This window comes from Nostoc sp. UHCC 0251 (genome assembly GCF_034932245.1).
Lineage (GTDB): Bacteria > Cyanobacteriota > Cyanobacteriia > Cyanobacteriales > Nostocaceae > Nostoc.
Map to the genome: position 1 here is coordinate 1 of NZ_JAYGHD010000010.1, position 50,520 is coordinate 50,520.

Sequence of the window (50,520 nt, forward strand, 5' to 3'; positions counted from 1 at the left end):
GTTTAGGCAGGAGGCAGATCGCTTTTAGCGTCTCCCCTTGGGAGAAGGCAGGAGGGAAGAGGGTTTTAGTTCACTTAACCTTTATTCACATAGTTTGGTTTTTTCCAGATGTTCTACTTACACTTTAATATTTTTCCTCTTTCTATTTTAGTTAAAACTTAAGCAAAAGTCATCCTAGAATTGTCAATAGTGTCCTGGGAATAACTGTATTTTTATTAACGTTAAAATTTATTAGGTACTTAAATAAATCATCAATAATTGCGTTTGCAGCTAAAATACTACCGCCAATCCAGTAGTCTGGAACTATATAAATTTTATTTTGTTCTACAGCTTTTAAATTTTTCCATAGGGGACTTAATTTAAGTTCCTCTAATTTTTTTTTGGCTGTTTGATTACTTTTGGTATCATTTTCAGCTGTCCAGATGAATATAACGTCAGCATCTGCTTTTTCGATTAATTCATTACCGATGGATATTTGAATCTGATTCCCAAATAAATGTTTTGCTTCTGTTGCAGTAAAATTTTGGGATTCTGGACGAGATAATCCGGCATCTTGTAAAACTATTCCGCAGAAAGAATCACGTAAATAAATGTTGATATTATTAGGATATACTCGTACTACAGAAACTTTGAGATTTGACAACTTAGCGCCCATTTTCTGCTTAAATTCTGCGAGACGACGGTAATAATCTTTCATTACTTTCTGACCAACTTCTTTCTTATCTAATGCCACACTAATATTTGTAAATACCTCTTTCCATTGGCCACTATGTTTAAAATTCAACAAAACTGTTGGAGCAATTTTTGAAGTAATAGGATAAATATCTTGTTGATAGTCAAAACCCGCAATCAAATCTGGTTTGAGTGCGAGAATACTTTCTAAGTTAGGTTCGCCAATTGTCCCGATGTTTTTTACTCCTGTCAGCTTGTCTTGCCAATACGATGAAAAATTCGAGATAACAGCACCAACAGGCTTAATCCCTAGTGCGATCGCATTTGCCAAGGAAGTATCATCTAGAGTCACAAGTCGCTGAAAGTTTTCTGGAATACAGGTGATTCCCGCAGCGTGTTCGACATCACGACAAGCTACGTTTTTACTGTGATCATTAAGAGGTATAGAACCACCACGATGACAAGCTACAACAACCATTAAAGTACAAAACATTACAATGCCAAATTGCAACCAGCGAATAAAGCTTTTTCTTTTGATATAACTGTCATTCATGATGGTATCTCATACCCCACACCTTATTTTTGTCAAAATTCAATCGTAAATGAACCAATCAATGTTAAAGGTTCACCATAGTAGACACTTAAACGGCTACCATCAGACCCAGTGAAATAGGTATTGTCAAATAGGTTGCGAACATTTACAGCAGCTCTCCAGTTATTGCGCTTGTAAAATACCGAAGCATCGGTACGCACAAAACTAGGAAGAACATAACTGTTGTCTAAATCTCCAAAGCGATCGCCGACAAAAAATAATCCTAATCCAAATCCCAAGCCTTGGAGACTTCCTTGTTGCATTTCATAAGTTGTCCACAAACTTGCTGCGTGTTCTGGGACATTATCTCGACGGCGACCTACTAAATCGGAATTAGTATCTTCGCTGACAAAGGCATCAATGTAAGAATAGGACGCAATCACTTTCCAACCAGGGGTAATTTCCCCAGCAATGTCAAATTCAATACCTCGACTTGTCTGTTCCCCAGTTTGAATTTGGTCGTTGGGATCGGATGAATTAGGATCATCAGTAGTAACATTTTGCTTGCGGAGGTCATACAATGCTAAAGTTGCGCTCAAATTGCGGGTAATATCAGCTTTCACACCTACCTCGAATTGCCTACCTGTTTCTGGTTCAAATGGTTCATCATTACCATTACGATTTGTACCAAAGCTAGGTTTAAAAGAGGTTGCATAAGACGCGTAAAGCGAGATATTTTGAGATGGTTGATAAACTATTCCTAAGCGGGGGCTAAAGTTACTATCCGATTGAGAAAATTCTTGCTTTTCTTCACCTAAACTCCGTGTACTGCGAGTTTGATCAAAAATATCAAATCGACCGCCTGCCAGTAACTTGAGTTGGGGAATAATTTCGATTTGGTCTTGGATATAAAACCCATATTTATCGAGACTATCATCGCGGAAGAAATTTAATATTTCTTGCTTGGGATACTCTAAGCGAGCGTAGACTGGGTTAAATATATCAAGAGATGGGTAAGCTTCAAAGTCGCCAAAAGTCCCATTTTCGGTGTTTTTAGTATAGTCAAACCCCAACACAAGTTGATGTTTAATCGAACCAGTTAAAAACTTTCCTACCACATCCGTTTGAACTAAATAGGCGTTATCTTGGCGCTCAGAAAAATAACTCAATCTACTTAATTCACCCGTTTCTTCATTAAGAGAATCTCGTAAAGGATAGTAGCGTTCTGAATTTACAAATTGAGCGCGGAAAGCATTTCTAATTGACCATTGGTCGTTGAACTTATGATCAAGTAAATAGCCAAAATTAGTTACGTCTATTTCCACATTCTGGAACGGTTCACCTAAAAAACGCTCCCGTGGTAAATCTGCTGGACGATTATCTATTGCTACAGTTCCATCATCAGATGTTCGGCTTTCCTGCAACCAAGAACCATCTATTGTTAAATTGGTGTTATCACCAAGCGCAAACTTTAATCTAGGAGCAAGAAACACACGTTCTGAATTTACAAAATCACGAAAACTTCCAGCATTCTCATAAGAACTATTGAAACGATAAAGTATGCTTCTATTATCATTTAACGGCCCCGACAAATCAATTGCACCTCGATAGGTGCTAAAACTGCCAACAGTTCCCTCAAAAGAATAAAACGGTTGCTCTAGAGGTTGTTTAGTCACCAAATTAACCAAACCACCTGGAGGTGCATCTCCAAACAATACTGATGCTGGGCCTTTAAGAACTTCGATGCGTTCAATATCAGCTGTTTCAATCAAGCCACCATAATCCTGATAAGACCGAAGTCCATCCCTAAATAAATTTGCTTCAAAACCACGTAAAGAAAGATATTCACTAAAACCTTGGTAGTAACCAGCGCTAGTAGAACCACTCACATTTCGCAGTGCATCTTGGACGCGAATTGTTCCTTGGTCTTTGAGGACTTCACGGGGAATTACCTGAATTGATTGCGGAATATCACGGATAGGTGTATCTGTCTTAGTTGCGGTTGATGCTTCTTCTGCACGATAACCACCCTGTTCACCCGTTACAACCAATTCAATTGGTTCTTCATTTTCAGGTGTCTCGGTTGTGGGTTGCTCTAAAGGAGTTTCAGTGGTTGGTGGTGTTGGTTGGATTTGGGGAGTCTCACTGGTTGGTTGTTCTGTTGGTGGCGTCTGGCTAGTAGATGTAGTTGGTGTCACCCCAAAAATTAAACCTTGATTATCATCAAACAGCTCTACTTTTGGCGCACCTGCTTCACCCGTCACAGTTACCCGAATTGTATTCGCATCCAAGTTGCTTACAGTAACTGCTGTAATTCCTGCAAACGGGTTTTCTTGACTAAATACGTCACCAGTCGATAGACGCAATTGAGCGTTGGGAATATCTGCAATAAAATTATTCCCCTCACCTTTGTCCTGAGGTTGTAACTGTTCCCCTTGAGTCGTTTCTAAAATTATCTCCAGTTGTTTACCAACTAAGTTGATTTTTACCCCAGTAACTTGTACAGCTTCCGGTGCTTGAGCTAGCTTTTGAGTATTTTTGGTTCTGTGTTTTGATGTCTTTTTTGTGAGGCTATAGGGGTGATTTGCAGTTTGTTTAGAAATCGCCTCTTGATCCGTAGAAGTTGTTTCTTGCTGTTTTTTAGGAAGTTGTCCTTCTTCACCCCAAGCGGAAGTTGCTAACAATAAAGCAAATGAGCCTGTCAGTAACAGGCTTTTAAGTAACAGCACTGGTTTCATCTATTTCCTCACACACGGTTAATAAGCTGTTAGCACCCTGATATAATTGATTTTCTAGATGCTTACTAAAATTTATTAGCACTAGTCTTATCAAGATTAGACTATTACATTATCAAAAATTAGTTAAAAGATACATATTTTTTGCATACTTATGTCAATAAATCTCGACAAGTCATCCTAGCTATATGAATTTCCATTTTTTGTATCTTAATACACTAATATCCTGCTAAGTAATAAAACAAGATGCTTGCCTTAATGATTTTAGGGCAAATTTAGAGTTTTAATGGATTTTATCGTGCCATGTCTATGGCTAGAAAAGCAATTTACTGGTTAAAAGCAAATATAAGGCATCTATCTTAAGGATGGTATTTTGCCAAAAACAGAGAGAATCTAGCATAAAAATTTAATAGAATTCTGTGAAAATAAAAATTAAAAGAGAATCATTTGCGTTAATGTGATATAGATAATATTGAGAATAAATTGCAAGACTGTGTGTAAGATTCTTATTTATGAACTCTAAAGATCGCTAAACCCGGATTTCTCACAAGACTGTGCGTGAATCTGACTTTGGTCAAAAAGTCTACAAGCCTCTAGTACAGTTTTCAGCTAAACCGCTTATGACAGTTACATTCCAGAATTAGGTGTGCATCTAAATGCCTGAACATAAGAATACTCAAAGCAGTAATGCCTTTGAAGGCATTTGCGACTTTTCTACTCTTGTTGAACTTTTACGTTATAGAAGTAGCCGAGAGGCTAAACAACTGAGTTACACATTCTTGTCTGATGGGGAAACAGAAAGCGATCGCGTGACTTATCAAGAACTAGATAGATGTAGCCGTGCGATCGCATCTCAACTGCAAAGCTTAGGTTTAAGTGGAGAGCGTGCCTTACTACTTTATCCACCAGGTTTAGAATATCTTGCCGCCTTTTTCGGGTGTCTGTATGCCGGTGTAGTAGCGGTTCCAGCCTATCCACCACGCAACCAACGCAACACCCCCAGAATTTTAGCGATTCTAGAAGATTCACAAGCCGCAATAATCCTGACGACAAGTAGCATTTTGTCTCAGGTGCAAACTTTGTTTGCTGATAAATTTGATATAGATAATATTCATTGGCTAGCCACTGATAACCTCGCTCCTGGTATAGAAGAGGATTGGCAAGAGCCTCTGATCAATACAGACACACTGGCGTTTCTGCAATATACTTCTGGTTCTACCGGCACACCCAAAGGTGTAATGCTCAGTCATGGCAACCTGCTACATAATGCTGTCGTGACTCGTCAATATATGGAACATTCTTCCAGTAGTACGTTCGTCACTTGGCTGCCTGTTTATCATGATATGGGTCTGATTGGTGGTGTACTACAACCTTTATATGGCGGATTTCCTTGTATTATGATGCCACCAGCTGCTTTCCTCCAGCGTCCCTATCGTTGGTTAGAAGCAATTTCTCGTTACGGAGGAACCACTAGTGGCGCTCCCGACTTTGCTTATAAACTTTGTATTGAAAAAATTACCCCCGAACAACGTTCAACCCTAGATTTAAGTAGTTGGAATGTAGCTTTTAATGGTGCTGAACCAATTCGTCACGAAACTCTAGAGAAGTTTGCAGCTACCTTCGCTGAATGTGGGTTTCGTCCAGAAGCCTTTTACCCATGCTATGGCATGGCAGAAGCTACATTGATGGTATCTGGTAGTGTCAAAAATGCTTTAGTAACAACGAAAACCTTACAAAAAACTGCTTTAGAAAGCAATCATATAATTGATGCAGCTACCAATGAAGAAAATTCAATAGCATTAGTTAGTTGTGGTCAAGTTGTACCACAACAACAGATTGTAATTGCTAATCCAGAAACCTTAACCCGTTGCGATCCCGATGAAGTTGGGGAAATCTGGGTATCAGGCCCGAGTATTGGTCATGGTTACTGGAATCGTCCAGAAGAAACAAAGCAAACTTTCTACGCTTACCTCCAAGACACGGGAGTTAACAGAGCGTCAGGGCCATTTTTACGGACTGGAGATTTAGGCTTTTTGCATAATGGTGAACTCTTTATTACTGGACGAGCTAAAGATTTAATTATCATCAGGGGACGTAATCTCTACCCACAAGATATTGAGCTAACCGCAGAGCGCAGTCATAAAACATTACGCGCAACAAGTGTTGCAGCCTTTACAGTAGAGGTAGAAAAAGAAGAACGTCTGGTAATTGTACAAGAATTAGAGTTTCGTGCCAAACCTAATATAGATGAAGCGACGGCTGCTATTCGTCAAGCAATTACAGAAGAACATGAAGTACAAGTTTATGCAGTTGTTTTAATTAAAGCTGGCACGATTCCCAAAACTTCCAGTGGTAAGATTCAACGTCGGGCTACCAAAGCAGGATTTTTAGCAGGTACATTAGAGGTTGTTGGTAGTAGTATTTTGGAAATTGCTCAGACAACGACAGAAGAAGATTGTCTGACACGCACAGAATTACTAGTAGTAGAATCAGAAAAACAACAGCAGTCATTAAACTCTTATTTACATAAATTAGTAGCACGGGTACTGAGGGTAACGCCTTCCCAGATAGACCTAAACCAACCTTTGAGTAGGTTGGGTCTAGACTCCCTCAAAGTTTTCGAGTTAAAAAATCGGATAGAGGTTGATTTTGGAGTAACTATATCTGTAGCAGACTTCTTTGGTGGTGCTGGTATTGCTGAGTTAGCAACCCAAATATTAGACCAAGTTAACAGTAATTTGACTAGTGCATATTTGCCCATCTCTAAAGCCGAGACAGCCACTAACCAACATCCGCTTACTTTTACTCAACAGCAGTTGTGGTTTATTAACCAACTCCAACCTGGGACAGCTACATATAATATTCCTGTAGCTATTCATTTGACAGGAAAGTTGAATGTTTCTGTATTGGTTCGTAGCTTTAACGAAATTATTCAAAGACACGACATCTTACGAACCAGCTTTGAGGTAGTGGATGGTGAACCCATCCAAAAAGTTGCAGATGCGATCGCGTTTAACGCACGCTCCGCGATCGCATTCAGTTTACCAGAAATTGATTTGGGTCACTTGGCTGATGAACAACAGCAAACTGAAGTACAGAAGTTATCTTTGCAAGAGGCTCAGTTATCTTTTGATTTAGGACAAGCACCCTTGTTGCGGGCGAAACTCCTGCACTTGCATACAGAATCGATTTTACTTATAAATTTGCATCATTTGGTTGGTGATGGTTGGTCAATCAAGGTACTAGTTCAAGAATTATCTACGATTTATCAAGCTTTCTGTACTGGTAAACCCTCGCCACTACCTCAGCTTCCTGTACAGTATACAGATTTTGTGTATTGGCAGCGAAACTGGTTGCAAGGTGAAGTTATAGAAAAGTATTTAGCTTATTGGAAGCAGCAGTTAGGCGGAAATCTCCCTGTATTGCAACTACCAACTGACCGCCCTAGACCTCCAATACAGACTTTTCGGGGAGCGCAGCAGAAGTTTATATTGTCTACAACATTAACTGAGTCAATCAAACAGTTAAGCCAACAGGAGGGTACAACCTTATTTATGACCTTGTTGGCGGCTTTTCAAACTTTGCTTTACCGCTACGCAGGTCAAGAAGATATTCTTGTTGGTTCGCCAATAGCCAACCGCAATCATGCTGAACTGGAGCATTTAATTGGGTGTTTTGTCAATACTTTAGTATTGCGTACCAATCTAGAAGGAAATCCCACATTTACAGAATTGTTGGGACGAGTCCGAAAGGTGGCAGTTGAGGCATATACTCATCAAGATTTACCCTTTGAGAAGCTAGTAGAAGCGTTACAGCCAAATCGGGATTTAAGCTATAATCCATTGTTCCAGGTGATGTTTGTGCTTCAGAACCCTACGGCAAACAGCATTTGGAAAACTGAGGAACTTGAGACAACAACAGCCAAGTTTGATATCCTACTATCAATGGTTGATAGTGAAGAAGGATTGGCAGGGACACTAGAATACAACACCGATTTATTTAATGCAGATACTATAGCTAGGATGGTAGGGCATTTCCAAACCCTGCTAGAGGGTGTGGTTAGTAATCCCAATCAAAGTATTTCTAAGTTATCAATATTGACACCTGTTGAACGTCAAACACTACTGTTTGACTGGAACAACACCGAGGTTGAGTATCCTCAAGAAGCTTGCATCCATGAATTATTTGAGGCACAGGTAGAAAAAACACCGGATGCGATCGCTCTGATTTTTGCTAATCTAGAACTTACCTATCGTGAGCTAAACAATCGAGCCAATCAACTAGCGCACTATCTACAAAATGTAGGAGTTAAACCAGATACCTTAGTTGGGATCTGCATGGAACGCTCCCTAGAAATGGTGATTGGGATATTAGCAATTATGAAAGCAGGCGGCGCGTATCTGCCGCTAGATCCTACCTATCCTAAAGAGCGTTTGGCATTCATGCTAGAAGATGCTCAATTATCATTGTTGCTAGTGCGATCGCATCTAATTCATGAACTACCAGCACACACAGCCAAAGTAGTAACTATAGATGCTAATGGTGCAGCATTTGCTGACTACAGCCAAGCCAACCCAGTTAGTAGCGTTCAGCTAGAAAATATCGCTTATGTAATTTATACTTCTGGTTCCACAGGAAAACCCAAAGGAGCGATTAACACTCATAAGGGTTTATGCAACCGCTTACTGTGGATGCAAGATACTTACCAATTAAAAGAATGCGATCGCGTTTTACAAAAAACACCCTTCAGTTTTGATGTCTCTGTTTGGGAATTCTTCTGGCCTCTATTTACTGGTGCAACTTTAGTCGTAGCTAAACCAGGTGGTCATCAAGATGCAAGCTATTTAGTCCAACTCATCGCCCAACAGCAAATTACAACATTGCACTTTGTCCCTTCAATGCTGCAAGTGTTTTTAGAGGAACCAGGACTAGAGAACTGTTATAGTATCAAACGTGTAATTTGTAGCGGTGAAGCACTACCCTTGGAATTGCAACAACGCTTCTTTGAGCGGTTGAACTCAGAATTACACAATCTTTACGGCCCAACAGAAGCTGCCATCGATGTTACGGCTTGGTGCTGCCAAGCTAACAACAATGAAACAATTGTTCCTATAGGTCGCCCCATTGCCAACATACAGATATATATATTAGATAAACAATTCCAACCTGTTCCAATTGGGATTTCGGGTGAATTGTATATTGGTGGCGTGGGTTTGGCGCGTGGGTATTGGAATAGACCTGAATTAACTAACGAAAAGTTCATTTCTAGTCCGTTTGAATCAAATAAACGCCTTTACAAAACAGGAGATTTAGCACGTTATCGTGCTGATGGGACAATTGAGTTCTTGGGAAGAATTGACCATCAAGTTAAACTGCGTGGCTTTCGGATTGAGCTAGGAGAAATTGAGACTGTTCTGGCACAACATTCTCATGTGCGAGAAACAGTAGTTATTGCTAATAAAAACTCCCTTACTGCTTATGTAGTTCCTAATCAAAAAGCAACTTTTTCCATCAATGAAGTAAAGAACTTAGTCAAGAAAAAACTACCTGAATATATGCTTCCTTCTGCTTTTGTAGTTTTAGAAGCATTACCTCTTACTCCCAATGGCAAAGTAGATCGTCGTGCTTTACCTGCACCAGATAAATTACGTCCTGAGTTGGCAGCTACTTATCAACCTCCCCAATCTGAAGTAGAAAAATCTATAGCTAGGGTTTGGAAACAGGTACTACAGCTAGAAAAAGTAGGTATTTATGATAATTTCTTTGACATTGGTGGACATTCTTTGCTGGTTGTGCAGGTAAACAACAAATTACGAGAGATTTTACATCAAGATTTATCAGTTGTAGAAATTTTTCAGAATCCAACTATTAATTCACTCGCGGAACATTTGAGCCAAAAATCATCAGCACTAACAACTTTAGGGAAAATGCGCGAAAGAGTGGATAAACAAAGAGAAGCTATGAACCAACGCAATCAATTCCTCATGAAGCAAAGGAATAATTTTAGGTAATTCAAAAAAGGTAAGTTATGGAAAGTATTGCCATTATCGGCTTGTCTGGACGGTTTACAGGCGCGAAAAATATTGCAGAGTTTTGGCAAAATTTATGTGATGGAGTTGAGGCAATTTCTCAATTTAGTAATGAAGAGTTAATTGCAGCTGGAGTAGATCCATCATTACTCAAGAATCCTAACTATAAAAAAGCTGGCGCTGTATTAGACGATATAGATTTATTTGATGCTGCTTTCTTTGGCTTTAACCCTAAAGAAGCAGAAATGACTGATCCCCAACATAGATTATTTTTAGAATGTGCTTGGGAAGCATTAGAAAATGCTGGTTATGACGCTCAAAGATGCGAAAGTAAGATTGGAGTTTATGCAGGTGCTAGTTTAAATAACTATTTGCCATTTAAGTTAAATATTGACCAAATTGGTTCAGCGCATAGTTTCCAAAAACTAATTGGAAATGATAAAGATTTTCTGTCTACTCGCGTTTCCTACAAATTAAATCTGACTGGGCCGAGCCTCACAATACAAACGGCTTGTTCTACTTCCTTAGTAGCCACAGCTTTAGCTTGCCAAAGCTTACTCAATTATCAATGTGATATGGCTTTGGCTGGTGGGGCTTCAATTCGTGTACCCCAAAAAACAGGGTATTTACATCAAGAAGGAGGAATTTTATCACCTGACGGTCATTGTCGCGCCTTTGATGCCAAAGCAAAAGGGACAATTATTGGTAATGGTGTCGGAGTGGTGTTGTTAAAGCGGTTATCGGATGCGATCGCAGATGGTGATCATATCTATGCTGTAATTAAAGGTAGTGCCATCAATAACGATGGTTCTAGTAAAGTCGGCTACACTGCGCCAAGTGTCAACGGACAAGCAGAAGCGATCGCCGAAGCAATAGCCCTGGCTGATGTTGAACCTGAAACAATCACCTATATCGAAACTCATGGAACAGGAACCGCTTTAGGCGATCCTATAGAAATCGCTGCCTTAACAAATGTTTTTCGGGCGGAGACTGAAAAAATAGGTTTCTGTGCGATCGGTTCTGTGAAAACAAATATTGGACATTTAGACGCTGCTGCTGGTGTGACAGGTTTAATTAAAACCGCTTTGGCTTTGCAACATAAGTTGATTCCTCCTAGCTTAAATTTTGAACAACCCAATCCAGAAATTGATTTTGCTAATAGTCCTTTCTACGTCAATACAAAGCTGACTGAATGGAGTGCAACTTCTACACCACGCCGTGCTGGAGTGAGTTCTCTAGGTATTGGTGGGACTAATGCTCATGTCATTCTAGAAGAAGCTCCTTCTGTTACCAGAGTGGAGAAGCAAAAGAGAGATTATCAGTTGTTAGTACTTTCAGCGAAAACTGATTCGGCTTTAGAAACTGCGACTAAGAATCTTGCTCAACACCTCAGACAGCATCCTGAGTTGAATTTGGCAGATGTAGCCTACACATTGCAAGTAGGGCGTGGGGTATTTGATTATCGCCGTTTTGTGGTTTGTCAAAGTACTCAAGAAGCAATAAACGCTTTAGAAACTATAGATCCTCAACAAGTATTAACTCACTTTCAGGAACCAACTGGGCGTTCTATTACCTTCATGTTTCCTGGGCAAGGCGCTCAGTATGTGGGAATGGGTAAAGAACTTTACCAGACTGAGCCTACATTCCGGGAACAGGTGGATCGTTGTTGTTTGCTACTCAAACCGCATTTAGGGTTAAATTTACATTCAGTTATTTATCCACACGAGTCTGAAAAAGAAGTAACAGAACAACTCAAGCAGACATCCTTAGCACAACCAGCATTATTTGTAATTGAGTATGCTTTGGCTCAACTGTGGATATCTTGGGGTATCTCGCCACAAGCGATGATTGGCCACAGTATTGGGGAATATGTAGCCGCTTGTCTTGCTGGTGTGATGTCGTTGGAAGATGCGTTAACTTTGGTTGCTGTGCGCGGGCGATTGATGCAGGAAATGCCTGTGGGTGCAATGCTTTCTGTTTCTGCATCAGCAGCAGAGGTTAAAACTTTCCTCAATGAAGATTTAGCTTTAGCCGCTAGTAATGCACCTTCTTTGTGTGTGGTTTCTGGAAGCTATGATGCAATAGACAAAATAGCTGAAAAGCTGACAGTTAAGGGCATAGAGTGTCGCAGCTTGCATACTTCCCACGCTTTTCACTCCCAAATGATGGAACCCATGTTAGAACCATTCATAGCGGAACTGAAAAAAGTCAAACTTAATCCTCCTCAAATTCCCTTTATTTCTAATTTGACAGGTACTTGGATTTCAGCACAAGAAGCAACATCTCCAGATTATTGGGCGCAGCATTTACGTCAAACAGTACAGTTTTCAGATGGTTTATCAGTTTTGCTGGAAGAAAGCGATCGCATACTCTTAGAAGTAGGGCCAGGAAGAACTTTATGTACTCTTGTCAAACAACACACCCAACAAGCCACTGGACAAGTTGTATTACCTTCTTTACGTCATCCCCAAGATGAAAAATCAGATGTTAATTTCTTACTTAACATTCTAGGACGGCTTTGGCTAGCAGGAGTTGAGATAAATTGGTCTGGTTTTTATACCCATGAACAGCGCTACCGCGTACCTTTACCGACTTATCCGTTTGAACGTCAGCGTTATTGGATTGAACCAGAAATACAAACTCAACTATCTGATATTGAAAGCAAACAGGGTAAAAAACCTAACATTAGTGACTGGTTTTATATTCCCTCTTGGAAACGAGTTCCTCTTGTCAAAACAAAGGATATTACCTCTGGTTATTCTCTAATTTTTATAGATGAATATGGCATAGGTTTACAACTTGCTCAACGATTACAACAACTTGGAAAAGATGTAATTACTGTCAAAGTAGGAGAAAAATTTGCTCAACTTGATACCAATACATACGCTATCAATCCGGCTCAAGCGGATGATTATCAGAACTTACTACAACAGTTACAGCAACAAGAAAAAACTCCCAATACCATTACCCACTTATGGAGTCTTACCCAATCACAAGATTTATCTTGGGAAACCATTCAAAATTTAGGTTTTTACAGTATTGTTTACCTAGCACAAGCAATTGGACAGCAACAAATAAGTGATGCGATTCAACTTTTTGTTATTGCTAATCATCTGCATCAAATTACAGGTGATGAAGAATTATTTTCTGAAAAGACAACTATATTAGGTGCTTGCAAAGTAATTCCTCAAGAATATCAAAATATTAGTTGTCGTCTGGTTGATATTTTGCAAAAATCATCAGTAAGCGAAGATTTTTTAGGGCAATTACTAGCAGAATTAACAGCAGAATCAGAAGATTCAAGAATTGCCTATCGGAATAATTACCGTTGGGTACAAATATTTGAGCCGATTTCATTAGAACCCGCTACCGAAAATCAAATCCGGTTGCGTCAAGGTGGAGTATACCTAATTACAGGCGGTATGGGAGGTATTGGTTTAGTTTTGGCTGAATATCTGGCTAAAACTGTACAAGCCAAACTCGTTTTATTAGGACGTTCATTCCCATCTGATAACGACAAAATTAAACAATTAGAAGCATCAGGTGCAGAAGTATTGGTACTGGCTGCTGATGTGACGAATGAGGAACAGATGCAGAGTGCGATCGCGCAATCTTTAGAACGTTTTGGTACAATTAATGGTGTCATCCATACTGCTGGTATTGCTGGTGCAGGGATGATTCAACTCAAAATACCAGAAATTGCCGAAAAAGTTTTTGCACCCAAAATTCAAGGAACAGTAATTCTAAATAATGTTCTCACAAACATCAATTTAGACTTCTTAGTTCTTTGTTCATCCTTAAGTTCAATCCAAGGAGGATTTGGACAGGTAGATTATTGTGCTGCAAATACCTTTTTAGATGCCTTTGCTCATTGGAATACAGTAACAAATAACAGATTTACAGTTGCTATTAACTGGGACGCTTGGCAGCAAGTTGGGATGGCAGTTAATACTAGTGTTCCTGATGAAATCAAAAACTGGCGTGAAGAAAGTTTAAAAAATGCTATTATGCCAGTAGAAGGAGCAGATTGTTTTAGCCGAATTTTGGCAACATCTTTACCTCAAGTTATAGTTTCTACGCAAGATTTACAGGTAGGAATTGAGCAACTCAATCAATTAGCTTTATCTTTATCATTAGCTCAAAAGCCAGTAAATTCTTGTCAAATATCTGCCAGCAGACATTCACGGACTCTGCAAGAAAATACTTATATAGCTCCTAGCAATGAAATTGAACAAACTATTGCCGATATCTGGGAAGAACTCATTGGAATTGAAAAAGTAGGGATTCATGATAACTTCTTTGAATTAGGTGGACATTCTTTACTGGCAGTCCAAACTATTTCTCGTCTCCGAGAAGCTTTTCAAGTCGAATTACCGCTACGTACCCTCCTTTTTGATGCACCAACAGTTAGCGAATTAGCTAATGTCATCCTCGAAAAACAACCACAATCAGAAGAGCTTGATGAAATCGCAAAACTATTAGCAGAAGTAGAAAACCTGTCTATTGAAGAACTTCAAAGACAAATAGCCCAAGAATTGCCAGTTAGATAAATAAACTTTAAGTTTGTATGTCCTTATTTGCATCTATGCTCCTATGCGCGAAACTTTCATAAAATATGGAATTCAGCATCCTCTACTTTTCCGGCGATGGCTCGACAACCGAATCAGAGAAATATAAACTCTTGATAGAAACAGCTAAACTTGCCGATAAAAACGGTTTCACAGCAGTATGGACTCCCGAACGCCATTTTCATCCTTTTGGGGGTTTATATCCCAATCCCTCAGTGATTAGTGCAGCTTTAGCAATGGTGACAGAGAAAATTCAACTCAGATCAGGTAGTATTGTAATGCCATTACAACATCCTGTCAGAGTAGCCGAAGAATGGGCTGTAGTTGATAACTTATCTGATGGTAGAGTTGGACTTTCTTTTGCACCGGGTTGGCACGCAGATGATTTTTTATTACGTCCAGAAAATTATGCTGAACGTAAAGAAGTTATGTGGCGTGACATCGAAATTTTACAAAAACTCTGGCACGGTGAAGAAATTGAATTTGTTAATGGTTCAGGCAATAAAGTTCAGATAAAAACATTTCCCCGTCCTATACAATCTCAAGTACCTATATGGATTACTTGCCAAGCAGATGCTACATTTATTGGCGCAGGTAAAATAGGCTCTAATGTTTTAACCTCTTTGTTATATGCCACTATTGATGATTTAGCTCAACAAATATCTCTTTATCGTCGTACTTTGGCTCAACATGGCCATGATCCCAAAAGTTGCAAAGTGTCTTTGATGATGCATACTTATATAGGAGATAACGAACAATTAGTTAAAGAACAAGTAAAACAGCCTTTTTGTAATTATCTCAAAACCCATTTTGGCTTAGTTGAGAACTTAGCTAAACGCATTAATTTTCAGTTCAATCCCGAAAGTTTTACAGAAGAGGATCGACAACAACTTTTAGAATTTGCTTTTGAGCGATATTTTCAACAAGGTAGAGTGTTAATTGGTACGCCAGAAAGTTGTCGTCAAACAATTGCACGTCTGAAAGAAATTGGCGTAGATGAAATTGCTTGTCTCGTTGATTTTGGTCTAGATTTCGATACAGTAATGACAAGCTTAAATAAATTAACAGACTTTCAACAAAACTATCAACTTAGAAAAGATACAAACAGATATTCAACATTAAGCTTATTTGGGTGATTAGCCGTGAAAGATATAACTGAAAGAATTGCCGCCTTATCTCCCGAACAACGAGCATTGTTTGAACTGCGGCTTCAACAGAAAAACTTACAATTTAAAAAATCAACTTCAATTCCCAAAAGAACAACATCAGATATTTTATATTTATCATTAACTCAAGAGAGGTTGTGGCTGCTTCATCAGCTACAACCAAATACACCTTTATATAATGAATCTAGTTTATTGCGTTTTACAGGTGTTCTCAACACTATAGCTTTAGAAAAAAGTATTAATGAAATTATTAAAAGGCATGAAATTCTCCGCACTAGCTTTCAAATTGTAGATGAGCAAACTTTACAAGTAATTGCTCCCAACCTGACATTTACGCTGACAACTATAAAATTACAAACATACTCAGAAGCGAAAATAAACCAAATTGTTACAGAAAAAGCTCGTCAACCCTTTGACCTTAGCCAAGCGCCACTGTTTCGAGGTACGCTAATTCATCTGAGTGAGCAAGAACATATTCTGCTACTTACTAAGCATCACATTATTTCTGATGGTTGGTCATGGCAAATCTTTTATCGAGAGTTAGCAGCACTATATCAAGGCTTTTGCCAAGATATTCCAGTAACATTGCCAGAGTTACTAATTCAGTATGCAGACTTTGCACTCTGGCAAAGACAATATTTAAATGATAAATTGCATCAGTTGACATACTGGAAGCAGCAACTCAAAGATGCGCCGCCAATTCTCAACCTACCAACAGATTATCCCCGCCCTGCACAACAAAGCTTCCAAGGTGCGCGTGCAACTATTATAATTGAGCAAGCGATCGCAGATGCACTCAAGTCTTTCAGTCAACAGGAAGGCGTTACCCTGTTCATGGTATTGCTTGCAGCGTTTAAAACCTTGCTTTACCGTTACACAGAACAAACAGACTTATTAGTTGGGACTCCCGTTGCTAATCGCACTCACAGCGAAATTGAGAATTTACTGGGATGCTTCGTTAACACTTTAGTTCTCCGAACTGATGTATCTGGGGAACCAAGTTTTAGAGAGTTGGTGAAACGAGTACGCGACACAGCCTTAGCCGCTTACACTCATCAAGACTTTCCCTTTGAGGAGCTAGTCAAAGAACTACAACCGGAACGGACATTAAGCCACACTCCTCTGTTTCAGGTGATGTTCGTCTTTCAAGATGCGCCAATGTTAGCCCTACAACTGCCGAATTTAACCTTGGCTCCTTTGATGGTAGATAACGGGACTGCCAAGTTTGATTTGACTTTGTATGTGGAAGATACCAAGCAAGGGCTAATCGGATTTTTGGAATACAACAGCGAGTTGTTCCATGCTGACACCATTAACAGGATGGTAGGGCATTTTCAAACTTTATTAGAGAGTATAGTTGCTAATTGCGATCGCTCTATTAGTAAGTTGCCTTTATTAACACCCACTGAACAACATCAGTTATTAGTAGAATTTAATCAAAATTCCTTAGAAATTTCTCATAGTCAGCTTGAACAATGCCTGCATCATTTAATTGAGGCACAAGTAGAAAAGACACCTGACGCTATTGCAGTAATATTTGCAGATAAAAAGCTTACTTATAGAGAATTAAATAATTGTGCCAATCAATTAGCACATTACTTACAATTATTAGGAGTTCAAGCAGAGGAGCGTGTTTGTATTTGTCTAGAACGATCCTTAGAAATGGTAGTAGGGCTGTTGGGAATATTAAAAGCTGGTGGTGTTTATATTCCAATAGATCCTAATTATCCTTTAGAGCGTTTAACTTTCCTTTTAGAAGATTCTCAAGCACCAATATTATTAACACAGCAAAAAATATTAACCAAACTGCCCACATATAAAGGCAAAGCTATCTGCTTAGATACTGATTGGGAAAACATAGCAGAATACAGTAAAGATAACCCAAATACCAAAATCACACCTGATAATTTGGCTTACATCATTTACACTTCTGGTTCTACAGGAAAACCAAAAGGAGCAATGAACACGCACCGGGGGATTTGTAATCGTCTCCTCTGGATGCAACAAGCCTATCAACTAACAACAATTGATGCTGTACTTCAGAAAACTCCTGTTAGTTTTGATGTATCAGTCTGGGAATTTTTCTGGACTCTCATCACAGGCGCTCGTCTAGTAATTGCAAAACCAGAAGGACATAAAGATAGCACATATTTAATAAACTTAATTGCTGAAAAAAGTATTACAACTCTGCATTTTGTACCTTCAATGCTTCAGGTATTCTTGGAAACACCGGGAGTAGAGAAATTAAAATCTCTCACGCGGTTTATTTGTAGTGGTGAAGCTCTAACTTTTGCACTTCAGCAACGTTTTTTTGATATTTTAAATGCCGAACTACATAATCTTTATGGCCCCACAGAAGCCGCGATCGATGTTACCTTCTGGAAGTGTCAACAAGAAAGTCATAAATCCATAGTTCCAATTGGTCGCCCCATCGCCAATACCCAAATTTATTTGTTAGATTCCCATTTACAACCATTACCTATTGGCGTTTCTGGAGAATTGCATATTGGTGGGGTTGGAGTAGCTAGAGGATATTTAAATCGCCCAGATTTGACAGATGAAAAATTCATTCCTAATCCTTTTAGTAATCAACCAGAAAGTCGCCTTTACAAAACTGGAGATTTAGCTCGATATTTACCAGATGGCAACATTGAATATTTAGGAAGAATAGATCATCAAGTGAAAATCCGAGGTTTTCGGATTGAATTGGGAGAGATTGAAACAGTATTGTGCCAACATCTAGCTGTGCGGGAAGCCGTTGTTGTGCAGGAAAATCAATCTCTTGTGGCTTATGTCGTTTTTTATCAAAACGCGGCACACTCTATTAATGAACTGCGAAATTACCTACAGCAACATTTGCCAGAATACATGGTTCCTTCTGCCTTTGTGCTGCTAGATAGTTTACCCTTAACACCCAATGGCAAAATAGACCGTCGAGCATTACCCGCACCAGAGCAAACTCGTCCTGAATTAGAACAAAAATTTGTTGCTCCTCGTAACCCAACTGAGGCAATGTTGCTAGGAATTTGGGTAAAAATCCTGGGAATAGAGCAAGTAGGCATTAACGACAACTTTTTTGAATTAGGTGGACATTCTTTATTAGCTACTCAAGTAATTTCCCAAGTACGAAAAGCCTTTGGGCTAGAAATACCACTACGTAATCTATTTGCATCACCCACAATAGCTGAACTTGCCAAACATATAGAGAAAGCTAAACCTGAATTCGACTCAGTGCCTTCTCTAGTACCTATTGACCGAAATCAAGAATTACCTCTGTCTTTTTCTCAACAAAGATTGTGGTTCCTTCATCAATTAGACCCCGACTCAACAGCTTACAATGGCTCTGACTTGGTGCGACTGCAAGGAAAACTAAATTTAGCTGCACTAGAGGACAGTATTAACGAGATTGTCCGGCGACATGAAGTTTTACGGACGTGCTTTACAATTGTTGAGGGGCGACCAATTCAGAAGATTATTTCTGAATTAAGAGTACCTTTGCCAATTGTATATTTACAACATTTACCAATAGTTGAAAGAGAAAAAGAAGTACAAAGACTAGAGGTAGAAAATGCCCAGCAACCATTTGATTTGACACAAGCACGATTGCTGCGGTTAGTGCTTTTGCGTCTAACTGAAGAAGAACATATCTTGTTAGTCACAATGCACCATATTATCTTTGATGCTTGGTCAGGAGGAGTGTTTATCCGGGAGGTTTCAGCACTTTATGAAGCATTTTCAAATAGCAAACCTTCTCTGCTACTAGAGTTACCAATTCAATATGCTGATTATGCAGTATGGCAACAGCAATATTTACAAGGAGAAAGGCTTGATACTCAATTAACCTACTGGAAGCAGCAGTTAGAGAACGCTAAAACAATTCTAGAATTACCGACAGATAAACCCCGCACCCAACTACAAACTTCTTTAGGAAAAAAACACTCGTTCACCCTATCTGCAACACTAACTGATAAGCTTAAATCTCTCAGTCAGCAAGAAGGTGTCACTTTATTTATGACTCTGCTGGCAGCTTTCAATACTTTGCTTTATCACTATACAAAGCAAGAAGATATTCTTGTAGGTTCTCCCATCGCTAACCGTAACCGCAGCGAATTAGAAGGATTAATTGGCTTTTTTGTTAACACTCTCGTATTACGTACTAAACTTTCCCATAACCCCAGCTTTAAAGAATTATTGCAACAGGTACGAGAAACAGCTTTGGGAGCTTATGCACATCAAGATTTACCATTTGAGAAGTTAGTAGCAGAACTACAGCCAGAGCGTAATTTAAATCATTCGCCGCTATTTCAGGTATGGTTTGTTTTGCAAAATGCTCCTAAATCAAATCTAGAACTAGAAGGGCTAAATCTCAGCATTTTAGAAGGTGACAGTGGCACTGTTCGTCATGATTTGAAACTGCAATTAACAGAAATGCCAGAAGGAATGGAAGGTTTCTTTGAGTATAAAATAGATTTATTTCATGCCCCTACTATTGCTCGCATGACAGTTATTTTGGAAACATTACTAACAAAGGTTGTGGAACAGCCAGATATTCGGCTTGACCAATTAGTAACACTATTGCAGGAAACGGAAAAACAACAACAAAACATCCAAAATCAAGAATTGCAGCAAGCTCGGATTCAGAAGTTAGGCAAAGTCGGACGCAAGGCGATCGCAGGCAAAGTTGAATCATAATTAGGCATAAGAACATGAATCTAAAAACATTCAAAAGAAAATCAATTACAGTTTCTTCCGAAAACTTGGTTACAACCAGTTTCATAGAATCTAATCAACAGCTACCTCTCGTTATTCAATCTGCTGTGGATGGCGTTCATTTAGTCAATTGGGCAAGTAACAACCGTGGTTGGATAGAAAAACAATTAATTCAATACGGAGGTTTACTTTTTCGCAATTTTCCAGTTAATACTCATAGCGAATTTGCTAATTTTATGCAGGCTATAGCAGGAGAATTAATTGAATATTCTTATCGTTCAACTCCGCGGAGCCAAGTTGATGGCAAGATATATACATCAACAGAATATCCGCCCGATCAATCAATTCCTCTACATAACGAAATGGCCTATTCTCTTAATTGGCCAATGAAAATTGCCTTCTTTTGTGTAAAGGCAGCAGAGCAAGGTGGAGAAACACCAATTGCTGATAGCCGTAAAATATTTCAATGTATAGATCCAAAAATCAAAGAGCAATTTATTCAAAAAAAGATTATGTATGTCCGTAATTACGGGCAAGGGATTGATTTATCTTGGGAAACTGTATTTCAAACTAACGATAAAGCTGAAGTAGAAGCTTATTGTCAATCTGTTGGTATTGATTTTACATGGTTAGACGGAAATAAACTTAGAACCAAGCAAGTTTGTCAAGCTGTTGCTACCCATCCTCAAACTGGTGATTCAATTTGGTTTAATCAAGCGCATTTATTTCATATCTCAAGCTTAAAAGCAGAAGTCCGTCAATCTTTACTTGCTATACTAAATGCCGATGAATTACCACGCAATGCTTATTATGGAGATGGTTCAGAAATTGAATCCTCAGTGTTAGAAGAAATTCACTCAATATATGAGCAAAAAACAGTGACATTCTCTTGGCAAGAAGGAGATATTTTATTACTAGATAATATGCTGGTTGCTCATGGCCGTAAGCCATTCACAGGTGCGAGAAAGGTTTTGGTAGGGATGGCACAACCTTATACAAGCAAATAATTTAAATATATAAATACATAACAAATATTATGCAAGCTATATCTATAGAAGGCTTTCAAATTTCACCTCAGCAAAAATGCTTATGGTTATTACAGCAAGAAAATAACTATCAGCCATATCGCGTTCAATGTGCAGTTTTAGTAGAGGGAAATATTGAATATACAATTTTAGAAAAAGCCATACATAATGTTTGGGCTAAATATGAAATTTTACGTACTAGCTTTCCTACCTTGGCGGGAATGGCAGTTCCTTTACAAGTGATTGAAGAGGAAATATCTATAAAATTTAACTATTGTGATTGGCAGAATTTAGATACAGAAAGCCAAGAAGTAAATATTGATATATTCTTTCAAGAAAATAATGAATTATATTTTCAGTTAGAGAAAGGTTTTACTAGTCAGATTGATGTAATTAAAAACTCTGATAATCAATACATTCTGCTAATAGCAATATCAGCAATTTGTGCAGATAGAATATCTTTGCATCATCTTTTACGCGATCTTAGTGCTACTTATGATGCTTATTTGCACAAACGTGAGTTAGAAGAGACACTTTTACAATACGCAGATATTGCTGCTTGGCAAAATGAGTTATTAATTGGAGAAGAAGCTGAAACAGCAAAAGAGTATTGGCGTAATCAAAAAGTATCTGACTCTCTTATAGGTAAGTTACCAAACGAGAAAAAAGTTCACCAAAAACTAATATTTGAACCCCAAGCTATTAGCATCAACTTTGATTCTGCCACTACAACTAATATTGCGGCGATCGCACAAAAACACACTGTAGATATTTCAACAGTTTTAATGGCGTGCTGGCAAATTCTCCTGTGGCGTTTGACTAACAAATTTGAACCTATTTTAGCTTTATGTTGTGATGGGAGAAATTACGAAGAATTACAGTCAGCAGTAGGATTATTAGCTAAATCTTTACCTATTCGTATTCAACCACAAGAAGAACATATACTTACTGATATATTAAAGCAGTTAGATGAAGCAATAAATCAAGTTTCTCAATGGCAAGACTTTTTTAATCCAGAAGAATTTTTCGCTGAGACTAAAGATAGTCAAGAATTATCATTTTTACCTTTTGCCTTTGAATTTGTATCCCAACCCAGTAAATATTTTGCTGGTGATGTAACTTTCTCAATTTCAAAAATATATAGCTGTATTGAACGCTTCAAGGTAAAACTATTATGCTGGCAACAAAGTGATTCACTCACAGCAGAATTTTATTATGATGCTAATTTATTTGAGCTAAAATATATTGAACGATTAGCAGCACAGTTTCAGACTTTGTTAATCAGTGTAATTAATAATTCAGAGACTTCAATTGCCCAACTTGAAATCCTTTCTCCACAAGAACGCCAGCAACTCTTAGGCGAATTTAACAATACTAAAACTGCTCCTTCTCCATACCAGTGCATTCATCACTGGGTTGAAGCACAGGCTAACAGCACACCAAATAATATTGCAGCTGTTTTTGGCAATCAACATTTGACTTATAAAGAACTAAATGCCAAAGCTAACAACTTAGCTAATTATTTGGCATCATTGGGAGTCAAACCGGAAACTGTTGTTGCGCTTTGCGTTGAACGTTCCTTGGATATGATAGTTGGTATTTTTGGCATTCTCAAAGCAGGTGCAGCCTATTTACCTCTAGAACCTTCTTTACCCGAAGCAGCATTAGCATTCAGATTGCAAGATGCTCAAGTATCGGTGTTGTTAACTCAAAAGCGCCTTGTAGAAAAAATGAATTTCCAGGCGCAGGTAGTTTATATTGATGCAGATATCAATGATGCGTCTCAAAACAACATTCTCCAGCCTGTTACCCCAGAGAACTTGGCTTATGTTATCTACACCTCTGGTTCAACAGGTAAACCCAAAGGAGTTGCAGTTGAACATCGACAAATAGTCAATTATGTTAACGGTATATTAGAAAAACTCGATTTACCAGAGGCGGCTAGCTTTGCCACTGTTTCCACCTTCGCCGCAGACTTAGGTAACACAGCAATTTTCTCGGCGTTGTGTACGGGTGGATGCTTGCACATCATTGCAGAGGAATGTGCTACTGATCCAGTTGCATTTGCCGAATATTGCGATCGCAACACCATAGATTGTCTTAAAATAGTTCCTTCACATCTATCTGCTTTATTATCAGGTTCTCATCCCGAAAAACTTCTACCACGCCAACGTCTCATTCTTGGTGGTGAAGCCGCCACTTGGGATTTAATTAAAAAAGTACGTGAATTAGCACCAGAATGCAAAATTATTAACCACTACGGCCCAACTGAAACTACCGTTGGTGTACTCACTTATACGGTGAAAGAAGTTTCTACTGATACGCCATCAACTACAGTTTCTCTCGGCCGTCCTTTAGCCAATACCCAAATCTATTTACTAGATAACTATTGTCAACCTGTACCCTTGGGTGTGGTAGGAGAAATCTATATAGGTGGTGATAATGTAGCCAGAGGTTATATAAATCAACCAGAACTAACTAACGAGCGATTTATTCGTAATTCATTCAGTAGTGAAACTGACGCAAGACTTTATAAAACTGGGGATTTAGGACGCTATCAGTCTGATGGTAACTTAGAATTTTTGGGTCGAATTGATGACCAAGTAAAATTACATGGCTATCGCATCGAATTAGGAGAAATTGAAGCCGTACTTCGTCAATATTCGCAAGTGCGAGAAGTAGTTGTAGTTGCAAAAGAAGCTCATCCAGGGAAAAAGCAGCTTGTAGCCTATATAGTTGGTCAAGAAGATTTTCAACCTGCTGAATTGCGCGATTTTATCAAGCAAAAACTGCCTGAATATATGCTGCCTTCACAATTTGTATTTTTGAAGGCTTTACCGCTTACAGCAAATGGAAAAATCGACAAAAAAGCTTTACTAGCATCGGATGCAGTTAAACCAGAGTTACAAGCTACCTTTGTTGCAGCGCGTACTCCAGTAGAAATTGCCTTAGCTAAAATTTGGGCAGAACTGCTAAATTTAGAGCAAGTTAGTATTCACGATAATTTCTTTGAATTGGGTGGAGATTCGATTATTAGTATTCAGGCGATCGCCAAAGCAAATCAAGTCGGTTTACGCCTCACCCCCAAGCAGATTTTTGAACACCAAACCATTGCCAAACTAGCATTAGTTGCAGATACTACTTCAAAGGCAGAATCAGAACAAGGGTTGGTAATTGGTACTGTACCTCTCACACCAATTCAACATAGCTTCTTTGCTCAAGATTTACCAGAACCACATCATTGGAATCAATCGTTATTGCTAGAATTACAGCAAAATATCGAGCCTAATATTTTACAGCAAGCAATACAGCATTTACTGGCGCAGCATGACGCACTTCGCTTATGTTTTCGCCCCACAGCTAATGGTTGGGAATCGTTTAATGCTGGTGTTGAACCTGAAATTCCATTTACCAAATTCGATTTTTCTCATCTACCCCAAGAGCAACAAAAAGCGGCGATTGAAACCAAAGCGACAGAATTGCAAGCAAGTTTAGATTTATCACATGGTTTACTGGTTCGGTTAGCGTTATTCGATTTGGGTTCTCAGCAAAATAACCGCTTACTAATTATCATTCATCATTTGGCTATTGATGGCGTTTCCTGGCGAATTTTATTGTCAGATTTGCAAACAGCTATAGAAAAACTTCAGCAACATCAAGTAATTCGATTACCAGCCAAAACAACTTCTTTTAAACAATGGAGTGAACGTTTGCAAGAATATGCAAACACAAAGACGTTACACTCACAGTTAGATTTCTGGTGTTCTGAGTTAAGAAAACGAGTTTCTTCTTTACCAGTAGATTATGTAAGGGGATTAAATACCGTAGCTACAAGTAAAACTCTTTCAGTATTTGTTGATGAAACTGAGACACAAGCACTGCTACAAGAAGTACCAGCCAAGTACCATACACAAATCAACGATGTTTTGTTAACAGCACTAGCAAAAACGTTTGCAGAGTGGACAGGAGAAAAAACACTATTAGTTAACTTAGAAGGACATGGACGAGAAGACATTTTTACTGACATTGATTTATCTCGTACAGTCGGTTGGTTTACTACTGTCTTTCCAGTCCTATTGAATTTAGAAAATGGTGCAATTGGGGATGATTTAAAAGCAATTAAAGAACAGCTTCGTAGTATATCAAATCGGGGTTTTGATTATGGTGTATTGCGGTATTTGAGCAACGATACTGCTAAAAATTTAGCTGCTATGCCCCAAGCAGAAGTTTGTTTCAACTATTTAGGACAATTTGATCAGGTTTTACAAGAATCTTCTTTATTCAAATTAGCATCAGAATCGAGTGGTGTAACACGTAGTCTTTTAGGAAGCCGCCGTCATTTATTTGATATTAATGGGTTTGTGACAGGTAGCTGTCTACAACTAAATTGGACTTATAGCACAGCAATTTACAAAGAGGAAACAGTATCAAGTATTGCTCAAAACTTTGTCCAAGCACTGCGGGAAATTATTAGCCATTGTCAATCGCCTGATGCAGGAGGTTATACCCCTTCTGATTTCTCTAAAGCAAAAGTAAGCCAAAAAGACCTCGACTTTTTACTGGCAAAAATTAACCGTGGGAGTGAGAAATAACAACATGAAAGCTGACAGCATCCAAGATATTTATGAACTATCACCGCTACAACAGGGCATTCTCTTTCATAGTTTATATGCTTCCGAATCAGCTGTTTATTTTGTCCAGTTATGTTACTCCCTGAAAGGCAATTTTAATGTTGTAGCTTTTGAACAAGCTTGGCAAGAAGTAGTCAACCGCCATACTGTTTTACGCACAGCTTTTTATTGGGAAAATCTAGAAAAACCTTTACAGACTGTGCATCGAGAAGTCAAAGTATCCTTAATACAGCGCGATTGGCGAGATATTGACCCAAATGAGCAGCCGCAGAAATTGCAGGAATTTTTAGAGAGCGATCGCACCGCCAATTTTGACCTTACACAACCATGCCTAATGCGGCTGCATTTAATTCGCTGTAATGATGATTGCTATTACTTTATTTGGAGTAAGCATCATCTCATTTTAGATGGTTGGTCAACAGCTTTAGTCTTAAAAGAAGTAGTAGAAATTTACCAATCACTTGACCAAGGTAAAAATTCACCTTTAATATTAGATACTTCCTTTGGCGATTATATTGGTTGGTTGCAACAACAAGATTTAAACAAAGCAAAGGAATTTTGGCAACAGTCATTACAGGGAGTTACAGCACCCACACCCTTAATTAATTTGAATACTCAAGACTCATTCAAGCAACCAGAGAAATACAATCAGCAAGTAATCAAGCTTTCGCAAACAACTACGGCAACACTACAATCTTTAGCAAGACAAAATCAACTCACACTTAACACCCTTGTCCAAGGAGCTTACGCTTTACTTTTAAGCCGCTACAGTAGAGAAACAGATGTAGTTTATGGTGTAACAGTCTCCGGTCGTCCAGCAGATTTAGTCAACGCTGAGTCTATGGTGGGGATGTTTATTAATACCCTACCTGTACGAGTGAAAATTGATGCTGAAGAATCTTTGTTATCGTGGTTGAGAAAATTGCAATCACAACTAGCAGAAATTCGGCAATATGAATATAGCCCACTAGTAGAGGTGCAAGGCTGGAGCGAAGTCCCGCGGAGTTTACCTTTATTTGAAAGCATATTAGTATTTGAAAATTATCCCATTGATACTGCATTAAAAAATGGGATGAAAGATTTAGAAACCCAGTTTATTAGTGCTGTTGACAACACTAACTATCCTTTGACAGTAACAGTTATACCTAGTTCTGAGTTGGAACTGAGAATATCTTACGATTGCGATGCCTGCGGCGGCTTTCATCCAGATACTATTACTCGGATGCTGGGGCATCTAGCCACTTTACTAGAAAATATGATTGCAGATGTTAATCAGCCTCTGGCTTCATTGTCAATGTTGACAGAAGTTGAGAAACATCAACTGCTAGTGGAGTGGAATAATACTCAAGCTGACTATCCCCAGGATAAGTGCATCCATCAATTATTTGAAGAACAGGTAGAAAAAACACCAGATGCAGTGGCGGTAGTTTTTGAAGGTCTGCAATTAACCTACAGACAATTAAACCAAAAAGCCAATCAACTAGCGCACTACTTAGCAAGTTTAGGTGTTAGCACTGGGGTAAATGTTGGTATTTTTCTAGAACGCGGTTTAGAAATGCTAGTGGGATTATTAGCTATCCTTAAAGCAGACGGTACTTACTTACCATTAGACCCAGCATATCCCCAAGAACGCTTAACTTATATATTGGCAGATGCTCAGGTATCAATTTTATTAACACAACAAAATTTATTAATAGCTTTACCAGAAAACCAAACTCAAATTCTCTGCTTAGACAAGGAATGGGAAAATATTTATCATCAGTCTCAGGAAAATTTAGTTAATGGAAATATAACTCAAAGCCTAGCTTATATAATTTACACTTCTGGCTCTACAGGAAAACCCAAAGGTGTAGAAATACCTCATTGCTCGGTGGTTAATTTTCTGATTTCTATGCTGAGAAAACCAGGGCTAACAGGCCAAGATACAATATTATCTGTCACAACAATTACTTTTGATATAGCAGTTTTAGAACTTTTTCTTCCCCTAATTATTGGTGCGCGGTTAGTCATAGCTAGCCGTGAAATTGCCACAGATGGCAGCCAATTATTAAAGTGTTTGGTAAACTCTAGTGCTACTGTTATGCAAGCAACACCAGCAACATGGCGGATACTTTTAGAATCTGGGTGGCAGGGTAGTCCAAACTTGAAAATCCTCTGTGGTGGAGAAAATTTACCCAAACAACTAGCGCAACATTTAGTAGAAAAATGTGCTGCTGTGTGGAATATGTATGGGCCAACAGAAACTACTATTTGGTCTACTCTCTACAAAATTATTGATATTAACAAACAGCAAGTATTGATTGGTCGCCCCATTGACAACACACAAATTTATGTTTTAAATGACAATTTACAACCAGTACCCATAGGAGTGATGGGTGAACTTTATATTGGTGGTGATGGTTTAGCGAGAGGCTATCATAACCGTCCAGATTTAACAAATGAAAAATTTATTGCCAATGTTTTTAGCCCAGAATCAAAAGCACGACTTTACAAAACAGGTGACTTAGTTCGCTATCTTCCAGATGGAAATCTTGAGTTTTTAGGCCGCGTTGATAACCAGGTTAAAATTCGTGGTTTTCGCATTGAAATGGGAGAAATTGAAGCCATATTGAGCCAATACCCAACAGTTCAAAAAACTGTAGTTATCATCAGAGAAGATAACCCAGGTGATAAAAGATTAGTGGCTTACATTGTTTCTAACGACATTCTGCAAATCTTGGAAATTCGCAACTTCTTAAAAGACAAGCTGCCAGTTTACATGATCCCCTCAGCTTTTGTGCAGCTTGACACCCTACCACTTACACCAAATGGCAAAATCGACCGGAAAGCACTACCAGCACCAGTTAAGAACAACTTAGAGCTAGAAAATTCTTTTGTCGCACCTCGTACCGCAGTTGAGGAAATCTTAGCAAGAATCTGGGCAAAAATACTGCGTGTTGAAAAAGTCGGTATACATGATAATTTCTTTGAAATTGGTGGACATTCCCTTTTAGCAACTCGTGTTATATCCCAGATACGGCAAGTGTTTGAGGTAGAGATACCTTTACGTCGCTTGTTTGAGTTGCCAACAGTAAGCGAGTTAGCGAAAGAAATTCAAACAGCGATTAACGCCGACAAAGGATTAGAAATACCAACCATCAAACGCATTTCGCGATCGCCAAAGACGGGGCTTTGCCCATCACCAGAATTACCCCTATCCTTTGCCCAACAGCGCTTATGGTTTCTTAGCCATTTAGAGCCGGATAGCCCTTTTTACAATATTCCTGCTGCTGTGCGCTTAGAGGGGCAGTTGAATCTAGCAGCACTAGAACAGAGTTTCAATGAAATTCTCCGCCGTCACGAAGTCTTGCGAACTAATTTTCGGACAGTTGAAGGGCAAGCCATAGCAGTCATTTCACCAACAACACCGCAGTTATTATCAGTAATTGACCTGAGCGAATTACCTCCCACTCAACGAGAAACCAAGGTCAGACAACTAGCCTTTGCAGAGGCGCAACAGCCATTCAACCTTGAGGCTGACACTCTGCTACGAGTGAAATTACTCCGCCTGAGTGAACAGGAATATGTGACACTCTTGACTATGCATCACATTGTCTCTGATGGTTGGTCAATAGAGGTGCTAGTGCGTGAGGTAGCAACACTTTATCAAGCTTTTTGTCAGAAGCAACCTTCACCCTTACCTGAACTTGAAATTCAGTATGCAGACTTCGCAGCTTGGCAGGGGCAATGGCTGAAGGGAGAAGTACTAGAATCCCAGCTTGCTTACTGGCTAAAACAGCTAGATGGTGCGCCAGCAGTACTAGAGTTACCAACTGACTATCCGCGACCAGCTATTCAAACCTCCCGTGGTGCAAAACATTCTTTCTGTTTGTCAAAAGACCAATCTCTGGCGCTAAAATCTTTGAGCCAGCAGCATGGAAGCACCTTATTCATGACCTTGCTGGCAGCTTTTAAGACACTACTACACCGCTACACCGGAAGCAATGATATTGTCATAGGTTCTCCCATCGCTAATCGTAACCACAGCCAGATAGAAGGGTTAATTGGTTTCTTTGCCAATACCCTAGTGTTGCGGACTAATCTTGCAGACAATCCCAGTTTTCGAGAGTTGCTGCATCGTGTCAAAGAAGTAGCTTTAGGTGCTTATACCCACCAAGATACGCCTTTTGAACTGCTAGTGGAAAAAATACAGCCACAGCGAGACTTAAGCCATACAACTCTATTTCAGGTGATGTTTGTACTGCAAAATGCACAAAACTCAGAGATTGAGTTACCGGGTTTGACTTTAAGTACTCTCGAAAGTGACAGTGGCACTGCGAAGTTCGATTTGACTCTGGATATGACAGAGACAGAGAAGGGATTAGTAGGAACTCTAGAGTACAGTATCGATTTATTCGAGCCGCAAACTATACAAAGGATGGCAGGGCATTTACAGACATTACTCTGTGGTATCATTGCTAATCCAGAGCAACGGCTTTCTGAATTACCCCTGTTAACAGAAGATGAGCAAAACCAATTATTAGTAGGTTGGAATCAAACTCAAGCTGACTATCCCCAGGATAAGTGCATTCATCAACTGTTTGAGAAACAGGTAGAAAAAACACCAGATGCAGTTGCAGTAGTATTTGAAAATGAGCAACTTACCTATCGCCAACTAAATCAGCGAGCCAACCAACTAGCACATTATTTGGAAAAATTGGGTGTTGGCATAGAGGTATTAGTGGGGATTTGTGTCGAGCGATCGCTGGAAATGGCGATCGCACTCTTAGGTATTTTAAAAGCAGGTGGCGCATACGTACCATTAGACCCCAATCAACCACAGCAACGCTTAGATTTCATGTTGCAGGATGCGGGGTGTAGTGTCCTAATAACTCAAAAGCGACTGACTGAAACTCTTCGCACCTATGCAGGTAAAGTCATCTATTTAGATGCAGACTGGGAATTAATTGCTCAAGCACAAGAATCTAACCCAACCAGCAACGTACAAGCAACAAATTTAGCTTACCTGATTTACACTTCTGGTTCCACTGGCCAATCAAAGGGTGTCATGATTGAGCATAGCAGCCTTGTAAATGCCTACTATAGCTGGGAAAAAGCTTATCAACTTGGTTCTCAAGTCCTTTGTCATCTTCAGATGGCGAACTTTTCCTTTGATGTGTTTACTGGAGATTTAGTTCGGGCTTTATGCTCTGGCGGTAAGTTAGTGCTGTGTCCACGGGAGTTACTGCTAGAATCCCAACAACTATACGAATTGATGTGTCAACAACAAGTTGACTGCGCGGAATTTGTGCCAGTAGTTTTGAGAAATCTGGTTGAGTACTTGGAAAAAAGCCAGCAGAAACTCGATTTTATGCGGTTGGTTATCTGCGGTTCTGATAGCTGGTATGGGGCAGAGTACCAGAGATTCCGCGCTGTTCTTGGTGAAGAGACACGGTTGATTAACTCCTTTGGCGTTACCGAAGCTACCATAGACAGTTCATATTTTGAACACACTACAGGAGAGTTAACATCTGAACAATTAGTACCAATTGGCAGACCGTATTCTAACAGCCAACTTTATATATTAGATGCTAGCTTGCAACCAGTACCCATAGGGGTTATGGGAGAACTTTACATTGGTGGTAAAGGTTTAGCCAGAGGCTATCATAACCGCCCAGATTTAACTACCGAAAAGTTCATACATAATATATTTAGTCAAAAATCACAAGCGCGGCTATATAAAACGGGTGATTTAGTCCGCTATCTCCCAGACGGGAATATCGAGTTTTTAGGACGCATTGACAACCAGGTGAAAATTCGCGGTTTCCGAATTGAACTAGGAGAAATTGAAGCACTGCTTAGTCAACATCCGGCAGTAAGTGAAACTGTGGTTGTAGTTAGAGAAGATATCCCAGGTAATAAAAGATTAGTTGCGTATATTGTTGCTAACGGCATCTTGCAAACTTCTGATATTCGCAACTTTCTGAAAGACAAGCTGCCAGATTACATGATTCCCTCAGCTTTTGTGCAGCTTGATGTCCTGCCACTCACACCAAATGGCAAAATAGACCGTCGGGCATTACCTGCACCTGCTCCCAGCAACTTAGAACTAGCAAACACCTTTGTAGCTCCTTGTACTCTTGTGGAAAGTAAATTAGCTCAAATTTGGGCTGAAGTTCTTCGTGTAGAGCAGGTAGGTATTTACGATAACTTCTTTGAACTAGGTGGAGATTCAATTTTAACTATTCAGATCGTTGCTAAAGCTAACCAAGCAGGTTTACGGCTGACTGCAAAACAATTATTTCAGTACCAAAATATTGCTGAATTAGCTACCGTCTGTCTGACTACTGAAGAGACAACTCAAGCCGAGCAAGGTCTTGTTACAGGTTTAGTACCTCTGACACCTATCCAACATTGGTTTTTCCGGCAAAATTTACTAGAGTCACACCATTACAACCAAGCTGTTTTATTGGAAGCTCAACAAGCGATCGCTCCAGATATCTTAAAGCAGAGTATACAGCATTTATACATCCACCACGATGCGCTGCGGCTAAGATTTGAGCAAACCGAGTCTGGCTGGCAGCAGGTAATAGCACCACCGGAAAGTGAAGTAAATTTAACAAGATTCGATTTTTCTACACTACTAGCAGCAGAACAACAGCCAGCTATAGAAGCAGCAGCTACCAAATTACAGGCAAGTTTCGATTTGTCCAGTGGACTTTTAATTCAAGTAGCATTATTTGATTTAGGTAGTTATCAGCCAAGCCGTTTATTGATTATCATTCATCACTTAGCTGTAGATGGGGTTTCTTGGCGAATTTTGCTGGAGGATTTGCAAACAGTTTATCAGCAGCTTAGTCAAGACAAAACTGTTAATTTACCAGCGAAAACTACTTCCTTTAAACAATGGTCACATCATTTACAGGAGTATGCAAAATCAGAAGCCTTAGCGCAAGAACAGCATTACTGGTTAGCCTTGGCTCAAAAGGAAATTTTTGCTCTACCAATCGATTATCTTAATGGAGAAAACACAGAAGCTTCTAAAGATATCGTATCAATAGAGTTAAATGTCGAAGAAACTCACGCACTTTTAAAAGAAGTGCCACAAGCTTATAACACTCAAATTAATGATGTGTTGCTCACGGCACTGGGACAAACTTTTGCTAGTTGGACTGGTCATCAATCTCTATTAGTAGAGTTAGAAGGTCACGGACGCGAAGAAATTTTAGATAATGTAGATTTATCTCGTACAGTCGGCTGGTTTACAAGTATCTTTCCAGTCCACATCAATTTAGCAGCAGCTTTAGACCCAGGGACAGCTTTAAAGATAGTCAAAGAAGAACTACGAAGTCTTCCCAATCGAGGTATTGGTTATGGGGTACTGCGCTATTTAAGTCATGATCAACAAATAACAGAAATGCTGAATAGTATCCCCAAAGCTGAAGTGCTTTTTAATTACTTAGGTCAGTTTGACCAGACATTTTCTCAGTCTTCTTCGTTTACATTTGCTCAAGAATCTAGCGGATTAGCTCTAAGCCAACGAGGTCAAAGGAGCCATCTTATAGAAATCAACGCTTTGATAACTAACAACAAACTACGAGTGGATTGGGCTTATAGCAAAAATCTTCATCGTCAAACTACAGTCAAATTTATAGCCGAAAAATTTAAGGAAGTCCTGTGTAAACTCATTACTCATTGTCTATCTCCAGATGCTGGAGGTTATACTCCTTCAGACTTTCCTGATGTAATGCTTGATGAAAATCAATTAGAAAAAGTTCTTAGTGAAATGGGTTTGGGTTAGGAGGAAATTGCAATGAATAAGAAAAATATTGAAGCTATTTATCCATTGTCTCCAACCCAGCAAGGGATGTTATTTGAGACATTATTTGCTCCCAATTCAGGTATTCATCTTGAGCAATCCATCTGCACTTTACAAGGAAATGTGAGTGTGTCGGCTTGTGAGCAAGCTTGGCAGAGGATTATTGGGCGGCACTCAGTTTTAAGAACCGGCTTTGTCTGGAAAGACCAGGAACAGCCACTTCAAGTAGTTTTACGACAAGTAGCTGTCCCATTGGAACAGCAAGACTGGCGAGAATATTCTTTGCCAGAACAACAAGCACAACTACAAGCTTATCTTCAGAGCGATCGCGATCGCGGTTTCAATTTATCTCAACCACCTCTCATGCGTTTGGCACTTTTCCAAACTGATGAAAATACTTATCAATTAGTTTGGACTTCTCATCATATTCTCATGGATGGCTGGTGCGGCCCGTTATTGTTTCAGGAATTCTTATCTTGCTACCAAGCTTTAAGCCAAGGTCAGGATTTATACCTTAAACCAGTTCGCCCCTACAAAGATTATATTGCCTGGCTCAAGCAACAAGATGAATTACAAGTTAAAGAATTTTGGCAAAAAAACTTAAAATATTTTACCAAACCCACCCCATTAGGAATAACAGCAGAACCCTTAAGTGATAGTGCTAATCAACCAAAATATGGTGAGCAAGAAATATATTTAAATGCCACAAACACAGAAATTATTAAATCGTTAGCAAAATCTCATCGCCTAACATTGAACACTATAGTTCAAGGAATTTGGGCGCTACTTATTTGCCGCTATAGTACTGAAGATGATGTAGTTTTTGGGATTACAGTCTCCGGTCGTCCAGCAAATTTGCCAGGAATCGAATCAACTATTGGGCTGTTTATTAATACCTTACCTTTAAGAGTAAAAATTGATCAGGAAGAAAAGTTATGGTACTGGCTCAACAATATCCAAAACTATAATCTGGAGTTACGCCAATACGAACACAGCAATGCCGGACAAGTTCATGAATGCAGTGAATTACCAGGGCATTTACCTCTCTATGAAAGTCTTTTAGTTTTTGAGAACTATCCTGTAGATATAAGTGCATTACAGTCTACTGAGTTAAAAATTAACATATCTGATTCGCGTTCCATTGGCGCACAGACTAAATATGCTCTCACCTTCTTAGCAACTGTTAACTCAGAACTCCATTTGAAATGCGTTTATGATCAACGTCGTTTTGATAGTGCTGATGTAGAGCAGATTTCAGAACATTTTTTAACATTATCAAACAGTATTATTTCTGATCCAGAAACAACATTGCAAACACTTTTAGCGCAAATTCCTCTGGAGCAAATTCCAAGAGTTAGAGCTTTACAAAAATCTGCATCTGTTACACAAGAGCAAGTTGTACCAACTCAACGCACTCCTATAGAAGAGGTATTGGCAGGGATATGGACAGAAATTCTTGGTAGAGAATGTATAGGTAATAATGATAACTTTTTTGATTTAGGCGGACATTCCCTGTTAGCAACTCAGGTAATATCTCGCCTCCGAGACGTTTTTAAGATAGAGATACCGCTAAGTTATTTGTTTGAGTCGCCAACCATAGCAGAATGTGCCCAGAGAATAGAAGCTAAAATCAGAACTGGGGAAAAATTGGAGACTCCGCCAATAAAACCTGTTAGTAGGAGTAAAAACTTACCCTTATCTTTTGCTCAACAAAGACTATGGTTAATCGATCAATTAGACCCAGGCAATCATACTTATAATGAGCCTACAAGTGTGCGCTTAACTGGTTCACTCAACATCACAGCCTTAGAGCAAAGCCTGAATGCAGTTATCAGTCGTCACGAAACCTTACGCACCGTTTTTACTACAGTCGAAGGGCAACCAGTTCAAAAAATTCAACCGATTACAGATATTACTATACCGATAGTAGACCTAAGAGTAAAAGAGCGATCGCTCCAACAACGCGAAACTGAAGCAAAGCGCATTGCAATTGAAGAAGCACAACGCCTATTCAACCTAGCTCAAGGGCCACTAATACGAGCCACGCTACTACAGCTAGACAAAGCAGAGTATGTATTACTGCTGACCATGCACCACATTATCTCCGACCTGTGGTCAATGACGATACTCATTCGGGAACTAGCAGATTTTTACGCAGCGTTTAGCCAAGGCAAATCTCTGACACTCCCAGACTTGCCAATTCAGTATGCAGATTTTGCTGTTTGGCAGAGAGAATGGATGCAAGGAAAGGTGCTAGAAACTCAACTAGCTTATTGGAAACAACAACTCCAAAACGCTCCGACAAAGCTAGAGTTACCTACAGACAAACCTCGACCTTTGCAGCCAACTTATACTGGCACAACCCAATCATTCCAACTACCCAAAGACCTCAGCGATGCAGTTAAATTACTCAGCCAGCGAGAAGATGTCACTCTCTCTATGAGCCTGCTAACTGCATACAACACCTTGCTCTACTACTACACCAAGCAAGAAGATATCCTTGTAGGTTCAGCTATTGCCAATCGCAACCGCAGTGAAATTGAAGGATTAATTGGCTTTTTTGTCAATAGTTTAGTTCTGCGGACAGACCTTTCAGGAAACCCTAGTTTTAGTGAATTGCTACGTCGGACACGCGAAGTAACTTTAGGAGCATACACCCATCAAGATTTGCCCTTTGAAAAGTTAGTCGCAGAATTGCAACTAGAACGAGACTTAAATTATAATCCATTGTTTCAAGTGTGGTTTGCTTTCCAGAATATAGCCACACCAGATATTCAAAAACTCACTTTGTCTTTACCTGATCTCACCCTTAGCCCATTTGAAACTAACAAGCAGATGTCTCCCTTTGATTTAGGATTTCTAGTTTCAGAACAAGCAGAAGGTATTAGTGGTTGCTTTGAATATAAAACTGATTTATTTGAACTCAGCACTATAGTCCGTATGACAGAACATTTAGAAATGCTTTTGCGGTGTGTGGTTACACAACCAGATATCCAACTCAACCAGCTAGTAGAAAAACTGAAAGAATCTGACTATCAACAACAACTGACTCAAGAAAAAGAGTATAAAAATACAGTTCGGCAGAAGTTAATGAAGATTAAACAAAAATCAAACATTAGCAGCAACTCATAACTCTAACTCCTCATTACTCTCCGCGCCTCTGCCTGAATAAAATCCTGATTTTCAAATATTATGCAAACCCAAACTCTTGAAGGTGTCCGAATTTCCCCACTCCAGAAACATCTGTGGTTGTTACAACACACAGATAAACAAACACCATTTCGCGCCCAAGTAGCAGTTTTAATTGAAGGCAAGCTTGACATAGCTAACCTTCAAGAAGCATTAAAAAATGTTGTTAATAAGCATGAAATACTTAGGACTAAATTTCAGTGCTTATCGGGTATGGAAATTCCAGTTCAAGTAATAAATGATGGGAGCATCTGCTGGGAAGACAGCTATGATTTAAGTGGCTGGCAACTTCAGCAACAAGAAGCTAAGATTAACGTAATTTTTCAAGAGATGCTTCATTTGCCTTTTGATTACGAAAAAGGTCAAGTTTTTCGTATCTCCCTGATAACTTTATCACCGCAAAAGTATATATTAATTTTGAGCTTACCCGCATTGTGTGCCGATTCTGCAACTCTGAAAAATTTAGTGCATGAAATCAGCAGTTCTTACGAAGCTTGTTTACAAGATAAAGAATTATCTGATGAAGTCCTCCAGTATGCTGATATTGCTGAATGGCAAAATGAATTACTGGAATCAGAAGATACAGCAATAGGTAGAGAGTATTGGCGTAAACAGGATATTGCTCACCTTTTGGATTTACATTTGCCTTTAGAAAATCAACTACAAGTCAATCAAGAGTTTCAGCCTCAAGTTGTAAGCTTGCAAATAAATCCTAATTTTACTAGCGAAATTAAAATTTTAGCCCAGAAACATAATACTTCTGTTTGCGTATTATTATTGGCTTGTTGGCAAGTGCTACTGATGCGCTTGACTGGACAATCGGAAATAGTTATTGGTACGGCTACCAGTGGTCGTAATTACCAAGAATTAGAATCAGCGCTAGGATTATTTGCTAAATATTTACCTTTACATAGCCATTTAAGATCAACTAGCTTTTTTAGTGAAGTTTTACAGAAAACTCAAGATCGCCTTCAAGAAAATCATGAATGGCAAGATAGTTTTAATTTGAAAATTATTAAATTTAATCAGGAAACAAATACATCATATTTTCCATTTTGTTTTGATTATGAACCACAAAAGCATAAATATACCGCTGCTAATATTAACTTTTCAATTTACAAGCAATATGCCTGTATAGATAGGTTTAATGTAAAATGTTCTTGTTTAGAATACAACGATTATTTGACTGTAGAATTTCACTATGACGCTAACTTATTTAGTGCTGAAAATATAAATCGTTTAACGGAAGAATTTGAGACTTTATTGCACAGTATCTTAAAAAATCCGTTATCGGCAATTAATGAGTTAGAGATATTACCGCCAAATGAGTTACAACTACTGGTTGATTTTAATCATACCCAGACTGACTATCCCAAAAATAAGTGCATTCATCAATTATTTGAGGAACAGGTAAACCGCACACCAGATAACATTGCTGTTATTTTTGGGAATCAGCAGCTAAGTTATAGTGAACTAAATACTCGTGCTAACCAACTAGCCCATTACCTACAACAATTAGGAGTTAAGCCAGAAGTACCAGTGGGGATTTGTGTAGAACGCTCCCTAGAAATGGTCACCGGCTTATTAAGTATCCTCAAAGCAGGTGGAGCATATTTACCAATTGAGCCAACCTATCCCAAAGAACGTCAAGCATTTATTTTACAAGATGCTCAAATACCTGTACTACTGACTCAACAGCATTTAGCAGCAAACTTACCAACAGATGCAACCCAAGTAATTTGCTTGGATACTGATTGGCAAATAATTACCCAACAGCCAACAGATAACCCAGTCAGTGATATTACAACTCTAAATCTGGCTTACATCATTTACACTTCTGGTTCGACTGGCAAACCCAAAGGTACATTAATTCACCATCAAGGACTAGTCAACTACCTGAGTTGGTGTACCCAAGCTTATAATCTTGACCAAGGTACAGGAACAATCGTTCATTCTCCTTTAGGATTTGACCTGACGATTACCAGCCTTTTCTCTCCGTTACTGGTGGGGAATCAGGTAGAAATTCTCTCGCCAGATCAAGGTATTGAAACTCTAGTCAACGCTTTACGTAACAACTCCAACTTAAGCTTGGTGAAAATTACACCGGCTCACCTGAAATTACTGAGTCAGATGTTATCACCGCAAGAAGCCGCAGGTCGCACCAGAGCCTTTATCATTGGTGGTGAGAATTTGTTGGCTGAAGATATTGCTTTCTGGCGGGAGTTTGCACCAAATACGATGTTGGTCAATGAATATGGGCCGACAGAAACAGTTGTAGGGTGTTGCATTTACCAAGTACCGATAGGAGAAAATCTTTCTACTTCAGTAGCAATTGGTAATCCTATTGCTAACACCCAGTTATATGTGCTTGACCAATACTGTCAACCTGTACCGATTGGTGTAGTGGGTGAGTTGCATATTGGTGGTTTGGGATTAGCTAGAGGTTATCTCAATCAGCCAGAATTGACAGCACAAAAGTTTATTCCTAACCCATTTTCTCAAATACCAGGGGAGAGGCTGTATAAAACAGGTGATTTGGCACGTTACCGACCAGATGAGGTTCTGGAATTTCTCGGACGAATCGATGATCAGGTAAAAATTCGCGGTTTCCGCATTGAGTTAGCAGAAATTCAATCCGTAATTCTAGAGCATTCGGGGGTAAAGGAAGCCGCAGTAATAGCGCGGGAGGATGTTCCAGGTAACAAGCGTTTAGCTGCATACATTGTTTGGAATGCAGAATCACCCAGTTCTATCGACGTTCTGCAAAGCTTTGTGTCAGAGAAACTGCCTGATTATATGGTTCCCTCGGTTTTTGTACCATTAAAGGCTTTGCCTTTAACAACTAATGGCAAGGTAGATACAAAAGCATTGCCAGCACCAGAAGAAGTTAGAGCCGAATCAGGTACTTTTGTTGCTCCTACTACGCCGACGGAGAAATTACTAGCAGACATTTGGACTAAGGTTTTGCGTGTGGAACGGGTAGGTATCCACGACAATTTCTTTGAGCTGGGCGGCGATTCTATTTTGAGTATCCAAATTATTGCTAAAGCTAATCAAGCTGGTTTGCAATTGATGCCTAAACAGATGTTTGACAACCAAACAATTGCAAAATTAGCAACAGTGGCGGGTACGGTTCGCACTATCCAAGCAGAACAAGGATTAGTGACAGGTGATGTATTTCTCACACCGATTCAACACTGGTTTTTTGAGCAAAATCAACCTGAGCCACACCACTGCAATCAAGCAATTCTGTTGGAAATGCGCCAAAGTCTCGACACCGAGATTTTACAACAGGTAATGCAGCAGTTGATATTGCACCATGATGCACTGCGTCTGTGTTTTGTCAAGGAACTTTCTGGATGGCAGCAAGCGATGTCTAGCGACAAGCCACTTCTCTACGAGACGCTACGCGAATGCGTCTACGCTACTCCCACAGATAATGTACCAGTGACACGCTACGATTTTTCTACATTGTCACACCAGGAACAAGAATTAGCGATCGCTTCTACAGCCACAAAATTACAAGCTAGTTTCAACCTCTCAAAGAGTCCGTTAGTACAAGCGGCTATTTTTGACCGTGGTGCAAATCAGCCCAGCTACTTACTACTAATCATTCACCATTTAGCTGTTGATGGTGTTTCTTGGCGCATTCTCCTAGAAGATTTCCAAACTGTTTATACCCAACTACAAGCGGGTGAGGCAATTAAATTACCAGCTAAAACAACTTCCTTCCAGCAGTGGGCGCAAAAGTTAAAAAACTACGCCCAGTCAACCGAACTTCAAAACGAACTAGAATACTGGTGTGCAGAATGCCGTCGTCACGTTTCCCCCATCCCAGTAGATTTTCCCGGAGGCGAAAACACAGTTGTTTCGGCTCGTACTATATCTGTTTCCTTGAGTGTGGCAGATACCCAAGCTTTATTACAAAAAGTACCAGCCGCTTACCAAACCCAAATTAACGATGTATTACTTACAGCACTGGTACAAACTTTTGCTGAGTGGATGGGAGAGCCAACACTACTTTTAGATTTAGAAGGACATGGACGGGAAGACATCTTTGATGATGTGGATTTGTCACGAACTGTAGGCTGGTTTACGACCATTTTCCCAGTATTATTAAACTTGCCAGCAACTTCTGACTCAGCCACGACGGTAAAAATTGTCAAAGAGCAGTTACGCGAGATTCCCAATCGCGGAATTGGTTATGGTGTACTGCGTTATCTTAGAGACGACAAATCAATCGCAGAAAAACTGCAAACTTTACCTCAAGCTGAGGTGCTATTCAACTATTTAGGACAATCCGATCAAGTTCTTTCAGAATCATCAACCTTTAGCCTAGCTGACGCAGATATTGGTTCTGCAAGTAGTCCAAAAGGAAGCCGTCGCCATTTATTAGATATCAACGCGATTGTAGTTGCAGACCAATTACAAATCAGTTGGACTTACAGCAATGCAATTCATCGCCAAACCACGATTGAGAATCTAGCTGAGAATTTTATCAAGGCATTGCGATCGCTAATTTACCAAGTTTCTGAAAATAACTCGCTCCCAGCAGATTTATCAGATTTCCAGTGGAATGAAACTGACCTCGAAAATATCATTGCAGCAATTGGAGATGTTTGAAATGGGTATGCAAAATGTAGAGGATTTCTATCCTCTTTCACCAATGCAGCAGGGATTGCTTTTTCATACCCTATCTGCACCAGATACAGGAGTTTATTTTAATCAGTTAGTATGTACCCTTTCTGGTCAACTGAATATTCCTGTATTTGAAAGAGTTTGGCAACAGGTAATTCAGCGTCATCCAATTTTGCGGACTTGTTTTCGCTGGGAAGGTTTAAAAGAACCTATACAAGTGGTGCTGCGTCAGGTGCAACTATCTTTAAAACATTACAACTGGCAAGGTATTTCATCTACTGAGCAACAAGAAAAGTTAGCAGCTTTTTTAGAGAGTGATCGCACTTTAGGTATTGATCTCACCCAAGCACCATTGATGCATTTGGCGTTAATTCAACTGAACGAAAATACTTACCAATTTGTTTGGAACACCCATCATCTAATTACCGATGGTTGGTCTACATCGATGTTGCTGAACGAAGTTTTTAAACTTTATACTGCCTTTTGCCAAGGTAAAGAATTACGGTTAGAGCCTCCCCGTCCTTATCGGGATTATATCAAATGGCTGCATAAACAGGATTTACAAAAAGCTAAGACGTTTTGGCGACAGACGTTAAGTGGTTTTTCTGCTCCTACTAACCTCCGTATTGAAAAAACATTGAGTAGTAGTCATAGCAAAATAAAAAACCATGCAGCCCAAGAAATCAAACTGTCAGCTAGTCAAACCACAGCGATGCGATCGCTTGTTCGTCAGCAGCAAATCACCCTCAATACTTTAGTACAAGGCGCTTGGGCTTGGCTTCTGAGCTATTACAGTGGCGAAACAGACGTAATTTTTGGTGTTACCGTCTCTGGCCGCCCGGTAACGCTGGCGGGTGCAGAATCGATGCTGGGATTGTTCATTAACACCTTACCTCTGAGGGTACAGGTAGCAGCAGATACTTCTGTTGTCGCTTTGCTTAAACAAATCCAAACTCAACAAGCAGAAATTTCTCAATATGAATACAGTCCCTTAGTAGAGGTGCAAGGGTGGAGTGATGTACCACGGTCAATGTCTTTATTTGACAGCATCTTGGTATTTGAAAATTACCCGGTCGATACTGCAAAACGGCAAATTGACAATTTAGAAATTTTAAATGTTGTTGCTGAAGAACGGACAAACTACCCTTTAACTGTGACAGTCGTACCTAGTCAAGAGTTGTCATTGGAAATTGCTTACGATCGCGATGTCTACGGCGGGCTACGCCAAGGCTTTGATGATGATGTCATAACTCGGATGTTAGGGCATTTGGGCAATTTGTTAACAGGTATGGTTGCAAATCCTGAGCAACGCCTGTCAGATTTGCCTTTGCTGACAGAAGCAGAAAAGCAGACTTTATTAGTTGAGTGGAATAATACTGAAATTAATTACCCTCAAGACCAGTGCATTCATCAATTATTTGAAGCACAGGTAGAGAAAACACCCGATGCTATAGCCGTAGTATTTCAAGAGCAATCTTTAACCTATCGAGAACTAAATCAAAGAGCAAATCAACTCGCCCACTATCTGCAAAAACTGGGAGTAGGGCCAGAGGTACTGGTGGGGATTTGTGTAGAGCGATCGCTCAAAATGATAGTTGGATTGTTAGGAATTCTCAAGGCTGGCGGGGCATATCTGCCACTAGACCCAGTGTACCCGCAAGAACGATTAGCGTATATGTTAGCGGATGCTCAAGTACCAGTGTTGCTCACCCAGGAATGTCTGTTGGCAAATTTTCCAGATACCCCAGCCAAAGTTATATGTATAGATGATGCAGAGTTAATCGCACAACAACCGCAAACCAATCCCATCAATCAAAGTCAACTTGACAATTTAGTATATGTAATCTATACATCCGGGTCAACAGGCAAACCCAAAGGGGTGATGATTGAACAAGGGTCTTTAGTTAACTACACACAAGCAGCGATAACAGAATATGGCATAAATTCTAGCGATCGCATTCTTCAATTTGCCTCCATTAGCTTTGATGCCGCCGCCGAAGAAATTTTTCCTTGTTTAGTACAGGGAGCAACTTTGGTACTGCGAACTGATGAAATGTTAAGTTCAATACCTCATTTTCTCAAAGAATGTCAACAGCAATTGCTAACTGTCTTAGATTTACCAACGGCTTTTTGGCAGCAATTAACTTTTGAGTTAGCTGCACTTAAATTAACTTTACCGTCATTTCTACGATTAGTGATTATCGGTGGTGAAAAAGCATCAAATGATAAAGTATTAACTTGGCAACAGTGTGTAAATAAAACAATCAAGCTCGTCAATAGCTATGGCCCTACTGAAGCCACAGTAGTAGCAACAACTTGCGATTTATCAGAGCAAACTTTTACCCAAGAAATACCCATTGGCAAAGCTGTTTCTAATATTCAAACTTATATCTTAGATAGCCACTTGCAACCAGTTCCTATTGGTATTCCCGGCGAATTGTATATTGGCGGTAAAGGTGTAGCACGAGGTTATCTCAATCAACCTGAGTTAACGGCTGAAAAATTCATTCCCAACCCTTTTAACAAAGCAGCAGACAAAAAACTATATAAAACAGGAGACTTAGTACGCTACCGCGATGATGGCAATATTGAAATCCTTGGTCGGGTAGATCACCAAGTGAAAATTCGTGGCTTTCGGATTGAACTAGAAGAAATTGAAGCCAAACTAATTCAGCATTCTTTTGTGCGAGAAAGTGTAGTCATGGTTAGAGAAGATAACCCTGATGACAAGCGACTAGTAGCATATATCGTTCCTAATACTCAAAATTATGAGTTAGAAAATAATATTAAACTGATACCAGAATTACGACACTTTCTCAAACAGAGTCTACCAGAGTACATGGTTCCTTCTGCTTTTGTACTACTGGAAAAACTACCACTTACACCGAATGGGAAAATAGATCGTCAGGCATTACCTATAGCTGAACATTACTTGTCAAATAAAGAAATAAAGTATATAGCACCACGTACACTAATCGAAGAACAACTGGCGAAAATTTGGACTGAATTGCTCAAGATTAAACAAGTTGGCATTGAAGACAACTTTTTTAATTTGGGAGGGCATTCTTTACTACTAACACAGCTTGTTTTTAGAGTACGTCAAACATGGCAAATAGAATTACCTTTAAGCAGTTTGTGGGAGATGCCAACAATTGCTAGTTTAGCCCAGAGTATTGAAACGGCTCAAAACATGGGTTATTCTACTCTTGCTATTACTTCAAAAAATCAAATTAATTGGGAAGCCGAAGCTGTCCTTGATCCTACGATACGTCCTGAAACATCAATTAAATATCCAACTGAGCCTACTAACATTTTTTTAACTGGAGTTACAGGTTTTGTAGGGTCATTTTTACTTTATGAACTCCTGCAACAAACTCATGCAAATATTTATTGCTTGGTACGTGCAGCTAATGCAGAAGAGGGAAAAAAAAGAATTCAAAATAGCCTGAAATCATACTTAGTGTGGGATAATTCTTTCAGTTCTAGAATTATTGCAGTTGTAGGGAATTTATCTGAGCCACTTTTGGGACTTTCTCGGCAGAAATTTCAAGCACTAGCTGAGTTAATTGATGTGATTTATCACAATGGCGCGTTGGTTCATCATGTTTCCCCATACGCCACACTCAAGCCTGCAAATGTATTAGGAACTCAGGAAGTTTTGAGACTCGCAACTCAAGCGAAAGTCAAACCCATGCATTTTATGTCAACAGATGGGGTGTTCTCTCCCGAAGGTTATTCTGGCGTAAAAATAGTTCAAGAACAAGATAACCTCAATGATTATCAAGTGCCATCTGGCGGCTACACGCAGAGTAAATGGGTTGCTGAAAAATTAGTTACCATCGCCCGCGATCGCGGCCTTCCTGTAACTATACATAGAATAGGACGTGTTTCTGGACACAGCAAAACCGGAGTATTCAATCAAAATGACTTTTTATACAGATTAATCATCGGCTGTGTAAAACTTGAAAAAGTGCCAGATGTCAATATGATTGAAGATATGGCTCCTGTAGATTATGTGAGCAAAGCCGTAGTCCATTTATCCAGACAAGAAAAATCTATAGGGAAGGCATTTCACTTTGTAAATTCCCAACCTTTTCATTCAATTAAGCTGATCAAATTACTCCGCTCCTTTGGATATTCACTGCAACAAATTTCTAATGACCAATGGCAAGCAGATTTAATTAACATTGCTGAACACTATCCAGAACATCCACTATATCCACTTGTACCCTTGCTTAGTGAACAGAATCATAACTCAGCAGCACTAAAATTTGATTGTCAAAATACAATCGATGGTCTAGCCAATACCTCTATCATTTGCCCGCCAATCGATGATAGGTTGCTTAATACTTACTTGTCTTATCTTATGCAAAAAGGCTTTTTAGAAGCTCCCAAACATAAATTGAGCAACATCTAATATTTTATAAAATTCGCCACACATTAATACTATGCAATTAACAAATTCAACAACTACAGCCAAGGTGAATCCTCAACAGCAGTATCTAGAAAACTTTATTGCCCGTTACATTAAACGGACACAAACATCGAAACAATTAACTCAAGCATATTCTTCTGTGCTTGCAGATAGAAGAAATTCTATCGGATTTAACAAAAGTATCAAAGAAATAGTCTATCCTATTATTGGCAAACGTGCTTCTGGTTCTAAAATTTGGGATGTTGATGAGAATAAATATATAGACCTTTTGATGGGCTTTGGAGTAAGCTTCTTTGGTCATAATCCATCCTTTATTAAAGAAGCCATACAAGAGCGACTAGAACAAGGTATACATATAGGGCCACAATCAGACCTTGCTGGTGAAGTTGCAGAGTTATTCTGTGAACTAACTGGTATGGAACGGGTAACTTTTAGTAATACAGGTACAGAAGCCGTAATGACGGCAATACGTCTAGCACGCGCTACAACAGGCCGTAAAAAAATTGCCATGTTTGCAGGCTCTTATCATGGACATTTTGATGGCACTTTAGTTAAAAGACAAAAAATAGACGGCGATTTAGTTGTAGTTCCAAATTTTCCTGGTGTCTTACCTAACGTAGCTCAAGATGTTTTGGTTTTAGATTACGGTGATTTTAAATCATTAGAAGTAATCAAAGCTTATCAACATGAATTAGCTGCTGTTTTAGTTGAACCTATTCAAGATGAAAGACCAGACATACAGCCTCAAGAGTTTTTGTTGCAGTTAAGAGAAATCACCCAAAAATCCGGTACAGCATTAATTTTTGATGAAATGCTTACAGGCTTTCGCCTTCATTTAGGTGGAGCGCAAGCATGGTTTGGAATTAAAGCAGATATAGCAACTTATGGAAAAATTGTCGGTGGTGGTTTGCCCATTGGAGTTATAGCTGGTAAAGCAAGTTACATGGATAGAATTGATGGTGGGGTGTGGAGCTACGGGGATGCTTCTTTTCCTCAAGTAGAAACAACATTTTTTAGCGGTACTTACTGCAAACATCCCTTGGCGATGGCTGCTGCCAAAGCAGTACTTAACTATTTAAAAAATCAAGGGACTGCTCTTCAAGAGCAAGTAAATCAACGGACTTCTCAGTTTGTCGAAAAACTGAATACTTACTTTCAAGCAGATGGAGTACCAATTCTATTAGCAAATTGCGGTTCAATGTTTAATTCTATTCCTTTAGGAGATGCTTCTGATTCTGGAGATTCTACTTCACAGAGTATGGACTTGATATCTTATCATCTTCTCTATCAAGGAGTGTTCCTAATAGGAAATGGTGGCTTATTATCTACAGCCCATACTGATGAAGACCTAGAATATGTAATTCAAGCTGTTAAAAATAGCATCAATGAACTGCGAGAAGGTAGTTTATTGCCATAGTTATGGCATTGACAAATCTACGTGAAAATTAATAAAACTAATAGGAGAATAGGCAAATGCTTACAATCAATCCTAATGCTACATACGATCCTTGGGCTAAAATTTACAATGATTATTGGGGGCTAAGATACTGCCAAGCTATTTTGCCTGCTTTGGAAAAGCTACTACAACAATATAATATTCAGCCAGAGGCAGATATTCTTGATTTATGTTGTGGTACTGGACACATGGTCAAACATTTAATCGAGCAAGGCTATCAAGTCACAGGTCTTGATATTTCGGAAGCAATGTTGCAATATGCTCGTGAAAATGCCCCCAATGCTAAATTCATTCTGGATGATGCCAGATTTTTTAATTTACCACCCACTTTCCATGCAGTGATTTCTGCCAACGCAGGACTTAATGAAATAATAAAACTTGAAGACTTACAACAAGTATTTAGTAAAGTATATGATTCACTACTGAATAATGGAATTTTTTTGTTTGGCTTAAATTTGGAAGATTTTTATAAATCCTGGAATGGTGCAATTTCAGATGGTGATGTTAAAGATGATTTCGCTTGGGCTTGTTGTGATAGCTATAGTCCTGAAGAAAAAATAGGACAATTTAAGATTACCATTTTTCAAATGGTAGAAGAATGTTGGCAACGTTTAGATATTAATAATCTGGTTAGAGGCTATTCTAGAACAGAAGTCGTCACTGCTCTTAAAAATGTCGGTTTTACAGACATTAATATTTACGATGGGAAGGGAAATATAGCAGATTCTCAATATAGCCTGCATACCATTTTTTCAGGACGGAAGCAATCTAAATAAATAGACAAATTTGGAGGGAAATAAATAATGGAAAACCTAGATATAGAAAACCAAAGAATTTACAAAGTTGTAGTTAATCATGAAGAGCAGTATTCTATTTGGCTTGCTGGTAGAGAAAATGCCCTTGGTTGGATAGATGCAGGTAAAACTGGGATCAAATCAGAATGTCTGGAATACATTAAGGAAGTTTGGACTGATATGAGACCCCTAAGTTTGCGAAAGAAGATGGAAGAGTTATTTAGTAAAAATTAATATTTGTATAACTTTAGTATTACTATTTGTAGAGAGGTTAAACTTCTCTACAAAATTTTTATTTTTGAAACCCAATAAGCAAGGTGATGTCGAGACACTAAGGCAATATTAGTTAATTGTCGAGGTAAACAAGTAAATTTTTACTGGTGAAAACTTCTCATTTACTGAAAATGATACAAGCACAGCCAAATTGAAGTATAGCCAAGTAATTGTCAGTATTTTTTCCCGACGGATGAGAATACGTCAAAATCGGTTCATCGAACAATCAGTTCGTTCCAATACCCAACGCTTGGCTCAGTGGGGGTCTGCTGAGAGAGGCTATTCCTCTCTTCCGACCCCCTTTTTTCTTCTGAATCTAGCTTTTTAGCCTAAACGCCAATAACTCTTAACTTCTAACTTGTTTTCGGCTTGATGTATGCGATCGCTTGTTTCCAAATGGTGGTTTGCTGACTGTTTTCATCAGAAATACAAATACACTGTGGATCTTGCCATAAAACCCTTCCTGTGAGGACATCGCTAGTCAGCAGCTTTAATTCCACTGGCGTTGTTTGTTTAATCAGGTTTTGGACTTGTCTAATACTGGGTAAAGTGGTGTCAAATTCGGTAAGCATTTTTAGTAAAGATGAACCTACAAGGCAAAATAAAGAGTAACTAATCCTTGATAATTCATCCTTGAGGAAATGGCAATCGAATTTACTAAGTATCATGGTCTAGGCAACGACTTTATTCTGATTGACAATCGCTCGTCATCTGAGCCTGTAGTGACACCAGAGCAAGCCATCAAATTGTGCGATCGCCATTTTGGTATCGGTGCTGATGGTGTAATTTTTGCCCTACCTGGAGAAGACGGCACTGACTACACCATGCGGATTTTTAATTCCGATGGTTCAGAACCGGAAATGTGTGGCAATGGCATTCGCTGTTTAGCTGGCTTTTTGGCAGATTTAGAAGGCGAATCCCGGAATCAAGACTCATATCGCATTCATACTTTGGGTGGTGTAATGACGCCCCAACTTTTATTTGATGGTCAAGTTAAAGTAGACATGGGTTTACCCAGGTTACTTGCTGGCGAAATTCCTACTAATCTTGCACCCGCCGAAGAAAAAGTAATTTCTCAGCCGTTAGAGGTGGCGGGGCAAACTTGGGATGTCACCTGTGTAAATATGGGAAATCCCCATTGCATTACCTTTGTGGAAGATGTAGCAGCAATTGAGCTAGAAAACATCGGCCCAAAATTTGAGCATCACTTAGCTTTCCCTCAACGCATAAATACCGAATTTATTCAAGTGGTACGCCGTGACTATTTGAAAATGCGGGTATGGGAACGGGGTGCTGGGATTACCTTAGCTTGTGGTACTGGTGCTTGTGCTTCCTTGGTAGCTGGAGTGTTAACTGGGAAATGCGATCGCACCGCGACTGTAGAATTACCGGGTGGCCCCTTGCAAATTGAATGGTCAGAAATCGACCAACGAGTTTACATGACAGGCCCGGCTGAAAGGGTCTTCACTGGGAAACTCTAACCCCCAGGTTCCCCCCTAACCTAAAAAAGGGGGGAACCTTAAAAGCCGCCTTTTTAAGGGGGTTGGGGGATCTCTTGTGCGTCAGTTCTAACCAACTTACTATTGGCATTAGTGACATACTCCCCGCGCCGCCACTTCGTGGACGGTGGAGGCTTCTAGATGACTCCTGCTATTGCATCGGACATTTCTCTAGCTTTAAGGACGGGATGCCCCGCCGCCCTATATTTTATATTGCGTGCTGCGTTGTGGTCACGGCAATAACTAGCGCCACATAAACAGTTGTGCCACCTATCAGCCAATGTTTTTGGAACTATTGCGCCGCAATCAGAACACTAGACCTCTTGCAAAAGCGCTTTTTGCAAGAGGGGGAAAAGGGTAAAGGTTAAAG

The 50,520-nt window shown here is 39.3% G+C and carries 18 protein-coding genes; 14 read left to right on the forward strand and 4 right to left on the reverse strand.

Going from position 1 to position 50,520, the window contains the following annotated elements:
- Positions 1-169 precede the first annotated feature (169 nt).
- Together VB740_RS02605 and VB740_RS02610 are read right to left on the reverse strand one after the other, a co-directional pair.
- Positions 170-1,225 (reverse strand): iron-siderophore ABC transporter substrate-binding protein, encoded by a 1,056-nt coding sequence (locus tag VB740_RS02605; RefSeq protein WP_323198527.1) that lies wholly within the window; start codon positions 1,223-1,225, stop codon positions 170-172.
- 32 nt (positions 1,226-1,257) lie between these two features.
- The gene (locus VB740_RS02610) at positions 1,258-3,942 is read right to left on the reverse strand and encodes a TonB-dependent siderophore receptor (protein ID WP_323198528.1); all 2,685 of its coding nucleotides are present in this window, start codon (positions 3,940-3,942) and stop codon (positions 1,258-1,260) included.
- Positions 3,943-4,595: 653 nt separating this feature from the next.
- Here VB740_RS02610 and VB740_RS02615 point away from each other — a divergent pair.
- From VB740_RS02615 to VB740_RS02675, 13 genes are all read left to right on the forward strand, one after another.
- Complete coding sequence (locus VB740_RS02615; RefSeq protein ID WP_323198529.1) at positions 4,596-9,950, forward strand: non-ribosomal peptide synthetase; 5,355 nt, start codon at positions 4,596-4,598, stop codon at positions 9,948-9,950.
- A 17-nt stretch (positions 9,951-9,967) separates the two neighbouring features.
- Positions 9,968-14,518, forward strand: a complete 4,551-nt coding sequence (locus VB740_RS02620) for a type I polyketide synthase (RefSeq protein ID WP_323198530.1) — start codon at positions 9,968-9,970, stop codon at positions 14,516-14,518.
- Between the two features lie 65 nt (positions 14,519-14,583).
- Positions 14,584-15,672, forward strand: coding sequence for an LLM class flavin-dependent oxidoreductase (locus tag VB740_RS02625; RefSeq protein ID WP_323198531.1), 1,089 nt, complete (start codon positions 14,584-14,586; stop codon positions 15,670-15,672).
- A 6-nt stretch (positions 15,673-15,678) separates the two neighbouring features.
- Positions 15,679-20,394 carry a non-ribosomal peptide synthetase gene (locus VB740_RS02630; protein ID WP_323198532.1) on the forward strand — a complete coding sequence of 1,572 codons (4,716 nt, stop codon included), beginning with the start codon at positions 15,679-15,681 and terminating at the stop codon, positions 20,392-20,394.
- Between the two features lie 14 nt (positions 20,395-20,408).
- Complete coding sequence (locus VB740_RS02635; RefSeq protein WP_323198533.1) at positions 20,409-21,419, forward strand: TauD/TfdA family dioxygenase; 1,011 nt, start codon at positions 20,409-20,411, stop codon at positions 21,417-21,419.
- A 29-nt stretch (positions 21,420-21,448) separates the two neighbouring features.
- Complete coding sequence (locus VB740_RS02640; RefSeq protein WP_323198534.1) at positions 21,449-26,029, forward strand: non-ribosomal peptide synthetase; 4,581 nt, start codon at positions 21,449-21,451, stop codon at positions 26,027-26,029.
- Positions 26,030-26,033: 4 nt separating this feature from the next.
- Positions 26,034-33,848: a non-ribosomal peptide synthetase gene (locus tag VB740_RS02645; RefSeq protein ID WP_323198535.1), complete on the forward strand. Its 7,815-nt coding sequence runs from the start codon at positions 26,034-26,036 to the stop codon at positions 33,846-33,848.
- A 12-nt stretch (positions 33,849-33,860) separates the two neighbouring features.
- Entirely contained in the window at positions 33,861-36,998 is a 3,138-nt protein-coding gene (locus tag VB740_RS02650; protein WP_323198536.1) for a condensation domain-containing protein, read from the forward strand.
- A gap of 60 nt (positions 36,999-37,058) precedes the next feature.
- Complete coding sequence (locus VB740_RS02655) at positions 37,059-41,678, forward strand: non-ribosomal peptide synthetase (protein ID WP_323198537.1); 4,620 nt, start codon at positions 37,059-37,061, stop codon at positions 41,676-41,678.
- The gene (locus tag VB740_RS02660; protein WP_323198538.1) at positions 41,632-46,110 is read left to right on the forward strand and encodes an amino acid adenylation domain-containing protein; all 4,479 of its coding nucleotides are present in this window, start codon (positions 41,632-41,634) and stop codon (positions 46,108-46,110) included. Before VB740_RS02655 ends, VB740_RS02660 begins: the two co-directional genes overlap by 47 nt.
- Positions 46,111-46,141: 31 nt before the next feature.
- Positions 46,142-47,545, forward strand: coding sequence for an aspartate aminotransferase family protein (locus tag VB740_RS02665; protein WP_323198539.1), 1,404 nt, complete (start codon positions 46,142-46,144; stop codon positions 47,543-47,545).
- Positions 47,546-47,601: 56 nt separating this feature from the next.
- Positions 47,602-48,360: a class I SAM-dependent DNA methyltransferase gene (locus VB740_RS02670; RefSeq protein WP_323198540.1), complete on the forward strand. Its 759-nt coding sequence runs from the start codon at positions 47,602-47,604 to the stop codon at positions 48,358-48,360.
- 27 nt (positions 48,361-48,387) lie between these two features.
- Positions 48,388-48,612, forward strand: coding sequence for an MbtH family protein (locus tag VB740_RS02675; protein WP_323198541.1), 225 nt, complete (start codon positions 48,388-48,390; stop codon positions 48,610-48,612).
- A gap of 392 nt (positions 48,613-49,004) precedes the next feature.
- Here the strand turns inward: VB740_RS02675 and VB740_RS02680 are convergent, their stop codons facing one another.
- Positions 49,005-49,223 (reverse strand): Hfq-related RNA-binding protein, encoded by a 219-nt coding sequence (locus VB740_RS02680; protein WP_323198542.1) that lies wholly within the window; start codon positions 49,221-49,223, stop codon positions 49,005-49,007.
- Positions 49,224-49,292: 69 nt separating this feature from the next.
- Here VB740_RS02680 and dapF point away from each other — a divergent pair, with 69 nt between their 5' ends.
- Positions 49,293-50,132: a diaminopimelate epimerase gene (gene dapF / locus VB740_RS02685; RefSeq protein ID WP_323198543.1), complete on the forward strand. Its 840-nt coding sequence runs from the start codon at positions 49,293-49,295 to the stop codon at positions 50,130-50,132.
- A gap of 155 nt (positions 50,133-50,287) precedes the next feature.
- Here dapF and VB740_RS02690 read toward each other — a convergent pair whose 3' ends face one another.
- Positions 50,288-50,431 carry a hypothetical protein gene (locus VB740_RS02690; protein WP_323198544.1) on the reverse strand — a complete coding sequence of 48 codons (144 nt, stop codon included), beginning with the start codon at positions 50,429-50,431 and terminating at the stop codon, positions 50,288-50,290.
- Positions 50,432-50,520 lie beyond the last annotated feature (89 nt).

Excerpts from the sequence above, each read along its gene's own strand:
- VB740_RS02625 (WP_323198531.1), top strand. The coding sequence starts at position 14,584 with ATGGAATTCAGCATCCTCTACTTTTCCGGCGATGGCTCGACAACCGAA.
- VB740_RS02645 (WP_323198535.1), top strand. The coding sequence starts at position 26,034 with ATGAAAGCTGACAGCATCCAAGATATTTATGAACTATCACCGCTACAA.
- VB740_RS02675 (WP_323198541.1), top strand. The coding sequence starts at position 48,388 with ATGGAAAACCTAGATATAGAAAACCAAAGAATTTACAAAGTTGTAGTT.
- VB740_RS02660 (WP_323198538.1), top strand. The coding sequence starts at position 41,632 with ATGAAACTGACCTCGAAAATATCATTGCAGCAATTGGAGATGTTTGAA.
- VB740_RS02610 (WP_323198528.1), bottom strand. The coding sequence starts at position 3,942 with ATGAAACCAGTGCTGTTACTTAAAAGCCTGTTACTGACAGGCTCATTT.
- VB740_RS02605 (WP_323198527.1), bottom strand. The coding sequence starts at position 1,225 with ATGAATGACAGTTATATCAAAAGAAAAAGCTTTATTCGCTGGTTGCAA.
- dapF (WP_323198543.1), top strand. The coding sequence starts at position 49,293 with ATGGCAATCGAATTTACTAAGTATCATGGTCTAGGCAACGACTTTATT.
- VB740_RS02620 (WP_323198530.1), top strand. The coding sequence starts at position 9,968 with ATGGAAAGTATTGCCATTATCGGCTTGTCTGGACGGTTTACAGGCGCG.
- VB740_RS02640 (WP_323198534.1), top strand. The coding sequence starts at position 21,449 with ATGCAAGCTATATCTATAGAAGGCTTTCAAATTTCACCTCAGCAAAAA.
- VB740_RS02680 (WP_323198542.1), bottom strand. The coding sequence starts at position 49,223 with ATGCTTACCGAATTTGACACCACTTTACCCAGTATTAGACAAGTCCAA.
- VB740_RS02655 (WP_323198537.1), top strand. The coding sequence starts at position 37,059 with ATGCAAACCCAAACTCTTGAAGGTGTCCGAATTTCCCCACTCCAGAAA.
- VB740_RS02665 (WP_323198539.1), top strand. The coding sequence starts at position 46,142 with ATGCAATTAACAAATTCAACAACTACAGCCAAGGTGAATCCTCAACAG.
- VB740_RS02650 (WP_323198536.1), top strand. The coding sequence starts at position 33,861 with ATGAATAAGAAAAATATTGAAGCTATTTATCCATTGTCTCCAACCCAG.
- VB740_RS02615 (WP_323198529.1), top strand. The coding sequence starts at position 4,596 with ATGCCTGAACATAAGAATACTCAAAGCAGTAATGCCTTTGAAGGCATT.
- VB740_RS02670 (WP_323198540.1), top strand. The coding sequence starts at position 47,602 with ATGCTTACAATCAATCCTAATGCTACATACGATCCTTGGGCTAAAATT.
- VB740_RS02635 (WP_323198533.1), top strand. The coding sequence starts at position 20,409 with ATGAATCTAAAAACATTCAAAAGAAAATCAATTACAGTTTCTTCCGAA.